This window comes from Paenibacillus foliorum, from assembly GCF_013141765.1.
GTDB lineage: Bacteria > Bacillota > Bacilli > Paenibacillales > NBRC-103111 > Paenibacillus_S > Paenibacillus_S foliorum.
Map to the genome: position 1 here is coordinate 1 of NZ_WHOD01000135.1, position 55,992 is coordinate 55,992.

50 protein-coding genes and 1 riboswitch are annotated in these 55,992 nt (G+C 45.3%); of the genes, 13 read left to right on the plus strand and 37 right to left on the minus strand.

Translation table 11 applies throughout. From position 1 onward, the window contains the following. Positions 1-111: 111 nt before the first annotated feature. The 3 genes from GC093_RS35160 to GC093_RS35170 all read right to left on the minus strand — a co-directional run bounded on the left by GC093_RS35160 (position 112) and on the right by GC093_RS35170 (position 2,736). Entirely contained in the window at positions 112-1,197 is a 1,086-nt protein-coding gene (locus tag GC093_RS35160) for a DUF3048 domain-containing protein (RefSeq protein ID WP_171656621.1), read from the minus strand. A 275-nt stretch (positions 1,198-1,472) separates the two neighbouring features. Further along, positions 1,473-1,694 (minus strand): DUF2905 domain-containing protein, encoded by a 222-nt coding sequence (locus GC093_RS35165; protein WP_171656622.1) that lies wholly within the window; start codon positions 1,692-1,694, stop codon positions 1,473-1,475. Positions 1,695-1,878: 184 nt separating this feature from the next. Continuing rightward, positions 1,879-2,736 (minus strand): sugar phosphate isomerase/epimerase family protein, encoded by an 858-nt coding sequence (locus GC093_RS35170; RefSeq protein WP_171656623.1) that lies wholly within the window; start codon positions 2,734-2,736, stop codon positions 1,879-1,881. A 171-nt stretch (positions 2,737-2,907) separates the two neighbouring features. Here GC093_RS35170 and GC093_RS35175 point away from each other — a divergent pair, with 171 nt between their 5' ends. Together GC093_RS35175 and GC093_RS35180 are read left to right on the plus strand one after the other, a co-directional pair. Continuing rightward, positions 2,908-3,678, plus strand: coding sequence for a DODA-type extradiol aromatic ring-opening family dioxygenase (locus GC093_RS35175; RefSeq protein WP_171656669.1), 771 nt, complete (start codon positions 2,908-2,910; stop codon positions 3,676-3,678). 41 nt (positions 3,679-3,719) lie between these two features. Further along, positions 3,720-4,955, plus strand: coding sequence for an MFS transporter (locus tag GC093_RS35180; RefSeq protein WP_246315844.1), 1,236 nt, complete (start codon positions 3,720-3,722; stop codon positions 4,953-4,955). Positions 4,956-4,982: 27 nt separating this feature from the next. Here the strand turns inward: GC093_RS35180 and GC093_RS36750 are convergent, their stop codons facing one another. From GC093_RS36750 to GC093_RS35215, 7 genes are all read right to left on the minus strand, one after another. Further along, positions 4,983-5,795, minus strand: a complete 813-nt coding sequence (locus GC093_RS36750; RefSeq protein WP_171656624.1) for an aminoglycoside adenylyltransferase domain-containing protein — start codon at positions 5,793-5,795, stop codon at positions 4,983-4,985. A gap of 227 nt (positions 5,796-6,022) precedes the next feature. Then, positions 6,023-6,343 (minus strand): thioredoxin, encoded by a 321-nt coding sequence (gene trxA, locus GC093_RS35190; RefSeq protein WP_171656625.1) that lies wholly within the window; start codon positions 6,341-6,343, stop codon positions 6,023-6,025. A gap of 102 nt (positions 6,344-6,445) precedes the next feature. After that, positions 6,446-6,841 (minus strand): hypothetical protein, encoded by a 396-nt coding sequence (locus tag GC093_RS35195; RefSeq protein WP_171656626.1) that lies wholly within the window; start codon positions 6,839-6,841, stop codon positions 6,446-6,448. A 245-nt stretch (positions 6,842-7,086) separates the two neighbouring features. Further along, positions 7,087-7,512 (minus strand): RrF2 family transcriptional regulator, encoded by a 426-nt coding sequence (locus GC093_RS35200; protein WP_171656627.1) that lies wholly within the window; start codon positions 7,510-7,512, stop codon positions 7,087-7,089. A 222-nt stretch (positions 7,513-7,734) separates the two neighbouring features. Continuing rightward, positions 7,735-8,685: a polyprenyl synthetase family protein gene (locus GC093_RS35205; RefSeq protein ID WP_216625016.1), complete on the minus strand. Its 951-nt coding sequence runs from the start codon at positions 8,683-8,685 to the stop codon at positions 7,735-7,737. Between the two features lie 19 nt (positions 8,686-8,704). Then, positions 8,705-9,337: a response regulator transcription factor gene (locus GC093_RS35210; RefSeq protein WP_171656629.1), complete on the minus strand. Its 633-nt coding sequence runs from the start codon at positions 9,335-9,337 to the stop codon at positions 8,705-8,707. Beyond that, on the minus strand, positions 9,334-11,622 hold the full coding sequence (locus tag GC093_RS35215) for a sensor histidine kinase (protein ID WP_171656630.1): 2,289 nt from the start codon (positions 11,620-11,622) through the stop codon (positions 9,334-9,336). The genes GC093_RS35210 and GC093_RS35215 overlap by 4 nt, the downstream gene beginning before the upstream one ends. Before the next feature lie 120 nt (positions 11,623-11,742). On the opposite strand from GC093_RS35215, the gene GC093_RS35220 reads away from it, so the two are divergent. Both GC093_RS35220 and GC093_RS37025 read left to right on the plus strand, forming a co-directional pair. Continuing rightward, positions 11,743-11,955, plus strand: a complete 213-nt coding sequence (locus GC093_RS35220) for a hypothetical protein (RefSeq protein WP_171656631.1) — start codon at positions 11,743-11,745, stop codon at positions 11,953-11,955. A 250-nt stretch (positions 11,956-12,205) separates the two neighbouring features. Next, a complete protein-coding gene (locus GC093_RS37025; protein WP_171656632.1) occupies positions 12,206-12,376 on the plus strand; it encodes a sporulation histidine kinase inhibitor Sda in 171 nt (56 codons plus the stop codon). 160 nt (positions 12,377-12,536) lie between these two features. On the opposite strand, the gene purD is transcribed toward GC093_RS37025, so the two are convergent. The 14 genes from purD to GC093_RS35295 all read right to left on the minus strand — a co-directional run bounded on the left by purD (position 12,537) and on the right by GC093_RS35295 (position 28,101). Continuing rightward, entirely contained in the window at positions 12,537-13,796 is a 1,260-nt protein-coding gene (purD, locus tag GC093_RS35230; protein ID WP_171656633.1) for a phosphoribosylamine--glycine ligase, read from the minus strand. 12 nt (positions 13,797-13,808) lie between these two features. After that, a complete protein-coding gene (locus GC093_RS35235) occupies positions 13,809-14,543 on the minus strand; it encodes an IMP cyclohydrolase (protein ID WP_171656634.1) in 735 nt (244 codons plus the stop codon). A gap of 99 nt (positions 14,544-14,642) precedes the next feature. Then, a complete protein-coding gene (locus GC093_RS35240) occupies positions 14,643-15,821 on the minus strand; it encodes a phosphoribosylaminoimidazolecarboxamide formyltransferase (RefSeq protein ID WP_171656635.1) in 1,179 nt (392 codons plus the stop codon). A 14-nt stretch (positions 15,822-15,835) separates the two neighbouring features. Further along, a complete protein-coding gene (gene purN / locus GC093_RS35245) occupies positions 15,836-16,489 on the minus strand; it encodes a phosphoribosylglycinamide formyltransferase (protein WP_171656636.1) in 654 nt (217 codons plus the stop codon). Further along, positions 16,486-17,526, minus strand: coding sequence for a phosphoribosylformylglycinamidine cyclo-ligase (purM, locus tag GC093_RS35250; protein ID WP_171656637.1), 1,041 nt, complete (start codon positions 17,524-17,526; stop codon positions 16,486-16,488). Before purM ends, purN begins: the two co-directional genes overlap by 4 nt. 576 nt (positions 17,527-18,102) lie before the next feature. Beyond that, entirely contained in the window at positions 18,103-19,587 is a 1,485-nt protein-coding gene (gene purF, locus GC093_RS35255; protein WP_171656638.1) for an amidophosphoribosyltransferase, read from the minus strand. Then, positions 19,572-21,815 carry a phosphoribosylformylglycinamidine synthase subunit PurL gene (purL, locus tag GC093_RS35260; RefSeq protein ID WP_171656639.1) on the minus strand — a complete coding sequence of 748 codons (2,244 nt, stop codon included), beginning with the start codon at positions 21,813-21,815 and terminating at the stop codon, positions 19,572-19,574. The genes purF and purL overlap by 16 nt, the downstream gene beginning before the upstream one ends. After that, complete coding sequence (purQ, locus tag GC093_RS35265) at positions 21,793-22,488, minus strand: phosphoribosylformylglycinamidine synthase subunit PurQ (protein ID WP_171656640.1); 696 nt, start codon at positions 22,486-22,488, stop codon at positions 21,793-21,795. Before purQ ends, purL begins: the two co-directional genes overlap by 23 nt. A 30-nt stretch (positions 22,489-22,518) precedes the next feature. After that, positions 22,519-22,761, minus strand: a complete 243-nt coding sequence (gene purS / locus GC093_RS35270) for a phosphoribosylformylglycinamidine synthase subunit PurS (RefSeq protein WP_171656641.1) — start codon at positions 22,759-22,761, stop codon at positions 22,519-22,521. Positions 22,762-22,891: 130 nt separating this feature from the next. Continuing rightward, the gene (locus GC093_RS35275; protein WP_171656642.1) at positions 22,892-23,776 is read right to left on the minus strand and encodes a phosphoribosylaminoimidazolesuccinocarboxamide synthase; all 885 of its coding nucleotides are present in this window, start codon (positions 23,774-23,776) and stop codon (positions 22,892-22,894) included. Positions 23,777-23,998: 222 nt separating this feature from the next. Further along, positions 23,999-25,294: an adenylosuccinate lyase gene (gene purB / locus GC093_RS35280; protein WP_171656643.1), complete on the minus strand. Its 1,296-nt coding sequence runs from the start codon at positions 25,292-25,294 to the stop codon at positions 23,999-24,001. Positions 25,295-25,319: 25 nt separating this feature from the next. Further along, positions 25,320-26,510 (minus strand): 5-(carboxyamino)imidazole ribonucleotide synthase, encoded by a 1,191-nt coding sequence (gene purK, locus GC093_RS35285; RefSeq protein WP_171656644.1) that lies wholly within the window; start codon positions 26,508-26,510, stop codon positions 25,320-25,322. Beyond that, entirely contained in the window at positions 26,507-26,992 is a 486-nt protein-coding gene (gene purE / locus GC093_RS35290) for a 5-(carboxyamino)imidazole ribonucleotide mutase (protein ID WP_171656645.1), read from the minus strand. Before purE ends, purK begins: the two co-directional genes overlap by 4 nt. A 197-nt stretch (positions 26,993-27,189) precedes the next feature. After that, positions 27,190-27,291, minus strand: a riboswitch (purine riboswitch). Between the two features lie 117 nt (positions 27,292-27,408). Then, positions 27,409-28,101, minus strand: a complete 693-nt coding sequence (locus GC093_RS35295; protein ID WP_171656646.1) for a DUF6483 family protein — start codon at positions 28,099-28,101, stop codon at positions 27,409-27,411. 304 nt (positions 28,102-28,405) lie between these two features. Here GC093_RS35295 and GC093_RS35300 point away from each other — a divergent pair, with 304 nt between their 5' ends. The 5 genes from GC093_RS35300 (at position 28,406) to GC093_RS35320 (ending at position 36,846) form a co-directional block, all read left to right on the plus strand. Then, positions 28,406-30,712: a glycoside hydrolase family 95 protein gene (locus GC093_RS35300; RefSeq protein WP_171656647.1), complete on the plus strand. Its 2,307-nt coding sequence runs from the start codon at positions 28,406-28,408 to the stop codon at positions 30,710-30,712. A gap of 121 nt (positions 30,713-30,833) precedes the next feature. Further along, entirely contained in the window at positions 30,834-33,146 is a 2,313-nt protein-coding gene (locus GC093_RS35305; protein ID WP_171656648.1) for a helix-turn-helix domain-containing protein, read from the plus strand. Positions 33,147-33,346: 200 nt separating this feature from the next. Next, the gene (locus GC093_RS35310) at positions 33,347-34,243 is read left to right on the plus strand and encodes an ABC transporter permease (RefSeq protein WP_246315846.1); all 897 of its coding nucleotides are present in this window, start codon (positions 33,347-33,349) and stop codon (positions 34,241-34,243) included. 12 nt (positions 34,244-34,255) lie between these two features. Further along, positions 34,256-35,134: a carbohydrate ABC transporter permease gene (locus tag GC093_RS35315; RefSeq protein WP_171656650.1), complete on the plus strand. Its 879-nt coding sequence runs from the start codon at positions 34,256-34,258 to the stop codon at positions 35,132-35,134. 56 nt (positions 35,135-35,190) lie between these two features. Further along, on the plus strand, positions 35,191-36,846 hold the full coding sequence (locus tag GC093_RS35320) for an extracellular solute-binding protein (protein WP_171656651.1): 1,656 nt from the start codon (positions 35,191-35,193) through the stop codon (positions 36,844-36,846). Between the two features lie 74 nt (positions 36,847-36,920). Here the strand turns inward: GC093_RS35320 and GC093_RS35325 are convergent, their stop codons facing one another. The 6 genes from GC093_RS35325 to GC093_RS35350 form a co-directional block, all read right to left on the minus strand. Then, on the minus strand, positions 36,921-37,754 hold the full coding sequence (locus GC093_RS35325) for an amidohydrolase family protein (RefSeq protein ID WP_171656652.1): 834 nt from the start codon (positions 37,752-37,754) through the stop codon (positions 36,921-36,923). A gap of 16 nt (positions 37,755-37,770) precedes the next feature. Then, positions 37,771-39,699, minus strand: a complete 1,929-nt coding sequence (locus GC093_RS35330; protein WP_171656653.1) for an ADP-ribosylglycohydrolase family protein — start codon at positions 39,697-39,699, stop codon at positions 37,771-37,773. A gap of 24 nt (positions 39,700-39,723) precedes the next feature. Beyond that, complete coding sequence (locus GC093_RS35335; RefSeq protein WP_171656654.1) at positions 39,724-40,512, minus strand: carbohydrate ABC transporter permease; 789 nt, start codon at positions 40,510-40,512, stop codon at positions 39,724-39,726. A gap of 95 nt (positions 40,513-40,607) precedes the next feature. Then, complete coding sequence (locus tag GC093_RS35340; RefSeq protein WP_171656655.1) at positions 40,608-41,477, minus strand: carbohydrate ABC transporter permease; 870 nt, start codon at positions 41,475-41,477, stop codon at positions 40,608-40,610. A gap of 79 nt (positions 41,478-41,556) precedes the next feature. Then, positions 41,557-42,897: an ABC transporter substrate-binding protein gene (locus GC093_RS35345; protein ID WP_171656656.1), complete on the minus strand. Its 1,341-nt coding sequence runs from the start codon at positions 42,895-42,897 to the stop codon at positions 41,557-41,559. Between the two features lie 58 nt (positions 42,898-42,955). Beyond that, on the minus strand, positions 42,956-44,824 hold the full coding sequence (locus GC093_RS35350) for an ADP-ribosylglycohydrolase family protein (RefSeq protein WP_171656657.1): 1,869 nt from the start codon (positions 44,822-44,824) through the stop codon (positions 42,956-42,958). Positions 44,825-45,022: 198 nt separating this feature from the next. Between GC093_RS35350 and GC093_RS35355 the strand changes: the two genes are divergently transcribed. Beyond that, positions 45,023-45,922 carry an AraC family transcriptional regulator gene (locus GC093_RS35355; protein WP_171656658.1) on the plus strand — a complete coding sequence of 300 codons (900 nt, stop codon included), beginning with the start codon at positions 45,023-45,025 and terminating at the stop codon, positions 45,920-45,922. Between the two features lie 125 nt (positions 45,923-46,047). Here the strand turns inward: GC093_RS35355 and GC093_RS35360 are convergent, their stop codons facing one another. After that, complete coding sequence (locus GC093_RS35360) at positions 46,048-46,203, minus strand: hypothetical protein (RefSeq protein WP_171656659.1); 156 nt, start codon at positions 46,201-46,203, stop codon at positions 46,048-46,050. A 507-nt stretch (positions 46,204-46,710) separates the two neighbouring features. Between GC093_RS35360 and GC093_RS35365 the strand changes: the two genes are divergently transcribed. The 3 genes from GC093_RS35365 to nagA are packed head-to-tail and all read left to right on the plus strand — an operon-like array spanning position 46,711 to position 49,525. Next, positions 46,711-47,553, plus strand: a complete 843-nt coding sequence (locus tag GC093_RS35365; RefSeq protein ID WP_171656660.1) for a MurR/RpiR family transcriptional regulator — start codon at positions 46,711-46,713, stop codon at positions 47,551-47,553. 53 nt (positions 47,554-47,606) lie between these two features. Beyond that, the gene (gene nagB, locus GC093_RS35370; RefSeq protein ID WP_171656661.1) at positions 47,607-48,335 is read left to right on the plus strand and encodes a glucosamine-6-phosphate deaminase; all 729 of its coding nucleotides are present in this window, start codon (positions 47,607-47,609) and stop codon (positions 48,333-48,335) included. Continuing rightward, a complete protein-coding gene (gene nagA / locus GC093_RS35375) occupies positions 48,332-49,525 on the plus strand; it encodes an N-acetylglucosamine-6-phosphate deacetylase (RefSeq protein ID WP_171656662.1) in 1,194 nt (397 codons plus the stop codon). Before nagB ends, nagA begins: the two co-directional genes overlap by 4 nt. A gap of 60 nt (positions 49,526-49,585) precedes the next feature. Here nagA and murQ read toward each other — a convergent pair whose 3' ends face one another. The 6 genes from murQ to GC093_RS35405 all read right to left on the minus strand — a co-directional run bounded on the left by murQ (position 49,586) and on the right by GC093_RS35405 (position 55,795). Continuing rightward, entirely contained in the window at positions 49,586-50,503 is a 918-nt protein-coding gene (murQ, locus tag GC093_RS35380) for an N-acetylmuramic acid 6-phosphate etherase (protein ID WP_171656663.1), read from the minus strand. Next, positions 50,500-51,642, minus strand: coding sequence for an N-acetylglucosamine kinase (locus tag GC093_RS35385; protein ID WP_171656664.1), 1,143 nt, complete (start codon positions 51,640-51,642; stop codon positions 50,500-50,502). The genes murQ and GC093_RS35385 overlap by 4 nt, the downstream gene beginning before the upstream one ends. Further along, positions 51,629-52,435, minus strand: coding sequence for a carbohydrate ABC transporter permease (locus GC093_RS35390; RefSeq protein ID WP_171656665.1), 807 nt, complete (start codon positions 52,433-52,435; stop codon positions 51,629-51,631). Before GC093_RS35390 ends, GC093_RS35385 begins: the two co-directional genes overlap by 14 nt. Before the next feature lie 35 nt (positions 52,436-52,470). Beyond that, positions 52,471-53,427, minus strand: coding sequence for a carbohydrate ABC transporter permease (locus GC093_RS35395; RefSeq protein ID WP_171656666.1), 957 nt, complete (start codon positions 53,425-53,427; stop codon positions 52,471-52,473). Positions 53,428-53,462: 35 nt separating this feature from the next. Then, complete coding sequence (locus GC093_RS35400) at positions 53,463-54,782, minus strand: ABC transporter substrate-binding protein (RefSeq protein WP_171656667.1); 1,320 nt, start codon at positions 54,780-54,782, stop codon at positions 53,463-53,465. 140 nt (positions 54,783-54,922) lie between these two features. Continuing rightward, a complete protein-coding gene (locus GC093_RS35405; protein ID WP_171656668.1) occupies positions 54,923-55,795 on the minus strand; it encodes a MurR/RpiR family transcriptional regulator in 873 nt (290 codons plus the stop codon). Positions 55,796-55,992: the final 197 nt, after the last annotated feature.

Below are 55,992 nucleotides of genomic sequence, written 5' to 3' on the forward strand. Positions count from 1 at the left end.
TTTTTATTTCCATATTTTCCTAACAACTCAACAGCTTTTCATCATTATTCCCATCCTGCTAATGAAACTAACCTCATGTCTGAATATTCAAAAACACCAGCATTTCATAGCTTACGGAGCTTCAGATTGAATCGTAAGATGCTCCTCCAAGGACGGCTTGTTGGGCACGATCAAATAATGGGTTTTACCTGGAAATAAACCTATCTCTTTCCCATCCCGATACAGATGGAATCGGTCAAACACATCGCTTTTTCTCCACTCGATCGGCTGGGCTATATTTCTTTGAAACAGGTACCCTCTGCCACTGCCAATCATCTTGATGTCCCTTCGCCCCTCATTATCTAAAATAACATGCTCTGCCGCTAGAACGACTACATTCGATGCCGCCAGCTGCTCATTATTGCTCAAATCCAAATGCGGGACATCATTAACAAACCGCTTATACAGCTTAAGTCCAGCATCATATGTATAAGATACAGCATAGCTTTTCAGCAAAAAGGTAATGCGCATACCAGAGGAGAGCTCTCCGAGCTTATCCGCATTCTCCGGTACATAGGCAGGTATCGCTTGAGTCGCCATATATTCGTTACGCAGACCCAGCTTCTCCGTTCCCATTCGTATTTTCACAAGTCCTGTATACAAATTATGTGGCGCCTTACGAAATGCTTCCCGCCAAAAGAATCTTCCTGCATTGGTGATCTCGTCAAGGTGATCGAGCTTCTGCTCTTCCAACTGCGTATAAGCATCAGGGCTACCGCCTGCATGAATGAGCACTGCATCGTATATTTTACCTAAATCTATAAAATAGGGCCTAATACTTCGCACGGGTCCAATTGTAAAATTTGCTTTAGCACTTTGATATAAGGCTGCTATCCTAGTGACTTCCCCTTCGGCCAAACTCTCATACAGCACATCGGCGTAGCTTAAGCCGGACTGGGGTCTTGCTGACGGATGATTGTTCACCATAACTAAAAGGGGGCGGCTATCATTCTTTTCCTCTGAAAGCAACCCTGTAAAAGGCTCCTTAAACATCGCCACCTGTTGTTTCACTTCCGTTGAAGCAGCGGACGAAGTTGATGTAGGAGCAATGGGTGTCATTGCTGGAGCAGACTTTTTCGTCCCAGGCTCCAAGCTGCAAGACGTGATCAGCAGTGTTACCATAAACGCGGCAATGAAACCGGTCATTCTTGTAACCATCAACATTCCTCCTTAAGAGTATCGCTTTTGTGAAACGTTATTCACAAGCATTTGCTGAGTTTTCGCAAGAAAGAAAATCTGCATTATAAACTTAATGTCGATTAGGGGAATTTTTTACATACAAGGAGTGTATGCACCCTGCTTTATATTATACTTGTCTGGCCCTGATTTACACCTAAGCCGACTTGCGCATATATGCGAAGGAAGTAGAATAGAAATGTATAGATAATAGGAGAATTATCAAGCGGGATAGGTAGATGAATGGATACATGAATTCATTTGGTGAACCAACGGACCAAATACATAATTAAGGATAGCACTACACTAATAACAATACAGGTCGCTATCGGGAAGTAAATTTTGAAGTTACCCTTCTCGACCGCAATGTCGCCCGGCAGCCGTCCCAAATTCAGAAACTTGCCTCCAACAATCCATAACACTCCTGCAATGATCATAACAATGCCACCGACGATTAATAGCTTAGCTACAGGATTCAATCGTGATCCCTCCCTTATATAGGTTGCCTGCTCCTATTATTATAGTCGAAAGAAACCCACTTGCAATAATACCTAAAGCACCAGACTCCTTAACGCTTGTATTCCTAATTACGACCAAAAAAACACCCGCTCCAGGTATGTTTCTTACCTGTTGAGCGGGTGTTCATTATTTTATATGAATAACTTAGATACTCGCCAAGAGAGCACGCGTTTCTTCGCCATACTTTTGAAGCAGTTCCTTTGAACCATAGAGGCCACTGAAATCCTCCACGCCTAGGTAACCATCGTAACCGACAGCCTTCAGGTCAGTTAACACTTGCTTCCAATTTACAACGCCCTGGAAGTTAGGTTCCCAATAAGAAGTCCAAGCTTGAGAGCCGTCTTCGCGGACGTCTGTTTTCTTCCAGCCTGTGTTTTTAATATGAACATGAGCCAAATATGGACCCAGTATTTCTAAGCCCATGCGGAAATTTTCATACCCTTCATGCACCATGTTGCCTGGATCGAACAATACGCCGATATGTTTGGGATCAAATTGACTGACAAGGCGGAACGCGCCCGAAACACTTGCAGTAATCGTGTTGTGATGAGTTTCAATTAAGCATTTCACGCCGTACTGCTTAGCTAGCGGCTCTACGCCCTTCAGGTACTCAAGCTCTAGTGCATACAGCTCATTGAAGTGCTGTGTGCCATTGTAAGCCGGTACTCCTACACGAATCGTCTCTGCACCCAGCTTTTGCGCTACTTGCAGCACACGTTCCGTGCTTTTCAAATCACCCGCTTGCAAATAAGGAGTAACACTTACTGTTTTCAACCCGTTATCTTGAGCTGCACGAGCAAATCGCTCCAGTTCAGCATCGGATGCGGCAGGATCAATCGAGCATAGATTTCTCCGCCAGTAGGAGGGCTTTTCCTCTAGAGCATCCTGTGGAATTTCTTTAAAACGCCATTCAATACCGTCAATACCCGCTTCTTTAGCTGCTACAGCAAGCTCTTCAGGTGTTAAATCCGGTGTAACTACAGTAAAAACAGATAATTTCATGAGAGTAACCTCCAGCTTGTATTGGACTATTGCCACTATTGAAATTATATCAGGCAATTAAAAATATATCTATGTTAACGTGAACAATAAAAATATTCTGAAAAATCAGATTGTATTGCGTATCTCTTTCTGCATATGATAACTTTATATCATCGAATTGGAGGTGCTGTTATGTTCCCATCCTTTTTCATGGCTCATGGCGCACCCACACTCGTACTGGAGCACCATCCGTACACGCAATTTCTGAGAATTCTCGGTGCCCAGATACCCAAGCCCGAAGGCATCGTCTTAGTAAGCGCCCATTGGGAGAGCCCTAGACAATTAATTTCAGGAGCTTCCCAGCTGGAGACCCTCCATGATTTCTTCGGCTTCCCGCAGGAGCTGTACGAGATAACCTATCCTGCTGTTGGTAACATTGTGCTCAGCCTGCAGATTCAAAAGCTCCTTGCTTCAGAAGGGATCACCTGCTCAATTGACGATTCCCGAGGGCTGGACCATGGCGCTTGGACACTCCTCTCTCTGCTGCTTCCGCAAGCCGATACGCCTGTAGTAACCCTTTCCTTAAATCCCCGTCTGGTACCCGAGGAGCAGTATAGAATCGGTAAAGCACTCATGCACCTGAGGCAGCAAGGAATCCTGATCATTGGCAGCGGCGGTACCGTACACAATCCAGGTTTATTAAGCTGGGATTCCAAAGACGCAGAGGATTGGGCCATAGAATTCGATCAATGGGTCGCGGAGCGAATTCATATTTGGGATTTAGAGGCTTTGTTCGACTATGAGCATCGTGCGCCTTTTGCTGCCAAGGCTGTGCCGACCAAAGAACACTTTGCTCCGCTGTTCATCAGCATGGGAGCTGCGGACCGCATGAGAAAAGCTACTCTCCTCCACCAACAATATCAGCTGGGCACATTAAGCTTGAGCTGCTGGATGTTCAGTTAAATTTAAAGCAATGGAACCAATTCATGAAATGAGGGACCGTTTTGTTCAACAAACTACAAGGAAACGCCAGAGGATGCATGCTGTACGAGCCTATGTTTCTATTGCCGTACAGCCTGTATTTGACCTATGCATCAGTCTATATGCTGGAGCTTGGCGTAAGTGAAACTCAGATCGGTTTACTTACATCCCTCGGGCTTATGCTTCAAATATTTACTTCCTTAATCAGCGGATATTTAACCGACCGGATGGGCCGCAAAAAAGCACTGATGGTTTTTGACTTTGTCAGCTGGAGTACTGCAACTCTCCTGTGGGCCTTTTCACAAAATATTTGGTTTTTTCTGGCCGCTGCGATCTTTAACAGCTTTCAAAAGGTTCCTAATACCGCTTGGTATTGTCTGCTTGTTGAGGATACGAAGCCAGATGAACGTCCGCATATTTTTAACGTCCTTCAATTGATCAATATTATATGTGGATTGTTTGCTCCTCTCGGCGGGCTGCTCGTTAGCCATTATGGTTTAGTTCCAGCAAATCGAATCATGTACTTGATTGCTTTTGTAAGTATGACCTTGATGTTTATTGGGCGTAATTATGCCACCCATGAGACGGAAATCGGGATTCGTAAAAGCAAGGAGCAAGGAGCCTTTCAGCCCCGCGTTATCGTTCGCGATTATTGGCAGGTAGTGAAAATGGTCTTTGCCAATACGCCGCTGCTGCTCATTTTCGGTATTTATATGCTGTATCAGTTTCAGCTTAATATGCGCAATACCTATCTCTCCATATACCTCGTGAAAGCGCTTAATTTTAGTGAGGCCTTTATAGCCTGGTTTCCTGCCGTCACTTCAGTATCCATGTTGGTATTAATACTGTACGTTGTACCACGGATCAAATTAGCTCATGTAAACCGGTTCATGGTAATCGGCTTCCTCTTATCGGCCGCAGCCATGCTGCTGCAGATTGTGGCACCTGTCGAGGGTACCTTTTGGATTGTAGGAAGCACCATACTGTTCGCTGTCGGCACTATTATTACATATCCTTATCTAGAAGCATCGGTTGCCAACGTCATACAGGATGAAGAACGTGCCAAAGTGTTTTCCATTCTATCCGTAATGATTCTAATATTCGTTTCCCCGTCCGGAATCATTGGAGGATGGTCCTACGCTATCAACCCGCGGCTGCCATTTGTCTTGATTGTTGTGTCTTTTGTGATAAGCGCGCTGCTGATGGTTTGGTTCACGAAAAAACAAGCTTCCGTGGACAGCCACTCAGCTGCTGTTTAAGATTGTTTGGTGAAATCTATGTATCCATTAATGGCTTACCTTTTCTAATTGATATTGCTCGTTGCACACATTCACTATGTATTTGATGAAGCTCTGTGTCCGTGCTGCCCGTTCATCAATGGATGGGAAGTGCCCGTTCTCCCTTTTTCCTTGGCGGATTCGCATAGCTTCGTATATAAGGGCATGCCATTCAGTAGGGAGCATCTGAACAAGATAATCGCCAGCCTGATCCTTAGTTATCACAGATTGATGTTCAAGTGTATACATGATCCTGCCTAAGGTCAATACCGTATCATCCACCCAATTATCCTGCAAAAACAGTTCATAATTATCCGCTTTTTCCGTCCAATACTTATGTAAATTATATTTCATCGCATTAAGCAAATCAGGCCAACTAACGTTAATCTCCAGTCCCCTAGCATTAGGTCCAAAAAGCGTAAGTCCATGATTCTTCAATATCCATAAGGCAGTACTGTCAATCTGTCCTTTCGTAAGTCCCATACACTTGCCGTAAAAATATTTGGGAAACCGCTCCCGCTCCAAATCTGCAGTCCTTCTCAAATGATCAAGTGTCGTATACTGACCCTCCATAACGCTGTAGTAATCATGTTTGTTCTTCAATTTTTCATGGATAAGATCTATTTGATTTATTTCCTCTGGTGTCAGGTTTCTGGATACGATCGTGATAAAGTCAATATCACTTCTTTCGGGAACAAAGCCATCCAGAACTATCGAGCCCTGAAGATAAATACCGTAAACAACTTCCGGCAGTTGTGAGATAAGCAGCTGCACATAGTCCTGTAACAGCGGGAGTATAACATGGGGAACACGTGGAATCACAAGGGTCACCGTTCCTTTTTCTTAGAATCACTACACAGAATCCAATTGTATCATATTCCCATCTTACCCAGCACACACTGCTATACCATCCTTTGAAGACGAGCGCATTTGTCAGTTTTGATGCAAAGCCATGTACCTCATTTATACTTACCTATCAACAAATAAAGGGCAGGAATTATCCCCCTTAAAGGAATGTTCCTGCCCTGTCCACTTTGTATCGATATCGCTTATGATAACTGCGGCTCTACCCAAGCCATCATATCCTGCAGCGGTTTAAAACCAACTGTTGTGGATACTTCCACACCGTTTTTGAACAACTTCAACGTAGGGATACTCATGACGCCGTATGCTCCTGGTGTTTCTGGGTTATCGTCTACATTCATTTTTGCAATCGTCAATCGGTCACCCAGCTGGCTGCTCATTTCCTCAAGAACAGGAGCGATCATTTTACAAGGACCACACCACGGAGCCCAGAAATCTACCAACACCAACCCATCCTGTGCAATCGTTTCTTTGAAATTATTATCCTCAACTTTTATTATTGCCATAACGCATCAACTCCTATTTCAAATTTATAGTACGGGTTCAAAGGTTAGCTGTTCAGCATACTTAGACCCATTCATTATTTATATGATTAACATGCAGCATCTTTAGTCAATTCTTACTCTGCCGGCCCAGCTTCCACTCCCATTGCCATAATGCTTACCTTTACCGGCAGAACGATGAGCTGTTTTCTCTTGAGCGATACGGAGAGCGGCCGCCAATTCGTTAAACCACGCTTGGTCACGTGTCATTAAAGCCAAATCCATCAAGCTTTGCAGATCATTCACCTCGTTTGGCACATAATCATCCAGCTTTTCTAGCTTCGATAAAGTAGCTTCCACCCATTCACCTACGGCCTCGTCATGATCGCTTTGGGTCACATACACCATCACTTTGCCATTTCCGGTGATCGCTTCCAGATACCCAATAAATTTTTCATCTAACAAAGAAGTGCCACTCACCCAATCGCCTACTTGAACCGTTTGTTGTTTTGCCCATGCCATACTTGCCACTCTCCCTTCCTAATTTCAAGCTAACTGATACTTTTTGAGTAACAGTTCAAATGCGATTGTCTCAACATTAAATCTAATCGCCAATGGATGACTTACTACAAATATTAACCTCAAAACTGAAACAAATCAAGTAACAGTTTGACCGAGGACAAGAAATAGTACTGTCCTTAAGCACTTACGAGTATGTCAAGCTGAGCGAAGCAGCTTTCGTCCACTCAACTACTAAGAAGCAAGAACTATTTAGCCGCTTTCTCCCGTACCTGCTTCAGCACATCTTGAATAGTGGAAGCATTAAAATAATCGATCAGATGCTTCTCAGCACCAGCAAATAATTGATCCATCACACTCGCCATGTTGCAAGCAACCATGCACTCTTGTTCCACATCTCCTGAGCACCAATTCGGTTTTACAGACCCCATGGAGGTCAGACGATAAATCTCCGCTAGCGTCACTTGATCCGGAGCGCAATTCAACAAAAATCCGCCGCCGGTTCCTTCCTTGGCCGCCACATAACCTTGCTTCCGCAGCAGCGCCATCACCTTACGTACTCTTGCTGGATGGGTACAAACATTGTGGGCAATCATATCGCTCGTTGCCATATGATCGGGTCTATAAGCAAGCAGGACCAAACTATGAACCGCTATGGTAAACTCGCTATTCATTGAATGCCCTCCCTACTCTATACCGTTTTTTGCAGCTAAGTTATACTGTTATTATATTTATTACAGTTGATAATGTCAAGCCTATTTATGATGGAAGAAACAGAGAGTATCCAGATGCAGCAAAGAACGAGCGAATTGACAGAAATTTATGATCTTTTAGAATTACTGTCAATCCCAATCCCTCACTTACTTCAATTGTTTCCCCTCTGTCATACCGTAATATTAGCTTAAGCTTTCTTCCTTAATCTCATAAGTTCCAAATGTTATTTCTTTAAATTCCTCTCTCCAAGGAGAACAAGAAGGCATCGAATTATACAGCTCCTCCGCCCTGTTGAAATATAACGACTGTACGATTTTACAGTATTCTATGCAGCCTGATTCCGATATATATTGAAGGCACGCCAGCTTATGCTTGAGAAATTGCTCAGCCGTTAGCTGCTCTTCATAGAATTGCTTCAATATCGGGAAATCCTCGTCGCCATGCAGCAGAAGGAATATTATAGGCAGTGTGCGTTTCTTTTGGATCAGATCATTTTTAAGATCAAATCTCATGACATCCTTCATATCATTCTCAATTTGAGCCATAATACCAATACAGTCAGCCAACTCATTCATCTGTTCGATCGTCTCTTGAGTGCAGTTCTCCACAAACACATACCCCATATAACAAGCAAGCTTAATCAATGAACCTGATTTTTCCCGAACCATAGCTAAACAATCGGCTTCAGTAGTAATACTGCTATTCAAATCCTTCTGCTGACCATTTATAGCTCCCGCCAGTATATGGCTTGCTCCCTCTACCAAGTTTGATGTCCCACTGTAGCTTTGCTGAAGCCTCCCCATCTCCCCCATAAATATCGTTTGAAATGCGAGCAGCGCGTTTAAAGTATAGGATGGAGGGCAGGTCATCCATGGTTTTGCAATATTATCCTGATCCTGCAAATCATCAGCAATATCCAAAGCTAGAACAATCAGCTCGCTCAGTGCTGCTACTTGCCCGATATGAGTGAATGTCCCCCCCAGCATTCTGTGACTATATTCCGTAATCCTCGACCAGATGCTGTCTTCTGAAGCCTTTTCTTGAATAAACTGTTTGATTAGAGTATTTAAATCATCGGAAACTATGTATTGATCGATGACCCTGTGCAATTCCTCTACCACATAACGATCCATACTATTCCCCCGCCCGCCACTAAGTGTAATATTTGCTCTGGACAAATTTCTCTATGGCTTGCGCCTTAGATTTGACATCCATTTTTTCATATATTTTTTTCAAATAATTATCAACAGAACGCTTACTTACATAAATCTCATTGGCAATTTGCTCATGTGTTGCGCCTCTTACAAGCAAGGACATAATTTGGACTTCGTCATTGCTCAACATAATCTCATGGGGGGAATCACTCCCTACCAGCCTCATATGACGGTAAACAGATATCGGTATTGCTGTGTACCCTTCTATAATACAATACACCATGTTTCGCACAACGTTTTCACTAGATTCCTTGGAAATAATTCCACTTACTCCTATCTCCAGAAAATGATTATACATATCCGCTACATCAATTCCTGTAAAAATAATAATATGAGTTTTCGGATACCGCTCCTTGATTTGTTTAGCAACTGCACTGCCAAATTGATCTGGAAGATGATAATCTAGAAAAACAATGTCAGGCTGATGCAGCTCCACAAACTCCAAACACAAATTTCCATTACCAGCATTACCTATGACCTCTATTCCTTCAATCTGCTCCAGAATGGCCATAGTTGCTTTAACCATGACAGGATGGTCATCTACAATTAGGGCTCTCAGAATATTCCTCATGCCGTCATTACCCTTCTTAGCGGTAATGTGATCCATACAGTTGTGCCAGACCCTCGATTTACAGATATTTCGAGATGTCCGTTCAAATGCAAGACGCGACTTTTCATTTGTTCCATTCCCATGCCTGATGCTCCTATATGCTTTTCCACTTCTGGTTTGGGTATAAAACCGATTCCGTCATCCTCATAGAGCAGCTGAAAGGAATCTGCCTCCTTTGTTATGAGAATACTAACTCTAGACGCTTCGGAATGCTTTTTCGCATTATTTATTAGCTCCTGTATAATGCGAAAAACATGACGCTTTGTTTCCATATCCCAAGACTCTATCATTTCAGCTCCTATAGCACTGAACTCAAGCTGAAACGGAAGTAGCGCGCCCTCTTGTTCAACGACCTTGGTCACGGTTTGAAGCAGTCCAATCTCATGAAGCAAATGGGGATTCAGCTCAAAGCAGCTCTGCCGTAAATTAGTATTAATAATCTCAACATAATCGATAATACCGCTCATTCTCTCCATCTCCTCTTCTTCAAATGGATGGCTGTTCATAATGGCCGTAAATCTTTTTTTCAGAAAAAATAAATCCTGCAATGTAGTGTCATGCAAATCTGTAGCAATACGTTTACGCTCAGATTCCTGCAGCTCGAACATTAATTTACGGAACCACATAAAATCCTGCGCGACCAGTTCATTCGGAATTTGTGAAGCCAAGTGCTGCAATCGCACATTCAGCTTCCCGATCAAATGCAAGTTCTCCAGACTGACCGCCAAATACGAAATAATCAAATTCAGCCATTGTGTCTCCTCTTGCCCTAGCAAAGTATTGGTTTTTTTCCTTGCAATGATCATATAGCTGGTGTATTCCTCATGACGATTGATCTTCATACACGAATAGGATGGGTGCCCCCATGCCCCTAATACTGCCATCCGTTCCACTTCATCAGCCTGAATATCTCCAGTAATAACCGTTTCCACACTGTCGTTGTACTTAAATACGATAGCCGCGCCAGACACCTCTAGGGTATTCACAATATCGACCAAAATAATATCCTTCAGCTCCCTGAAGCTGGAGATGGACCGAAGGTTAGTAGCTATGTTCCTCAAAGCATTCTGCAAATGATATTTACGGGGAAACATAATTTTTTGCAGCTTCGTGGTGAAGTATTCATACGAATAAAGCACAGATGAAATAATCACAACAGAGAAAATAAAGCTGATGAACAGGTCTTTGACCGAAGTAGTCCCCTGAAAAATGACCGTATTTAACGCCGAGATAGCTGCGCTAGGAACAATGGAAAGCAAGACGGTAAACACTATACGACGCAATACAATATCGATGTCGTACAATTGCTTGGATACGATGAGATAAGCGAATGATATCGGAAAAACCAATACCAACCATGAGGTATATAGGGAACTCACCCATTCATATCCGAGAAATAACTGTGGAATAAATGAGAGGCAAGCAAAAGGGAAAAACGATATGATTAAACTCCACCAGACTGTTTTTACAATAGCGGATAAAGCTGAGCCTTCATTCCTATATTTCAAATATACAAAAGTAAGAAATAAGAAATTAAACGAAAATACTATCAAGAACAATGCAATCACAACGTTTGTATTGAATTGATAGACATAATAAGCAAGGTCGGGAAAAAAGTAAGCTAATCTAGGCAATACTGTTATAAGAACGATACCATATACTAATTTCATGAATTTATCAGGTAAGTGTACGTTCCCTTTCTCTCTCAAAAAAACAACCAGAAAATGAAAAAACATAACAGGGAACAGTATCATAGACGTACTTATAAACATCTTTCCTAATGCATCTCCTCGAACGGAAGCGCCCAAGCTGGCAAAAATAAACCCTATATTCAAAAAAACAAGCGATAAGAATCGTCCCGATTTGGAATTTCGTACTTTCCAATAAACCATAGCCGCAAATAAAACACATAAAATTTCCCCTAAAAGAGGAAGAACTTGTGTGCTGGCAGAGGCTCTTGCATGTTCCGTAACCACTCTAAATTCCTCGCCATTCCGAGAAATTAAAACGCTGTCTGCTTGTTCGATAGCTCTCCACTTTTTAACGGTAGCATATTTACCCGTTTCTTCATCATTTACCTGTCTAACAATATCTCCAACTTGAAAGTTTAGGTTTAAGCTAGCGCTATCCGTATCAAGCTTTCTTATGACAAATTCGTTGTTTTCATTTAAGGTCAGAAGAATACCAATAAAAGGATATTGAAAAGTAATAAAAGCAAACCAACCATGAATGACAATTAGCAGCAATATAACAGATCGAATAAAAAATTTCTGTTTTATCGTAATTACCCCCTTGCTTTTTATATTTTTCTGATATAATAAAAAGTGTAATATATGTAAAAATATGTCGAGAGAGGGTTGGTAATCATGAATACTTTAACTTACTCACCAGGACTTACTACTACAGTTCGCTCACTAAAACAATTGGATTCACAACAAATTGCACAGCTTTTCAAGGATACTCGTTGGTTCGAGGCTTTCTCTTTATCCGCAGAAGAAGGAAAAGCTGTCATGATGCAATTGGCTAAAACATCCAGAGAATACATAAAAAAATCAACACCAACAGATTTGTGGGAATAGTCTTACTTCTTTATTTTACCAAATGAAAAAGAGATTGCATATCGGGACTTGTCCGAATGTGCAATCTCTTTTTCATTTTTGTCGAATAAAAGTAAATAAAGACGCAAATAAAATGTGCAAAAGTGCAAACATTTTGCACAGCATTGGAAGCATTTTTATTTTATGATATAAGTATATATTTGGTAATTGAGGAAAATTTCATAAATGACTTATAGGGTCATAAAAGACGAAGGGAGTAAGAACTAATAGAATGTATGACTCGCTTACAGATACAGATTTAGTTAACTCATATGTAAATGCTGTAGGAATGAAGCTTGACCAAGATTTTATTGACATGCTTTTCGCTGAACTGAAGCGGAGGAAGCTGCAAATCCAAGCGATGCAATCTTTCACTTCCAACGCCTCTGTTCATAAACCATAAATTCTACCAGCAGATTGAGTATAATCAACTGATTGCACAGACAAGAAATAATCATCTATATGTAGCCCCACATCCAAAAACCGTCCTTGACTCCATTGGAGCCCAGGACGGTTTTTAATATACATTATAGATCATTCCGGCTTCGAACCAGCCTAATTTATTATACCAATGCTTTTTTAGCTATATCTGAACGGTAATGCATACCATCGAAGCGGATGCAGTCCGCGGCCGTATATGCTTTCTCACGCGCTTCTGCGATATCTTTGCCGAGGGCGGTAACGCCAAGCACACGGCCTCCATTAGTTACGATCTGACCGTCCTTCAACGCAGTACCAGCGTGAAACACAAGTGCGTCCTTCACTTTATCCAAGCCTTCAATTGGAAGCCCCTTTGGATAAAACGCAGGATAACCCTCCGAAGCGAGAATTACGCACACCGCTGCCTCGTCACTCCATTGGATATCCATTTGCTCGAGGTGACCGTTCACCGCTGCCAAGAAAATATCAAGCAGATCCGTTTTCAACCGCGGCAGCACAACCTGAGTTTCCGGGTCGCCGAAGCGCGCGTTGAACTCGATGGTTTTGGGGCCTTGCGGCGTTATCATAAGTCCTGCAAACAGCACACCGCGGAACGAACGGCCTTCGCTAACCATCGCTGCAGCCGTCGGCTTAATAATAGTCTCAATCGCTTCATCGATGATAGATTGAGGAATATGCGGCAGTGGCGTATAAGTGCCCATACCGCCCGTGTTCGGGCCTTTATCGTCATCGAACACAGCCTTATGATCCTGTGCGGGCACCATAGGGCGCACCACATTGCCATCTACAAAGGACAGGATAGACATTTCCTGACCACTCAGAAACTCCTCGATCACAACCTGATCCCCGGAAGCTCCGAAAATTTTAGTAACCATGATATCATGAAGCGCCTTCTCAGCTTCTTCCATCGACTGTGCAACCACAACGCCTTTTCCTGCTGCCAAGCCATCTGCCTTGATAACAATCGGAATTTGCTGCTTGTGCAAGTAGCTCAACGCTTCATCGTAGTTTTCGAATGATTCGTAGGCTGCGGTTGGAATGTTGTACTTTTTAAACAGATCCTTGGAGAAGACTTTGCTTGCCTCAAGAATCGCCGCATTTTTCCGCGGACCAAACACAGGAATCTTCTTGGCCTCCAAGTGATCGACAATGCCTTCGGATAACGGATCATCCGGACCGATAACAACCAAATCAATGGAATGGTCCAAAGCGAATTGGCCGATCTCCTCAAACTGATTCACTTGTATAGGTACGCATTCCGCAACCTCAGCAATACCTCCGTTACCCGGCGCACAGTACAACTCTCGCACCTTGGGGCTTTTTTTCAAAGCCCAACAAATCGCATGCTCACGGCCACCGCCGCCAATGACTAAAACCCGCATTCCGCGCACCTCCTACTTGTTGATTACCCGCATTTCGGTCTGTCCATTGTCGATGTTAATCGTTTTAACCAACAAGGAAATTTTGTTTTCTTCGTTCAGTCTATCCCAGTAAGCACTTGCTGTTTGCTCTATATCGTTGTACACAGGTACGAGAACAGGCTCTCCATTGAAGGATGGCAGCGGATTGCCGTCTGCGGAATAAGTATGAATACAGTGACCAAAGCCAGCAATTCCCTGTTCGTAATGGAAAAATTGGCGAAGCGTCTGCTCCGGATTTCCCGCATTCGTTTTTAGGATCGACAGCTTGTATTGGCACTGCTTGTTATTCAAATCAACTAAACCTGAAATCCGCGGCGTATAGTTAGGTGCATCCGGCTCAAAAGTCCGTGTAGTCAATGCTTGCTCGAAGGTGCCGCCATTGTTCAATGTATCGTAAATGGTATCCGTTTGATCACCATTCGTTACAATGTGCGCGCCATCAGCATATTTGACAGGATAATAAATAATAAGAGAAGGATCTGTCAGCTTGGCCGGGTCTTTCGCTTCCGTACGGAGAAACCCATTGTCTTCTTGTACAAAAATCCGGTTGCGGCTGTTTTCGCTGCGTCCCATAATCCAATACACTTGAACCAGACGTTTGCCATCCGGAGTCAAACCTATAACAATACCGCGCCCTGGGTAAGGATTTTGTTTCAATCCGTCCAAATTTTGTTCTGCTGTGCTGCTCCATTGTACTGCTGCCGTCACGAGTAGTTCCTCCTTAGAGTTTCGCTTTAGCGAAACTTTCTTCGTAAGCTTGTGCTGAGTTTTGATTTAGTAAAAGCTTGCTTCGTAAAGCACTATTTTCTAATGATGGAACAGACGCACGCCTGAATAAGTCATGACCATATCATAATCATTAGCTGCTTGTACAACCTCTTCATCACGCATAGAGCTGCCCGCCTGAACAACGTATTTCACACCGCTGCGGCTAGCACGGTCGATGTTATCACGGAATGGAAGGAATGCATCCGATCCGTAGGTAACCCCCTGCAGCTTATTCAACCACTCACGCTTCTCCTCACGTGTCAAACGTGGCGGCACTTCCGAGAAGCAGCTCTCCCAGCTTGCATTCTCTACGGAAGTAACTTCATCCTCCAGCCAAAGATCGATCGCGTTGTTCTGCTCAGCACGGGATAAGCCCGGACGGAATGCCATCGAAAGTGCTTTTGGGTGCTGACGAAGGAACCAACGGTCCGTTTTATCACCCGCTAGACGAGTGCAATGAATTCTGGATTGTTGTCCAGCTCCAATACCGATGGTTTGACCATCAAGCGCATAGCAAATTGAATTGGACTGTGTATATTTCAAAGTGACCAGGCTTACAAGCATGTCTCTTTTGGCCGATTCCGGTAAATCTTTATTTTTTGTAACAATGTTAGTTAGTGCGGATTCATCAATCACTGCATTGTTGCGTTGCTGCTCCAAGGTCATGCCGAACAAATTACGTTTTTCAACAGGGTTCGCCACATATTCCGGATCTATTTGCAAAATTAAGTAACCGCCGTTTTTCTTTTCTTTCAAAATTTGCAAAGCTTCTTCCGTATAACCCGGAGCAACGACCAGATCAGACACTTCACGTTTTAGAAGTCTTGCAGTTGAGGCATCAACAATATCGCTAAGCGCAGCACAATCGCCGAATGATGACATCCGATCTGCTCCTCTAGCTCTAGCATAGGCTGTTGCAAGCGGTGACAGCTCTAAGCCTTCAACGAAGTAAGCTTTGGCCAATTCTGGGCTAAGCGGTGCATAGACAGCGGCTCCAGCCGGGCTAACATGCTTAAATGAAGCGGCTGCAGGAAGCCCTGTTGCCAGTCTTAGCTCTCTTGCAAGCTGGTAGCTGTTAAGAGCATCTAACAAATTAATAAAGCCAGGATCGCCATTTACTACGGTAAGAGGCAGCTTGCCGTTCTCACTGTAGATTTTTGCTTCCTTTTGGTGCGGATTCATGCCATAGCGCAAATGAAGCTCGTTCGAGTTACTCATTGGTTTATCCCTTCCTAACTGGTTATAGTGATATTCCCTTGCAATTGAACCTGTCCTCTAGCAATTCGCTCTATGACTTGAGGCAGCAGCACATGCTCTATCTCATGAATGCGTGCAGCCAAGCTTTCTTCCGTATCCTGAGGCGTAATTTCAACACTTCGTTGTGCGATAATAGGCCCTGTATCCATACCGCCATCTACGTAATGTACCGTAACTCCCGTCGTCTTAACACCATAATCCATAGCTTGTTTAATGGCGTCTAAGCCCGGAAAAGACGGCAGCAGCGATGGGTGAATATTGATCAGACGCCCATACAGCGGCTCGACCAGCACATTTGTAATAAGACGCATATAACCGGCCATCACTACCAAATCGATCTCAAGCGCCTGCAGCCGCTCTAATATTTCTTTCTCGTAAGCTTCGCGATCTGCATAGTCCTTCGGGCGAAACACAAACGCCGGCACCCCTAATTGCCTCGCTCGTTCCACCACTTGAGCCTTCGGTCTGTCACATACAAGAAGCTCGATGCGAACATCGAGCCTCGGTTGCATGGACGAGCTGGTGACGGAGTCACCTGCAAGCCTGCCTGCATTCACCGCATCCGCGATTGCCTGAAAATTCGAGCCGCTACCGGACGCGAAAACGGCGATGCGAAACGGTTTCGTCATACTACCGCTCCTTGAAACGTCACAATCCGCTCACCGGCTGTTACCCGACCCAGCGTGTATACTTTTTCTCCGTGCTGTTCGAAAATAGCTGAGGCTTCCGCTGCCTGCTGCTCAGATACAACGATAACCATACCGATACCCATGTTAAAGGTACGGAACATATCATTATTGCTGATGCCACCCTCTTGCTGCATCAACTGGAAGATAGGCAGAATCGGCCATGAGCCGTAGTCGATATCCACGTTGACATCATCGGGAAGCATGCGTGGGATATTCTCGATAAAACCGCCACCTGTAATGTGTGCAAGACCTTTGAGCTCTACCTTCTCCAAAGCTGCAAGAACGGACTTCACATAAATCTTAGTCGGCTCCAGAATCACATCACCCAGCTTAGCACCCAAAGCGTCTACGTGATCATGTAAGCTGTAGCCTTTTTCCTCAAGCAGCAGCCTGCGTACAAGCGAGAAGCCGTTACTGTGTACACCTGTGGAAGCAAGGCCGATAACTACATCGCCCGGACGAATGGTGGAACCATTGATGATTTTCTTCTTGTCCACTACGCCAACTGTGAAGCCTGCAATATCATACTCGCCTTCGGAATACATCCCTGGCATTTCTGCCGTTTCACCGCCGATTAGAGCACAGCCGGACTGCACGCAGCCATCGCTAATACCTTTGATGATCGATTCGATTTTCTCAGGAATAACTTTGTCGCAAGCCAAGTAGTCGAGGAAGAAAAGCGGCTCCGCACCTTGTACGATAATATCATTCACGCACATCGCCACAGCATCGATACCAATCGTATCGTGCTTATCCATGGCAAAAGCAATCTTCAGCTTCGTGCCTACGCCGTCTGTACCGGAAACTAGCACAGGCTCGTCGTATTTATCCTTATTCAAGCCGAAAAGCCCGCCGAATCCACCCAAATCCGTCATCACTTCGGGACGGAAGGTTGTTTTCACGTGCTTTTTCATTCGTTCTACGGCTTCGTTACCTGCCGCTATGTCAACTCCGGCCTTCTTATATGCATCCGACACTTGGATCATCTCCTTTTGGGTTGTTGTGCGATTTTACTGTTCGAATGAGGTGGCTCGAAACTAGAAACCCTAATACGTCGCCTTAGCCGACTCCGGTCTGTGTGCCGCCTACGGCCGCTGTTGAATGCGTGTTCCCTTGATTAGATTAGGACGCAGGAACACACATTCAAAGGCGGCTCGTAAACTCTCCGGCTGGCACACAGACCTCCGCCTCATAGGCGATCGTTTCCTCAGAGCCAGACCACAGATCGAAAGGCAAAACGCGCGCTACAACCGTGCGTTTTATAGGTTAGGGCGGGGTCGGGACGACCTCCCCCGCCATTTCTCTCTACTCCTCACAGACAGGAGTCTGTGAGAGATATGCTTGTGAATTTTGATTCATTGGAGGTGATGGAGGGAAAGAGAATGGCATGGAAAGTGTAACGTCCGCCTTTGAAATAAATCTGATACCTATAAATAGTAATAATGGCAGATTGTATTTCAACAGCGGTGGAATGCCATCTCTTTTCCGGAATCACAGACCGCATGAATCAAAATTCACTATGTTTGCCAACCGATCAGACTCCTGTCAACACCCTAGTCGCAGCCACAGCCGATCTCAGTTTCTTCAGTGATACGAGTCGGGTAGCTGTTGTCAAAACAGGCGGTACAGTGGCCGCGGTTCAGCTCCACATTCGGACGGCCGATGGAACCCAGCAGGCCATCCTTGCTCAAGAAATGCAGCGAATCGGCGTTGATCGCCTGGCGGATTTCTTCGATCGACTTCTGCGCGGCGATCAGCTCCTTGCGGTCCGGCGTATCGATGCCGTAATAGCAAGGATTCATGAACGGCGGCGAGCTGATACGCACGTGGACTTCTGTTGCTCCCGCTTCACGCAGCAGGTTTACGATGCGAAGAGAAGTCGTGCCGCGAACGATGGAGTCATCGATCATGACTACACGTTTGCCAGCTACGATGCTGCGCACCGCGCTCAGCTTCATCTTAACGCCCTGCTCACGCAGCTCCTGGCTCGGTTGGATAAACGTCCGGCCAGTGTAGCGGTTCTTGATCAGCCCCAACTCGTAAGGGATGCCCGTCTGCTCAGCATAGCCGATAGCCGCTGAAATACTGGAATCCGGCACGCCGGTTACGATATCAGCGTCAACGAACGCTTCAAGCGCCAGCTGACGCCCCATCCGCTTGCGAGCAGAGTGGATATTGATTGAATCTATATCGCTGTCTGGACGTGCAAAGTAAATGTACTCCATAGCGCAGATTGCGCGCTGCTTGATTGGTGAGAAGCGGTCCTCAACAAACCCGCTTTTCGTATCGATTACGAGCAGCTCACCCGGCTCTACATCACGATAGTAAGTTCCGCCTACCGCATCAAACGCACAGGTCTCGGAAGCAAATAAATACGCATTCCCCAACCGCCCCATTACAAAAGGACGCAAACCGTGAGGATCCCGAGCAGCAATCAACTTGTCCTTGGTTTGGAACAAGAAGGCGTAAGCCCCGTCTACCTTCAGCAGAGCTTCCTTGACTGCCATTACAATGTCATCGTGTTTCGAGCGAGCTATTAAGTGCGCTACTACTTCCGTATCGCTTGTCGTTTGGAAAATAGAGCCTTGGTTTTCGAGATCATGCTTAATCGCCGCCGCGTTAGTCAAGTTACCGTTAGTAGCAATCGCAAGATCACCGCCGCGGTATTTGAAAATAAGCGGCTGTGCGTTAGCCAGCTTGCTCTCTCCAGCTGTGGAATAACGAACATGAGCAATCGCTGAAGTACCGACTAATGTACTCAAGGTGTCATTAACGAATACTTCTTTGACCAAGCCCATGCCACGGTGATATTTAAATCCAGCACCATCAGCTACGCAGATACCCGCGCTCTCTTGGCCGCGATGCTGCAGAGCATGCAATCCGTAATAGGAGAGTGATGCTGCCTCGGAGTGACCGAACACTCCGAAAACACCACACTCCTCACGAAGCTTGTCAAACAGCCCATCATGACTGTTGATTCCATCATTATAGAAACGTCCTGTCCATAGCTCTTGCGATGTCTTTATTTCATCAGACATGGAATCGCATCCTTCCAAACCTTTTCTAATTGAGTAACCGCTGCTTGGATGACTGGTTTAGCGTTAACTTGGATTAGCAGTTCTTTGCCTTGGACTTGACCTAATTCCTGATAAGGCACCCCTTGCTGTTCGATCAACTGCTTCAATTCAGCAGCCTTTTCTGGAGATGCGCTTAACAATATACGAGACTGACTCTCACTGAATAATGCAATATCATTGCGAAGCTCTGTGTTGAAGTTGACTTCTGCACCAAGACGACCGCTCATGCAGCTCTCAGCCAACGCCACAGCCAAACCACCTTCAGACAAGTCATGCGCAGAAGCTACAAGACCTTTTTGAATAGCGCCTAGAACGGTATCCAGCAGTTTTTTCTCAACATCGAGATCAATTTGCGGAGGACGTCCTTCAGTAACGCCATGAATGACATATTGGAACTCGCTGCCGCCCAATTCTGCTTTCGTTTGGCCGAGCACGAGGATGATGTCGCCTTCTTTTTTGAAGCCTTGAGTTGTAATATGATCTGTATCGTGAACTAGTCCGACCATACCGATAACCGGTGTTGGGTAGATCGCGCCTTTTGAATTCTCGTTGTACAAGCTGACGTTACCTCCGATAACCGGAGAATTCAGCTTACGGCAAGCCTCGGATATACCATCGGCCGCTTTCTCAAGCTGCCAGAAAATTTCTGGTTTTTCCGGACTGCCGAAGTTAAGGTTATCCGTAATGGCCAGCGGTTCACCACCCGAGCACACGTTATTACGCGCAGCTTCAGCTACAGCGATCATACCGCCCACTTCAGGATCCAAGAATACGAAACGTCCGTTGCAATCCGTGGACATGGACAACGCTTTACGTGAGCCTTGAATCGTTACTACCGCTGCATCTGACCCCGGACGAACCGCTGTGCTGGTACGCACCATGTAGTCATATTGATTATATACCCATTCTTTGCTCGCTACCGTAGGTGAAGCCAATACTTTATTTAATGCACCATTCAAATCCGTTACTTCTGCATAGCGATTTGTATCTACGGATGCATTCTCCAAATAATAAGCAGGCACTTGGGAAGGCTTGTTGTACACTGGGCACTCATCAACTAACGCTGTTACCGGCATATCGGCAACCATTTCACCGCCATGGAACAGCTTCAAACGGCCGTCATTCGATACTTTACCAACCTTCGCGCAATGCAAGCCCCAGCGTTCAAAAATCGCTCTCGCCTGATCTTCATCCTTCGGCTCAACAACGAACAGCATCCGCTCTTGAGATTCCGACAGCATCATTTCATATGGCGTCATGCCAACTTCACGCTGCGGCACTTCATCCAGGTACAGCTCCATACCGTTCCCGGCTTTACTTGCCATCTCCGCACTCGAGCATGTAAGGCCCGCTGCGCCCATATCTTGAATACCAAGCACGATACCTGAATTGATCAAATCGAGACAAGCTTCCAACACCAGCTTCTCCATGAACGGATCGCCAACCTGCACCGCAGGACGCTTCGCTTCGGATTCGGCTGTCAGCTCTTCAGAAGCAAATGTAGCACCGTGGATGCCATCGCGGCCCGTTGCCGGTCCAACGTAGAACACTGGGTTGCCTACGCCTTTAGCGACACCCTTTTGAATCTTATCGTGATCGATTAGACCTACACACATTGCGTTAACAAGAGGATTACCTTCGTAGCTCTCGTCAAACATAATTTCGCCGCCAACCGTAGGAATCCCGATACAGTTACCGTAGCCTGCAATCCCTGAAACTACATGCTCGAACAAATATTTAACACGTTCATTCTCCAAACGACCGAAGCGCAAGCTGTTCAGCACGGCTATAGGACGCGCACCCATGGAGAAAATATCACGGATAATGCCACCGACACCTGTTGCCGCACCTTGGAAAGGCTCGATTGCCGAAGGGTGATTATGACTCTCTATTTTAAATACAACCGCTTGGTTATCACCAATATCGACGATCCCCGCGCCCTCACCGGGACCCATCAATACGCGAGGACCTGTGATTGGAAATTTACGAAGCACTGGCTTTGAATTTTTGTAAGAGCAATGCTCAGACCACATAACGCTGAACACGCCGATTTCCACATAGTTCGGTTGGCGACCTAGGAACCCACAGATTTTATCGAACTCTGCATCGGTTACACCCATTTGCTTATATATTTTCTGCTCCGCGATTTGTTCTGCGGTTGGCTCCTTAGCTGTTAACTGCTGCGCCATGTTTTTCCCTCCATGTGCTCAAAATCGAAGTAAACATCCGTTTGCCATCTGCTGAGCCTAACAGCTCATGAATCGCACGCTCCGGATGCGGCATCATGCCAAGCACGTTGCCTGCTTTGTTGCAAATTCCCGCTATATCATCAACGGATCCGTTCGGGTTGTTACCCGCTTCGTAACGGAACACGATTTGGTTATTGGCTTTAAGCTCTGCTAGAGTTGCATCGTCACAGTAGTAGTTGCCTTCACCGTGTGCGATTGGAATATTGATCAATTCGCCTTGCTTGTATTCCGCCGTGAACGGCGTATTCGTATTTTCTACCTGCAGCATAGCTGCATGACAACGGAATTTAAGGGATTCGTTACGCAGCATTGCCCCCGGCAGTAAGCCGGATTCAAGCAGAATTTGGAATCCATTACAGATGCCGATAATGTATTTGCCTTGTTCTGCCGCCTGAACGAGTGCAGTCATGACTGGAGCAAAACGCGCAATGGCGCCACAGCGCAAGTAGTCCCCATAAGAAAATCCTCCGGGAACGATAATGCCATCATATTTAGATAAATCCGTTTCGGTATGCCATACATATTCAACAGGTTGGCCGATCGTTTCTTCAACTGCTTTGTAGCAATCAATATCACAATTGGAGCCTGGAAATACCAGTACTGCGAAATTCATCACATGGTCCTCCTTCACTTTGGTTGCCTTCTATACCAATTCGTAGCGGTAATCTTCAATAACGGTATTAGCTAAAAGCTTCTCGCACATTGCTTTCACGCGTTGCTCCGCTTCAGCACGGTCGCTTGTCCCAAGCTCCAGCTCCAAGTATTTACCTACACGTACTTTGCCTACTTCATCAAAACCCATAGAGTGAAGCGCGCCTTGTACCGCAACCCCTTGCGGATCGAGTACGCTTTGTTTGATCGTTACATAAACGGTTGCTTTTAACATTGAGGTGAATCCTCCTAAAGTGGGATGGAGACGATTGAAAAGTGCATTTTTCGGAAACAGATGTACCTTTTACACTTTCAACCGTCTCAATTTTATATAAAAAACACAAATCAGTTCTCGTAAGCTTTTTCTACTTCACCAATCGATCCAAAATGTTTCTATAACGGCGGGAGGTTTCCTCCACCACATCAAGCGGCAAAGGATCCGGCTCGCTATTCTTATCCCAGTCGGTACTGGACAAGTAGGTACGCACAGGCTCTTTATCCATGCCGTCAATCTCGATATCGTAAGCGTAGTTTTCTTTGGCCCAGAAGCGAGAAGAATCCGGGGTGAAAATTTCATCGATCAAAATGATTTCCCCGTCAATCAGGCCAAATTCGAATTTCGTATCTGCCAGAATGATGCCGCGTTCCTCACAGAATTGACGAGCGAACTCATACAGCATGATACTCTTCGCTTCTAGCTGATCCGTCAACTCAGCGCCAACCAGCTCTTTCATCCGCTCGATCGAGATATCCTCATCGTGGCCGACGTCGTTTTTCGCTGCAGGCGTGAAGATCGGCTTGGCGAAGCGTTCGTTTTTGCGAAGGCCTTCCGGCAGCTTGTGGCCGTTGACTTCGCCGGTTTTTTCGTACTGGCGCCAGCCGCCGCCTGTAATGTAGCCGCGCACTACGCATTCGATGTCGATGCGCTCAGCCTTTTTCGTAACCATGAAGCGATCCTTCATAATCTCGCGGTCTGTTACGATGTCACCCAGTTGGTCGACATCGGTGTGTACCACATGGTTCGGCATCAGATGAGCCGTTTGCTTGAACCAGAACGCGCTCAAGCTGTTGAGCACGTTGCCTTTATCCGGCACGGCTGGAGACAGCACCCAGTCAAAAGCCGAGATGCGATCCGTTACCGCGATTAAGTAATGCTCGCCCAAATCATACAGCTCACGTACCTTGCCTTTGTAGAGTAAAGGCGCTGTTACATAGGATTCGGCACTCGATATTGCTTTTGTTGAGACCATGGTTCGTGGTCCTCCCCTGAATGGTGTTTAAAGCCTGATGCCTAGCGAGCAGTAAAGTACCTCCAGACTCTATTGAAGCTGTGTTACTTTGATTAGATTAAGTCGTGGTAACACAGCTTCAAAAAGAGTCCCGTAAACTTTCCGGTATCTTTACTTGCCCGCCCTAATCAGGCTCTAAACACCGAAATTTTATATAAATAGAAAGAATTAATATAGAAAGAATTAATTCAGACCCAAACGTGTGAAGATAGTATCCACATGCTTCAAGTGCCAGCTAGGGTTGAAGCAATCTTCAATTTCTTCAAGGCTTAACTGCTCGCGGATGACTGATGCGTTCTCCACGATATCGCGGAACGAACGCTGCTCTTCCCAAGCTTGCATCGCGCGCGGCTGAACGGTGTCATACGCTTGTTCACGGCTGAAGCCTTTATCGATCAGCTTCGTCATAACGCGGCCTGAGAAAGGCACGCCATAAGTGCTTTGCATGTTGCGCTTCATGTTTTCCGGGAACACTGTCAAGTTCTTCACAATGTTACCGAAACGGTTCAGCATGTAGTTAAGCAGGATGGTAGCATCCGGCAAGATGATCCGCTCAACAGAGGAGTGCGAAATATCGCGCTCATGCCACAGCGTAACATTCTCATATGCCGAGATCATATGACCGCGGATTACACGGGACAAACCGGAAATACTCTCGCAGCCGATCGGATTACGTTTATGAGGCATCGCTGACGAACCTTTTTGACCCTTAGCAAAAGCTTCTTCCACCTCGCGGAATTCGCTTTTTTGCAGAGCGCGAATTTCCGTTGCGAACTTGTCCATCGATGTTGCTATCAAAGCCAATGTGGCCATATATTCAGCATGGCGATCACGCTGCAAGGTTTGAGTAGAGATTGGTGCTGCTTTTGTTCCCAATTTCTCGCAAACATAGGTTTCAACAAACGGATCAATATTCGCGTAAGTACCAACAGCGCCAGAAATTTTTCCGTATTGCACGCCATCAGCGGCGAAACGGAAACGCTCCAGGTTACGTTTCATTTCTTCCCACCACAATGCCATTTTCAGACCAAATGTAGTTGGCTCTGCATGAACGCCATGTGTACGTCCCATCATCGGAGTATCTTTATACTGAACGGCCTTGTCCTTCAAAATCTCGATGAAGTTCAATAAGTCTTTTTCCAAAATTTCATTAGCCTGACGCAGCAAATACCCAAGTGCCGTGTCCACAACGTCAGTGGATGTCAATCCGTAATGTACCCATTTGCGCTCCGGACCTACTTTTTCAGAAACTGCGCGAGTAAAAGCAATAACATCATGACGAGTTTCCTGCTCGATTTCATAAATACGGTCGATATCAAAAGCCGCATTCTTACGCAGCTCCACTACATCTTCCTTAGGGATAACGCCTAGCTCGGCCCATGCCTCACAAGAGAGAAGCTCGACCTCCAGCCATGCATTAAATTTATTTTCTTCAGTCCAAATGCGCGCCATTTCTGGCCTGCTGTAACGATCAATCATTGATAAAATCCTCCGCTTCTATACACTATTCGTTAGTTTTCCATATGTTTGAAGCCTCTATCCATTGCAATGCCTCATCAACTGAACCAGCTAGTACGTTCACATGCCCCATCTTGCGGTTATGCTTGGCTTCATGCTTGCCGTACAGATGAACTTTAGCCGTTACTCCATCAGCTTGCTGCTCCGATTCAGGCTGTACAATCCAATCAAGCAGAGGCTCGACGTGCTGTCCGAGCACATTGCCCATCACAACCGGCGTCAGGAGCTCTGTTGAACCCAAAGGCAGATTGCATATGGCTCGTACATGCTGCTCGAACTGCGAGGTTTTGCACGCCTCCATCGTATAGTGACCGGAGTTATGCGGCCGTGGCGCCAGCTCGTTGACGAATAATTCACCTTCCTCGGTCAAAAACAGCTCAACAGCAATCAGCCCAATCACGCCCATAGATTCAGCGATTTGCATTGCCAGACGCTCTGCTTCCTGCTGAATGTGCTCCGATGTCCGGGCAGGAACTATAGATAGATGCAAAATATTATTGACATGTATATTTTCCGCTGCCGGGAAAGTCTTCACTTCCCCTCGCGGACTTCTAGCCGCAATGACAGAGAGCTCTTTCTCAAAGTGGATAAACTGTTCCAAAACAAGCTCCGTCTTAGCCCGGCTCAACGTTTCGTAAGCTTCCTCCACCTCATCAAGCGAGCGGATAACCCACTGCCCTTTGCCATCATAGCCGCCCGTTGCAGTCTTAAGCACACAAGGTGTGCCAAAACGTGTCACGGCTTCGTGCAGTTCAGCCGCACTGTTGATTTCCGCATACGGTGCAACCTTCACGCCCGCAGCTTCAATCGCACGCTTCTCACGCAGACGATGCTGTGTTGTGTACAGCAGCTTGCTGCCCTGCGGCACGTAGGACTCCGCCATCAATAGCTCTGTAACATCGGCATCGACGTTTTCGAACTCATACGTGATAACGTCCGACTCCTCTGCGAGCGCTCGGGCAGCCTCCACATCGTGGTAATCCGCCGTAATTTGCCGATCGGCCACCTGACCGCAAGGCGAGTCCGGCGTTGGGTCCAGCGTGACGAAGCGATAGCCCATCGCGCGACCCGATAATGCAAGCATTCGACCTAGCTGTCCACCGCCCAGAACACCGATGGTGCCTCCTGGACGAATCACCTTTGTCGCATCCATAACGCCGTTCCCCTTGTCACTCATTCCAGCACGCTGCTTTCGATTACCGCTTGGCGGGTGCGCTCGCGGCGATCACGTACCTTTTGCTGCAGCTCAGGGTCGAAAGCCCCGATGATTTGTGCTGCTAATAAACCTGCATTTGTTGCACCAGCGTGGCCTATCGCTACAGTAGCTACCGGAATGCCTCCCGGCATCTGTACAATGGACAGCAGCGAGTCTAACCCGTTAAGCGTGGACGTTTTGACAGGAACGCCAATAACCGGCAGCTCCGTTTTCGCGGCAACCATACCGGGTAGATGAGCGGCTCCACCCGCTCCTGCAATAATGACCTTTAATCCTCGTTCAGCCGCCGATGCCGCATAATCAAACATCAGGTCTGGCGTACGGTGGGCTGATACAACCTTTTTCTCATAAGGAACCCCAAGCTCTTCCAACATGTCGCAAGCGTGCTTCATGGTTTCCCAATCCGACTTGCTTCCCATAATGACTCCTACAAGAACAGACATTTCGAACCTCCATGGTTTTCACTATATAAAAAACAAAAACGCCCGGCAAATAGAACGCCTAACACAAGAAGTCGATTGTAAGGTATTCCGTAAGTACTTCCCCTTCAACTAAATCGACAATCCCCATAAGCAGCCTATCAACAGGACGACAAGAATAAACCCAAGCGCAAGCTAAGGCCTAGCACCATTGTGCTGACCTTTCTGTTCACGCTACTCGTAGTCCAAAAATTAAAGGTTTCTGGGTAGATACTTACGGGCCATATCCCCGACATTATACGAGACGCATCGACATTTTTAGCTAATAATAGCAGGTAACTTTTACGTTTTTAGTTTACCAGTGATCAAAGGTTCATGTCAACCTAAAAAGACGAACGATATGTGAAATTCAACCTTAAAAAGTTCGCATTTCATCTGAATCATTGGTCATATTCATTCCACTTGCTTCCATTTTGTTTCAATTTGATAAGTATCTCATAGATTCCGTGAATTTCTTCGGCGGTCAAATCCCCTGCTGACAGCTCATCTACAGTAGGTTCCAGCCACTTTTCAACCATTTGCAGCCCTTGTTCAAGCAGAACCTCATTATCAGGATCATCCTCAAGCAGAAAAAACAGCATATCCTCAGCTTTCGCCAATTGTCCATTCTCCGAATAATAATTCATCAATAATTCCGTTATCCGTGGTGGCATCCGATAATGCTGCATTTTAGGCAATAACTCAAAAATTCTTTCCTTTATATCCACCTTATACTCATCCGCCTCAGCAAGACGGTTTATTTCAAGCAGCAGCTCTATAGACTTCAACCGACATCCCCATCCGTCCGCTTCCTGTCCGTTTTCAAGCAGCACCTCGCTTTCTGCCTTCAGCATGTCGCTAAGAAGCAATCCCTTCCCCGCATCAAAATGTCCTTGTGTGGACAACAAAGAGATTAAGTCTTTTGCTGATAAAGCGCGTACGAGCTTCGAATTCAGCCCCAGCAGCTGTTTCATCGATTGTGCCAGCAGCTCCAATGCCTCGGTAAACCGTTGATTTCGCCGCTGAAAAATAACTTTGCCCAGCACCACGCTGAATTGTTCGATCATTCGCAGCAGATAGTCTCTTTGGTACATCCCGATTCCTCCGTTCTAAAACAGCTGTCTTCCTATTTCTATTGTAGCGTAAATAAAACTTTATGGAAAAGTTTGCAGCATGTTTGGCCTAATCATTGCTCGTTCTTACAGCCCCCGGGAAACTCCACTCACCTCAGAAGTATCACTAAAAATATTAGTTTTGTATAAATGTAGACGTATATCGTTTATTGTTCTAAGGTGAAAAACTCTTTACACTAATAGGTATTGCATTTAAATAGGAATGAATGACTGGCGTAAACGTTTATTTTTGACTACTATTATACATAATTGAGGGGGATTCACTATGAATTCAAGTCAACACAATCAGGAGACCAAGCTGTTCTACCGTAACCCGGCAAAACGCTGGCTCCAAGCTCTCCCGCTTGGGAACGGCCGGATCGGCGCAATGGTCCATGGTGAAATCAACCGTGAGGTTATCCAACTTAATGAGGATACAGTTTGGGCGCGTGGTCCGAAAAATCGTAACAATCCGGATTCTCAGCACACTGCCGAAGAAATCCGCCGACTTCTTAAAGAAGGACAAGTAGAGGAAGCTCATGATATAGCCGATATGGGAATGATGGGAGTTTCACGAAGACAGCCGCCTTATCAAACCTTGGGCGAGCTCAACTTATTTCTCCCTGGACAAATGGAGAGTGAAGTCTCCAATTATTATCGCGAGCTGGATTTAGAAACCGGCATTGTCAAAATAAGCTACCGTATTGGTAATACCGTGTACACAAGAGAGGTGTTTTCCAGCGCTGTCGATCAAGCACTGATCGTGAGGCTAACAGCCGATCAACCCAATCAAATCCGTGTTGGCGCGAATTTATTCCGTAAATTTGACGCTCTTACGGAAATTGAAGGTCCGGATTCTGTCTGCATGGACGGGCAATGCGGGGTATGGGGAACGCGGTTTCATGTTAAATTGAAAGTTATTCATGAGGGAGGAAGCAGCAGAACTCTTGGAGACCATATCTTCGTAGAGGCTGCTAATTCCGTCACTTTGATTTTGACGGTCGCTACCGACTACAGACATAAGGAGTATCGGGATCACTGCTTGAAGGAGCTGCAGAATGCCGCAAGCCATTCCTATGACCGTTTGCGTGAACGACATATTGCGGAGCATCGGCAATGGTTTGATCGAATGGATCTGTCGATTTCCGGAAAAAATACTAGTGATTTGCATAACCTTCCGACAGATGAGCGTCTCGCCCTTGTCAGAAACGGCGGAGAGGATCTTGGGCTGGTGACACTGTTCTTCCATTATGGACGTTATCTGTTGATCGCAAGCAGCCGTCCGGGTACAATCCCCGCCAACCTGCAAGGAATCTGGAATGACAGCTACGTCCCTTCATGGGATTCGAAATATACCATTAATATTAATATCCAGATGAATTACTGGCCTGCGGAAGTATGCAACCTGTCAGAGCTGCACTTCCCTTTATTTGATCATTTGGATATCATGCTGCCTAATGGCCGTGAAACAGCGCGAGTACAGTACAATTCCCGCGGCTTCATGTGTCATCACAATACCGACCTATGGGGAGATACGGCTCCGACCGACTTTGCACGGGCTGGATTATGGCAGATGGGTGCGGCCTGGTTATGTTATCATCTATGGGAGCATTATACGTATAGCCTGGACAAGGAGTTTCTGGCAACCCGTGCTTATCCTTTAATGAAGGAAGCCGCTCTATTTATTTTGGATTTCATGGTTAAGGATGAGCAAGGGAATCCACATATCGGCCCCACTGTTTCTCCCGAAAACATATTCCGGCTTCCTAATGGGCAAACCGGACGAATTTGTATGGATCCAGCGATGGATGTACAGATTGCCAAAGGACTTTTTGAACGGTGCATAGAAGCTGCCGACATATTGCAAGTGGATGAGCAGCTGCGAAACGAATGGAAAGAGGCCGGCAGCAGATTGCCTGAGCCTAAGATCGGGAAATATGGACAGCTTCAAGAATGGGACGAGGACAATGAAGAGTTCGATCCCGGGCATCGCCACCTATCCCATCTATTCGGGATTTACCCGGATCACCAGCTGCTGCGCGAGGAGAAATGGTCCGATGCGGCAAGAGTTGCCTTAGAACGTCGGTTGGAGTACGGCGGCGGCGGAACGGGCTGGAGTCTGGCCTGGATTATCAGCTTGTGGGCACGATTTGGAGAAGGTGACCGATCCAATGAAATGATCACCAAGCTGCTGCGTGTCAGCACAGCAGACAACATGCTCGATCTTCATCCGCCGCTTATTTTCCAAATAGACGGCAACTTAGGCGCAACCGCAGGTATCGCGGAGATGCTGCTCCAATCGCATGAAGGAGCCCTCCAGCTGCTTCCGGCGCTGCCAACCTCCTGGACTAACGGATATGTCAGAGGCTTGCGGGCACGTGGCGGTTATGAGGTTTCGCTTCGTTGGCAGGATAACCAGCTAGAGCTTGCGGAACTCCGATCTATGGCAGGAGGACTCTGCGTGATTCAGGCGCCATTCGATATTCATGTTTCATATGAAGGACAGCCGGTTGCCCTCAAGAAATTGTCATCCGGAGAGACCGAATTTATGACCGAATCAGGCGCAATATATGAAATTAGAGTTGTTGCTTAAATTGTATGAATAGGCGTCTCGTAAAGCTTTGAGCCAAAGGTAAGACCAACTCCTGAACCATATACAGGGGTTGGTCTTTAAGATTTTAATTAAGTAAAACAGCACAGCGAGGAAGTTGAATATGAACATATTAAAAAAATGGTTTAATCGCCGTACGATGTATTCAAGTATTTTATTCTCCTATTTGCTCATGCTTATTATCCCCCTGTTAATTGAAACCTTCAGTTATTTTCAATATTCTAACTTGATCAATAAGGAAACCGAAGCGTATAACTTGTCTTTACTAAAACAATCTCAACGGGTGTTAGACGACCGTTTGCAAAGTATTGAAGAAATGACGATAAATCTTTCGCTGGACACTCAAGTACAGCGTTTTATTAATGTATCCGAAAATATGGATGCCGTAGATAAATACAATATGAGCAAGTTGATTGAAACCTTATCCAACTATAAGAAAACGAATAGCTTCATTTATGGCATTTATATATATTTTCCGAATTCGAATTCTGTAATAACGGAAACCGCTAAATCTACGGCCTCTGATTTTCATAAATATGTATATCGATATGCAGACTGGGGGTTCGATGACTGGAAATATTCAATCAATCAAAACCACAATCTGGAGTATAGAACATCTCAAATTACGCAAAGCGAAGCATCTGATCCAAACCATGTCATTAGTCTGCTGCAATCCGTATATCAAGGCTCTCTCAAACAACCAGTGGCCACTATCGTGATTACCATTGATGAAAAGAAAGTAGAGAAGCTTCTTTCCAACGGACCCTCGGCGTTAGGTAATCTGTATGTTCTGGATCGTTCCGGCCACACCATATTTGGAATTGGGGATCCATCCCTATTATCCATACCTAAAGAAGAGCTGCTCAATCATCAAAGCTCTCGTATCCACGTGGACAACCAGCAGTATCTTGTTTCGAGTATTCATTCAACCTACCGTGAAAGGCAATACGTGTCGATTACATCCGTTGAATTCATAAAGAATGATTTAAAAAGAATTACCGATTTAGTCATCTTAGTAACGATTGGTTTGATTACCGCTGGCATCGCCCTAGCCTTTATCCTGGCTAAAGGAAAGTACAGGCCGATAAAAAAATTAGCTGATGCTTTTTCAGCAAAAATGAGGGCTGTTCCAACTGATGCAGCTAACGAGCTCAAACAAATTGAATGGATTGCTGACAACGCTTTTAAGGAAAATGAGAATTTCTTGCATGCTATGCAAAGGCAGATGCCTGTAATGCGTTCCAACATGCTTTTAACCTTAATGAAGGGTAGCATCACTGACGAGGAAAACTCCTTCGAAGACATCGGTATACAATTTAATGCCCCTTATTTCAGTGTAATTATAGTTCATGTGGATCAATATCACGAAAGCAAGCTTAAGGAACTCAATTTGTCTAAATTTGTAATCAGTAATGTGCTGGAGCACCTGGGCAGGGAATTGGGCCCCTCGTATGCCGTAGATTTGGATGTTGACCGCGTAGCTCTGTTAATCAACTTGAGTGATGAGAGCGATGCCGTTCGACAAAGTTTACATGAGGTCGCTATAAAAGCTTTGGAGTTTATTGGAGCTAAGTTTAATAATACGATCACGGTTAGTATCGGGGATATTCATGATAAGCTGGAGGGCATTTATCACTCCTATCTAGAGGCTTCCCGAGCGATGGAATATCAAATCATACGGGGATACAGCAGCATTATAAGCTTTGATGAAATTAAAGCGATGCATAAACCGCAAACTTATGTATATCCGATACAAACGGAGGAGCTGCTCATTAGCAGCATCAAACACGGCGACATCAAAAAAGTTCGCGAAATAATGAATGATGTTTACGAAATGAATTTTGTATCCGGTCAATTGCCTTTGGAAATGGCGCGCTGCTTGTTTTTTGACATGATGGGTACATCTATTAAGGTGTTGAATTCTTCCGTTATGGATTTCGAAAAGATTTTTGCCGATGGTCCGCAGCCTTATGAACGGCTTATTTCCAGTCGCACCATACAAGAAATGCAGGCAACACTTTTGTGGATTTACGAGCAAATTTGTCAGCATATCCATGAGGATAAGAAAAAGAACAGCAACCATTTGGAGGATCGCATCACGGCTTATTTACAAGAAAATTATGCAGACCCCAATCTCAGCTTGACGAAAGTAGCCGATGTTTTCAACCTGAGCTCGACCTATTTATCCGGATTATTCAAAGAACAAAGTGGGGAAAACTTCCTGAATTATGTAAACAAGCTAAGAGTTGAAGCCGCCAAAACGATTCTAGTGGAGCAGTCCGTATCACTCCAGGAAATCGCAACCAAAGTAGGCTATTCCAACAACGTCGTTTTGATTCGAAATTTTAAAAAATACGTTGGAATGACGCCTGGTGAATACAGGGATAAAAGCACTTTAACCGATCGTAAGAATTGATAATGAAGATAATATAATGTTTACCACAAATATAATCAACGCCTAGAAGTATTGATTCTTTACCGATTTCTGCGACTTCTTTATGATAAACCTCATGCAGCGATAGATAAGGAATGGAGGTAAAGGTTATGGAGGTAACCCGCAAGGAAGCAACCACGGAAGTATTCAATCAGCGACGTGCAGAGCCTACAAAGCTTCAAATGCTCAGCAAGGATCTTCTGAGGAATAAGTACATTTATCTAATGATGCTTCCAGGGATTTTGTATTATATCGTATTTCACTATATTCCCATGTACGGAGCTACGATAGCCTTTAAACATTTCACACCTGTGGCCGGTATATGGGGCAGCGAGTGGATAGGGTTCAAGCATTTTCAAGACTTCTTCAATAGTTATTATTTTTTGCGAATCATTAAAAACACCCTATTAATTAATTTCTATTCCTTATTATTTGGTTTCCCCGCACCGATCATTTTGGCTTTGTTGTTGAATGAGGTGCGAAAGCTATGGTTTAAAAGAACGGTTCAAACGTTAACTTATTTACCTCACTTTGTATCTGTAATGGTTATATCCGGTTTGATTGTTGATTTCACTTCCAAAAACGGATTGATCAACGATATCATCGAATGGTTTGGGGGGACCCGAGCAAACTTGCTGATGAATGAGGATCTATTTCGGACGATTTTTGTCAGCTCCGGCATATGGCAGGAGATCGGATGGGGCTCGATTATTTATTTGGCCGCGTTATCAGGAATCGATCAAGAGCAGTACGATGCAGCAAATATAGACGGTGCCGGCCGCTTTAGACAGATGCTGAGTGTCACACTGCCGGGTATTATGCCGACCATTATCATTTTGCTCATACTGAGAATTGGCCATATGATGGACGTGGGATTCGAGAAGGTCATCCTGCTGTATAACCCTTCCACTTACGCAACAGCTGATGTCATATCTTCCTTTGTTTTTCGAAAAGGTATAGTTGATGCCAATTATAGCTACAGCGCAGCTATCGGGTTATTCAATTCCCTCATTAATTTTGTCCTGCTGATTGGGGCCAATAAATTAAGCCGAAAATATTCGGACTCGAGCTTATGGTAGGGAGTGGAACATGTGAAACGAAATATTGGCGAGACTCTTTTTGACACAACGAATGTCATCATCCTTGGTTTACTGACAATTGCGACGTTATATCCATTTTTGCACGTAGCTTTCGCTTCCATCAGCAGCCCTTCGGAGCTTGCAGGCCACAGTGGTTTACTGTTATTTCCGCGTGGCATCCAATGGGAAGCTTACAAGCTTGTGCTCAGTAATAATTTGATTATAACCGGCTACAAGAACACTCTAATCTACGTAGTTGTAGGCACTACCTTGAATATCATTGTGACTTCATTAATGGCATATGCGCTTTCACGCAGAGGAGTTATGCTACGAAACCATGTCATGATGTTCATCGTGTTTACGATGTTCTTTAGCGGAGGCTTGATTCCAACCTATCTTATGATAAAAGGCTTGGGACTATTAAATACAATGGGTGCCATTGTTTTACCGGGCTTGATCAGTACGATGAATCTGATTATTATGAGAACTTATTTTCAATCGATCCCGGAGAGCTTGGAGGAATCAGCGAAGCTTGATGGTGCAGGTGATTGGGTTATTTTACTCAAAATTATTATCCCATTATCCATGCCGGTGATTTCAGTAATGATTTTGTATTACGGCGTTGGTCACTGGAATGCGTGGTTTAATGCTTCTATTTACTTGAACAAGCCGGAGCTATTTCCTTTGCAGCTTGTTCTCCGAAATATATTGATTGGCAACAGCACCGATGACATGATGGTATCCCTTGGAGTTGACCAAAAAGGTCAGGACATGAGCGAAGTCATCAAATATACGACCATTATGGTTGCAACTATTCCCGTGCTGCTTGTGTATCCTTTTCTGCAAAAGTACTTTGCCAAGGGCGTTATGATCGGCGCCATCAAAGGCTAAGCCATAGTGACATCCTTTCAGGTATATAAACTAAAAAGTGTAGGGGGAAATTTCTCATGATAGTAAGAAAAACAGTAAGCTCATTATTGGCTTGTGTTCTGTTAGGCGGTGCACTCGCTGGCTGCTCCAGCGGCGGCAAAGAAGCAGTCAACACACCCGCAACATCGGATAAGGGTGCTCCAGAAACATTAACGATGCCAATCACGCAAAAACCGATCACTATCAAATGGTATCAACGAAATTACGTAGAAACTGAATTGAAAAGCATGGGAGAAATGGAAGCGTTTAAAGAGCTGGAAAAAAGGACGGGAATTCATATTGAATTCGTACACCCTCCCAATACACCCGATGCGTTGAATGTTATGCTGGCTTCAGGCGATTATCCGGATGTTGTATTCTGGGACTGGGGAACGGTTCCTAGAGGCTTAACAGGACTGATTAATGATGGTATCGCGATCAAGCTGAACGATTATATGGACAAGTATGCCGTTAACTACAAAAAAACGATCGATAAAAACCCGGATTTAAAAAAAATCGTAACCCTGGATGACGGGACTTACCCAGCGTTTTTCCAATTGGATCCCGATCCTATGAGAACAAGCTACAACGGTTTGATTACCCGTAAAGATTGGTTGGATAAGCTTGGTTTGAAGCCGCCGACAACAATTGACGAATGGCATACTGTATTGAAGGCTTTTAAAGAAAAGGATCCTAATGGCAACGGCAAGGCCGATGAGATTCCTTACAGCATTGCTAAAAGTCCGAGTGGAACAGCGCTTGGAGGGGTCGGAAGCGGAATGTCCGAATTCACCGCTGCTTGGGGAATACTGGATGGATTTTATAAGGACCCTGCCAGTGGCAAGCTGCTTTACGGGCCTATGCAGCCCCAATACAAGGATTACCTGACAACAATGGCTTCCTGGTACAAAGAAGGACTGATCGATTCCGAATTTGCTTCCACAGATGCTAAAGGTTTAACAACAAAGCTGCAAAATGAATTGGTTGGAACTACTTATGGTTCGCTTGGATCTATCATCGGTAACACGACAACAGCGGCCAGAACCAAAAACCCAAGTTTTTCATTAGTCGGGGTTAAGCCTCCGATCGGCCCAGGTGGAAAAGCTTATAACTATTCAGCTTCCACTATTCAAAAGGTCGGCCTTTCAGCTATCGTAACTAAGAGCTCCAAGTACCCTAAAGAAATCGTTAGGCTCATTGACTACATGTACTCAGAAGAAGGTCAGGCGCTTCTAAACTGGGGTATCGAAGGCAAAAGCTATGTAGTTAAAGATGGCAAGAAATCCTATTCAGAAGATATTATGAAAAGCAAAGATGGCAAATCACCTCAACAAGCCATTTATCGCTACGCGACACCTGTCTTTGGTCATACAAAAGTAATGGAATACGACGCTTGGAGCGCAATTTCCTTGCCGTTCCCAGAACAACAGGAATCTATCAAAACTTTTGCGAGCGCAGATACTTCTTTGAATACTACAACATCGCTTAGCTTAACAACGGATGAAAGCTCCAAGCTGGGCTCGATTATGAGCGATATCAATACGTATAAACAAGAAACGGTTCTTAGAATTATTATGGGTGCCGATCCGGTAAGTAAAATTGATGAATTCCAAAAAAGGCTGAAAAGCATGGGTATTGATGAAGCCAACAAGATTTATCAAACTGCTTTCGATCGTTTCAATGCAAGGAAGTAAAATTATGAGCTAGACCTGTAGTAAAAATACCGCCACGCCTCTGATCTGAGGTTTGGCGGTATTTTTACTAGTTACTAGATATCAAGCTTGTAAAAGCGACTCGCGTTACCACCAAAAATTGCTTCATAATCATCCGGGGACAAGCCTTCCGGCAGAGCCCCTTGCAATGCGTCGTATACTTCGCCATAGCTGCAGGTCGTTAAGCACACTGGCCAGTCGCTTCCATACATGATTCGCTCTTTACCGAATATCTGTACAATATGATGTACATACGGTACTAAATTCTCGGTCTTCCACGATAATTGATCTGCTTCGGTAACCAGACCCGAAAGCTTGCACATAACATTGGGATACGCAGCTAACATCGTCATATGTGATTTCCAAGGCTCCAAAATTCCCTCTTCTATAAACGGTTTGGCCGCATGATCCACAACCGCTGTCAAATTAGGGTAGGCTTGAAGAGCTTCCAGCATGTAAGGAAGATGACGCGGTCTAAGTTGTAAGTCTATGGGAAACTGATCGTTAGCAATCAGTTCCAGATTATTCATAACCGTCTTTCTTAAAATCCATGGATCAGGCAGATCCTGAATCATCGGCCGAAAGCCGACAAAGCCTTTGTGCCTGCGAAGTCTTGTATAATGGCTCGCAAAATCCGGCGAATCCAGATCAAGCCATCCGACAACTCCAGCAATGCTGTCATACTTCTCATATAAGGAAAGCATGAATTCCGTCTCTTCCATCGTTGGCGCCGCCTGTACAACAATCGTACGCTCAAATCCATAACGCTGCAGCTGTTCATCCAATTGCTCAGGCAAATAATCAGCGAACAATATGCCTTTATCCGGCGTTAACCATCCGTAGTCTCCGCGCTCCGTGATCCAATAGTGCTGATGAGCATCAATACGCACTAGTTATTCCACCTCCTTAAGGGGTAATCACGACACTGCTCAAACCATTAACCCAGCTAAAATGTCTTGGGCTGTGCGGCACCGATTCTGCTATGCCGAAGCTGTAATCCAGCTTCTCCCCTACTCGGACCAGCTTCGCGACAATCCGGTTTCTTCCTTTGCGCAAATGAACCGGAATATCATGATTATACGGCATCCAGAAGCAAGCTTCACTGCTTTGTTCGACAAGCTTATTATTGACCCACAATTTAAAGCCATTATTATTCCCTACCATGATTCGTACATCCCGTTCTTCCGGTGAATCAATATCCTGAATCAGATAAAAGCAAGCCGGGCCCGCCATACCGAACCAATCTTCAACGTTGATTTTGTGCTCTGGAGCATTAAAGTGCTTTCCTCCGGTTGGCAGTTGTTCAAAAGAGGCTTCATCCATATAAGCCTTCTCCATGTTTACATAATTATTAAAGCTGGCTGGCCCTCTCGGACGCGACTTTCTGTTGTGAACAGGATCGTAGAACGGGCAGCTATCATGCACTTTCGTATCATACAAATCCCAGAAAGGCCCGATTACATAATAGGGCTGCGAACCGGCGAGACCAAATTCGACTCTCCCTGCTGCCGTTCCACCTACTTCGTAAACAACGCTCACAGGAATTCCCGATGGAATAATCGTTGTCTTTTCCGGAATACAAATGGTTACCCGCTGAGCAAAGCTTTCTCCTGCGCCGAGAGTGAGATGAACCTCTTGAGGGCTAATTTCAAACCCATCTGGAACAGATAGAAGTATTCTTCCTTGTTTAGGTACAGCTGTGTTATTAGTAAGGTTGAGCGAAGCTTGCTTAATCTCACCGTAACCTACAGCTGGAACTCCTAAATAATCAATGTCTATTGTGATTTCTTCCGGTTCTCTTGCAATGGGTATCTGTTCAACCCCAAGGTCGGCAGGTACATCCTGTATGGACACAACGGCATTTAAAGACCGCGATAAAGCAACGCCAACCCTACACGTATCAGTCGCCAAATCAGAAATCAGCGCTGAAGGTCGTACGACATCAATGCCTACGGTAAATGTATCCTTCGCTTGGCCTTTCCACAGCTCAGGAAGCTGCGAAGCTCCATGCATAATACCGAAGATCGCGCCTGCCGTTGCGCAGGTACAATCCGTATCATAGCCGCAGTTGAGACTGATCATCTGCGTTTGGGCAAAATCACCTTCGCCGAACAGCAGGGCAAGCATGGTAATGCCTATATTTTGCACGGCTTTGGAAGCATCAGGATGTCCGAATTGCTCCAGCAGCCGCTGCCTCGCTATTGTCCATTCCACTTTCTCATTGTGCAGCCGTTGAATGTACCTGATGCATTGATAGAGCCTGCTGTCAGCGGGAATATGCCCGAGACCGATTTCGATGAGTCGGTCAATATCATCCTCGAAGAAAGCCTCCGCTTCCATAACCGCCAGCATTTGCTCGCCCCAAACCGACTCCGTCTCATGATCCAGCGTCGCATCCTCGTAAGCATAAGCTTTAGCCAGCTCAGCATTGCCTACCGAGATCATCCCCCATATTTCCGAGCGTATAGGAGACCCCATGGACTCTGCAAAATAATGGTTGTTAAAGGCGCCAGAAATCGGAGGATGAATTTGTCTTTGATAATTATGCAAAAAGTAACCGTATTCATTAAAAGGATACCAGCAGTGCTTGAGCCATGCCTCCGCCAAATCCTTGCCGGTAAGATGTACGCCTTTATTCTCCAATACTTGCAGCCACAGCAGTTGAAGGTCCAAATCGTCGTTAGGCGGTATTTCCTCCGGGAACACCTCGTGTTCCTGCAAATCCATCAAATATTTATTGTTCTCCACGCAAGCCCCGATATTTCCGCCAATGCATTTACCAATCCAACCACCGTATACTTTATCATAATAAAGATTATAGCTAATCGTCCTCATTTAATGTTATCCCCGCTTCCAGATTTATTTTATGGAACCTGTAGTCATCCCGTCTTCGAAGTATTTCTGTAAGCTCAAATAAAGGACAACTACCGGAATGCTGATCAATACTAGCGCCGCAAAAATTTTACCGGTATCCGACGAATAAGCATCCGTGAAAAATTGCGGTGCCTGTGTTATCGTCTGCATCGATTCTTTTCTCATAAAAACAAGCGCCAAAAAGTATTCATTCCACGAATTCAGGAATCCCCAAATGATGACCACTACGGACATTGGTTTGCATAACGGGGCAATGATAAACAACAGAGCTTTAAACGATCCGCAACCATCGATCCGTGCGGCATCCAGCAGCTGGTTCGGTAAATCATCCATAAAATTTTTGGAGAGAAGCAGTGTAAACGGCAGCGTAAAGGCGCAAATCGGACCGATTAATGAGAAATAATTATTAAACAGACCTAAATTTTTTACAATGAGAAACAACGGCACTATTAGGGCAACTGAAGGAATCATCAAACCCATCAGAATGAGATTGAATAATGCCCCTTTTGCCGGGATCTCCAGCTTGGAGAAAGCATAAGCAGCAAGCAAGGTGATGCAAAATACAAGCACAATGGTGCATACGGAAACAATCAAACTGTTCAGGAAAAACCGTGGTATCGCAGGATGTGTCAATACAGCGATATAATTGCCGAGCCCCTCACCTTGAAATGAAACCATGAGCATGATGACCAACGGGGTAGCGAACACAGCAGCCAGGACAGTCAGGATCAATTGTGCAATAATCGTTGTTTTTTTACTGGAATCTGTTAACATGTGATCCTCCTAAAGGTTTCGCTTTGGTGAAACCTGCATCGTAAGCCTAGTCTGAGTTTTGCGCTTTAAAGTAACCAGCATCGCAAGCAACAGCACTATGGATTGCGGTAAGCGCGTAGTTGAATGACGGTTATCAGCAAAGCAAGCACTAACAGAATGACAGCCATTGTTGACGAATAGCCCGCATTATATTCCAATATCGCCTTTTTATAGATGTACGTGGACAGCAATTCCGTTGACCTGCCAGGACCGCCGCCGGTTGTCAGAAATACATAATCAAACTGCTTTAACGAGCCAATAACGCCAAGAATAATCAATGAAAAATGGGTAGACCTCAGCAAGGGAAACGTAATGCTGGCTACGGTGCGGAACGGGCTTGCACCATCGATTTTGGCGGCTTCATACAGCTCTTTGTCGATTAAAGTTAATGCCGCGTAATACATGATGAAGCTAAATCCAGTCCAAGCCCAAATATTAATGACAATGATCGAATAAAGCGCGATATCAGGGTCAGCCAGCCAAGACAACGCCAAAGCGTCAAAGCCTATCGCCTCAAGAGCACGGTTAAGACTCCCGTCATTCGCATCGTATATATGTCTGAACACATAGGATACGACCGAATGGGATAAAACAACGGGCAGGAAAAAAATAATTTTATATAAAGTTTTCAGCTTTACATTCGTTTTCAAGAGCAGCGCGATAAAAAGTCCAAGAAGCATTTGTACAACTATGGTTATAACCATATATACAAACGTATTGCGGATAGCCTGATAAAAAATTGGATCTGTGAATAGTTGTATGTAATTGTTAAATCCGATAAACGTCTTGTCTTTACTGATTCCGTTCCATTTGTATAAGCTTGTGAGAAAGGTATCGAATAAAGAATAGTAAATAAACACCCCAAGAAACAAAAAAATCGGCAGTGTATACAAAATATTCATCCATCGGTGCAGCTTTAGATTCATCTGATTGGATCCCCCTACGACATACTGGTTCCCACCGAAATCCGCCCTACAGCGGATTTCGGTGAGAGGTAAACACCGGTTAACGGCTTGTTTTCTCCGAGGCTGCCTGTACGTACTTCATTCCTTCCTCAGGCGAGGTTTTGCCGGTAGCAATCATTTGCAGAGCGTCTCCAAGCGCCGACTTCACTTCCGGATAAATCAGCTCTCTTCTGCCCAAGCTGTTTTCCAAATCTTTCATTTGCTGCTTCAGGTTATCCTTCTGCTTCTGTGTAAGGACATCGCTGTCATCAACGTCTACTCCTTTAATAGCCGGCATCATCAAATATTTAGCATTAATCTTCTGTCCATCCTCTGACTCCAGCCATTTCATAAACTTCCATGCAGCATCCTTGTTCTTGCTGTTTTTATTAATAGCCAGAGCAACGTCAGGGCCGCCGAACAGCTTGCCCGTTTTCCCGTCTCCGTTCATATCAGGAAAAGGCGCAGGTATAAATTCATAATCAACCGTTACACCGTATTTCTGGCGATGCGTCTGCAGAATGGTTTTGGTCATCCGATTGTCATTCCAAGTTCCGAGCAACGTCATAGCTGCCTCACCCTTGTTGAATTTATCATACGAATCCGGATAGAAGCCGCTGCCTAGAGCCCCCTTCTGCATAATGCCGTTCTCGAACATTTCCTTCCACACCGTTGCCGCTTTGACAAGACCGGCTTCCGTCCATTTCGCTTTTCCCTCTTCAGCTTCATAAATTTTACCGGGATCGAATTCGTTCGCCAAAGCAATGAACATATCGAGGTTTTGCCAAGCATCCTTGCCACCCTGTATATAAGGCGTAATTCCTTTTGCCTGTAGCTTTTTGCTTACTTCAATCCATTCTGCATAGGTTTTAGGAGGCTGAAGCCCTTCCTTTTCCATAATGGTGTTGTTATAAAACAGATAGCCTGCGGCAGAAACAAACCAAGGAAGAGCAGGAGTTTTTTCCCCTGACATCAATTGCTTTAGGCCCAAATCATAGAACCTTTTTTGCCAATCATTACCCCACTCTTTCTTGGCATAAGGCGTAAGATCTTCTGTAAATTCACTATATTCCTTGACCATCGCCCCTGCCTGCAAGCCGAAGATATCTACTTCATCTACAGAAATCATGGCCAGCTTCAGCGTTTTTACGTAGTCTGTAAATTCATAGCGCTTGAAATTCACCTTAATATCAGTTTGAGAGGCATTAAATGCTTCCACGTAGGATTTCGCTTTGTTTTCATCCGGATTCCAGGACCACCAGTTCAATGTAACTGGACCTGCCGTTTTGGCAGGCGGATTACCGGTCGCGCCAGGTGATGTCGAACCTCCCCCACACGCTGAAAGCAATGCAGAAGTGATTAAAGTTAATGAAGTGATAATACCGATCGATCTTTTCTTCAAAATTATCGCGCTCCTTTTCTTTGCCTAACCAATAGCCAGCCTTGCTATCCGCGAAGCTTTAAGTAAACAAAACATCCGTATAATAATAATAAGGTCCCGGTGTTTTCGTATTTTTGACAGCAACGGGCAGTACATACAGCTCCAGAGGTTCTTCCCCCTTCATCACTTCGATCTCAAGCAGATGCTCCCCGGCAGGCAATTTGATCTCCACCAGCTTCGAGGGTATTGCGCGGTGAAAGGCAGGCATGCAGTCCGTTTCATTGTCGTCATTGATAATCAATTTTCCGTTTAAATAGGCTTTTACCGGGCTAGCTGTTGCCGTGATTAATCGAATTTGCTTAGCTTCGGGATTGTACAGCGTAGTCGACGCCCGATACAAGCCCGCATCGGATGTCTGTAACACATCGGCAAAGTCGATTCGATTTCCAGGTATGATTGCCTCTTGCCATCCGTTGTTCTCAGGACCGTTTAATTTCCAATGCGATGCGCTGACCAAATAGAATGGTACGGTTTCTGAATTCCAGAAATGATTATCATGATTGCGTACAACCTCAAGTTGCAGCGGGTAATAAGCTTTCATTTCCCCATTCGCCGTTACTTGCAGGGTCCATGATATTTCTTGATTCGGCTTAAGGTCAAGCTTTTCTTCCGTAAGCCCACTCCAACCTTCAGGCACAGTAAGCCTCAGCAGTCCCTCCCATGCTTCCGTCGAGCGGTTGATTAAGGTTACTGCGATATCCTTGCTCTGTCCCTTCCCTATAGAAGGACCTTGATTCCCGTAATCTATGATCAGTTCAAGCCCAATGTTGTTTTTCGTGCCCTTCGGCAATAAATACCGATTCGATTGAAAGCTGTATGTCCAAAGCCAACGCGGGTCATAAAATTCAAGCAGCTCAGGCTGTAGCTCTGTTGTCGATTTCTCTTGCCCGAATTCTATAGGAATATTCCATACCGCAGCTACTTCCTTACCTATTGTAAGAGTTCGTGTAGTTAGCTCATCGAGCGTTTGCGGAATCGGGAATCCTTTGATCGGTGCGTTGACAGCGATTCGGTCGCCCACCGGCTTTAACCACCGCTCAGGCAGATTCTCAGGTCCAAGAATAATACCAAGAATAGCTCCAAGTGTCGCTGCTGTACAATCAGTGTCATATCCACAATTAACCGCTTTCAGTATAGCATCACCGAAATCTTCCCCATACAGCCAGCCTAACAAGGTGAAAGCGATATTCTGGGGCGCATCTGTAAAATTGGGGTGTCCATGATGCTCTAAGATGAGCTCCCTAGCCTCTGTCCAAGTTCTCCCTTCCTTATGCCACTCCAGCAAAGCGTTCACCGCTTTCGCAGTGCGACTCTCATCTGGGATGTAGGTTAAACCGATTTGAATGAGCTGGTCACGGTCTGACTCAAAAAAGGCTGCGCTCTCAATGGCCGCAAAAAACATTTCTCCGTATACACCTTCGCCCCCGGCATGATCGACAATAGCATCCTGATACGCATAATAAGCGGCTACACCCGGACAGCCTGGAGCAATCATCGCCCATATCTCCGAGCGGATAGGCGAACCCATGCAATCTGCAAAAGGATTGTTAAACCAACCCGCTACAGGAGGGATGAGTCCTCTGCGTAAATTGGCCAGCCCATAACCGTATTCATCAAACGGGAAAAATACATGCTCCATCCATTCTTGACCCAGTTCTGTAGCAGTCAGGCGGGCACCGTATTGTTCCAGTGCATGCAGCCAAACGATTTGCAGATCCAAATCATCATTTGGCAGCGGCCCTTCAGACAATTGAGGATAATAAGTCAAATCGAGCAGTTCCATCCTTCCCTCAACAGGGTAGCCCAATGTACCGCCTATATTTTTCCCTAACCACCCACCGTAAATCTTTCGGTAATATTCTTTCTCGTTTAGCTTGCTGATTCCCATCCTTCATCCTCCATAGCATCTGATTTGTTTACCCAACACCAATTTACCAATTTGGATAAAGAAAGAACATTGACGATCTTAAGATTATAAATTCTTTTATCCTTGACTTGTTAAGGTGTTAACATAGCCTCATGACAAAAGGAATTCATCTATGCTACTATGAAGTCACTTTTCGACAGGGGAGATCAGGGTGATACAATGAAATATTACGCAGCCTCACGCTTGTCCGTATTCGATGTCAAATGGACCAAGCAATATTATGTGAACGAATCATTTTATACCTATCACTACAATCCCTATTATCAATTGATCATGGTTTCGGAAGGACCTGTCTATTTACAGGTGGAGAACGAGAAATTCATTCTCGAAGCTGGAGAAACCTTCTTGTTGAATCCATGGGAACGCCATTTGGGATGGAGAAAACCCGAAGGGGCCTCCGCTTTTTTCTGGGTTCAATTTTCTTCCGATCCGCCGTTTAAGGAATTAGATACCTCGACAAAACCGATAAGCGAGTACGAAATTTTACATGCCGAAAAAAACGAATTGAGAACAACAACAACAAGCGATGCGGATCAACTGCTGATTCCACGACGCTTTAAGCCCAGTCAACGATTCAAAATCCTCAATCTCTACGAAGATCTGGATAAAGAAATGAAGCACCCGGTAGGCTACTTCCGTTTCCGGCTAACCCAGCATCTCTGCAAAATACTCGAAATCATTTCAACAGACCTGCTCGAACAAAATTTCCAGACGATAACTCTACCGGGTTCCTACAATATATATCGGCAGCTGTTAAGCTTTTTCCATGACTTCTACCAGACCGACCTGACCAAGGAAGTCATTGAAAAGAAAATGAATCGAAGCTACGAGCATATAAGCCAAGTTTTTAAAAAGCACTCTGGGATGAACATCGTCCATTACATTCATCAACTGCGCATCCAGAGAGCCAAGCATTTGCTGGTCGAGAGCAGTCTCTCTATAAAAGAAATTGCACGTGAAATCGGGATTGAGGATGCCTTTTACTTCAGTAAAATATTTAAACAGCTCGAGAATATCCCGCCCTCCAAGTACAGGGAAAATAATTTAAGGCAGCGGTAAAAAAAAACACGCAACCTGAACGGTCCGTGAGTTTAATCCTCTTTATATTGGCTGCTAATACATAAATTTTAAGGCTCTCTAATTTATTCCTAGGGAGCCTTTGTTGTTATATATTTTTGATTCCTTTACAAATCATCTGAGTTGGTATCCTGCAATTTATAAGCAGGAAAAGATCGATAACCAAATTCCAATATGTCTTGGCACATATCACAAATGTCACCTTCCCATGCCGGTTCCTTAGCTTCCTGGCAACACAAACCACATACTTGTGTATTGTTCATTGATGTCTCCTCCCTGCACAAGTTGTATTTGCTTGCAGGCCAACCGTGCTCATAATTTCCAATCAAGGTATATCTCGCCCCTCTACAGCCATTACTAGTTTTTACGTTTATTGTCGTACTATTAACTATGATTATGTCATTCTAATAATGCGTTTTTACGTAATTTATAATACAATATTTTTAATTGGTATATAATACTTAACTGAATATTGTCTATATTATTCATTTTGTTCATGCTTTTCAATTACTGGACCAACTGAATCAGTGCCTGGCTGCTGCTGGGTGGCTAATGTATCTGACCATGTTTTTCTTGCTCTTATACATCCGTTCCGGCCTGCCAACAATTGAATTCGACTTCTCCAAAAAAGATAAGACCCTACTTTTTGCGGCTAAGTAAAATGGTTATTGATATCTTCGGATAAATTTTGTATAGTTGAAGTGTAATGCAAATGTTTTTCGTATATTTTAATTTAAAAAGAAAATAATTTTCATTTTAAGAGGAGTTATATGTCGGGAATACTAACAGCTATCCGGGAACAGCTCGAAACCATGAATCGCAAGGAAAAAGAAATTGCTGCTTATATTCTTGAACAATCGCAGCATGTCACGCAAATGGGCATTACCGAATTGGCGCAGCAATCAGGCAGCAGTACGGCGACGATATCGCGATTCTGCAAGCAATTTCACTTTTCCGGATATACGGAGTTTAAGGTAAAGCTGGCCGCAGAGCTCGCGCAGCAGCCTATGGAGCAATCGTATCAGGATATTGTCGCAGGCAACTCGCTCTCCAAGATTGTGGAAGCTATGGAAGCCAATCATGTGCGGTCCATTACGGATACAACCCGCCTTCTCGATATGAAGCAGCTTGAAAAGGCTGTAGATGTGCTAAAGCATGCTCGGCAAATTGATATCTATGGTGTAGCAACTTCCGGGCTTGTGGCTCAGGATTTTTATCAAAAGCTCATTCGAATCGGTAAACGTGCCGTTACTTTTTCCGACCCGCATATGGCCGTTACTTCTGCATCCAATTTAACTTCCGATGATGTTGCAATCGGTATTTCTTATTCCGGTGAAACCTCCGAAACCATCGCAGCACTGAAATGTGCAGCCGAGAATGGAGCAGCTACGATATCGCTTACTAAATTCGGCAGCAACAAGCTGGCTTCACTTGCCGATATTGCCTTATTCACCTCCACATTGGAGGAAGGAATGCGCCGCGGAGATATGGCTTCACGAATCGCTCAGCTGCATGTCATTGATATTTTATTCGTCGGTTTAATTAGCGACCAATTTCATGACTTAGTTCCGCGGCTGGAAAATTCATTCCAGATGGTCAAAAAATACCGATAAGCCTACACTTTCGATGCCAGTTTTTCTGGCGAAAAAAAGGAGCACAACCAACTATGAATCTTTTAACCTTTGACACCCATACTAAACTTCATGAATCAGGAGCAGGCATCATCACAGGTCTGGTCCAAACAAACCCTCGAGCAGTACTTGGTCTCGCTACAGGCGGTACACCCGTCGGCATCTACGAAGAAATTGTCAAAAGCTACCAGCGTGGAGTCGTGCATTTTCGGGATACAACCACCTTCAATTTGGACGAATATGTCGGATTGCCTGAAGACCACGCAGAAAGCTATCGCAACTATATGAATACGCATTTGTTCAATCATATTGATCTCCCCCGGGCTCAAGCACATATACCGGATGGAAATGCAGTGGATGCCCAAGCCGAATGCGCTCACTACAATATGCTGTTGGAGCAAGCCGGCCAAATCGATCTGCAGCTGCTCGGTCTTGGTCATAATGGGCATATCGGCTTCAACGAACCTGATCATGCGTTAATTAGCGGTACACATGTTGTTGAGCTTCGCGAAGAAACACGTAAGGCGAATGCACGCTTTTTTGATTCAATGGAACAGGTGCCAAGCCATGCTTTGACGATGGGTGTGGGTACCATTTTGAAGGCCAAAATGATCTTGCTTGTTGTTAAAGGAGCAGACAAGGCGGAGATCGTTCACCGCGCGCTGACAGGACCGATTACGACTGACTGCCCTGCCTCTCTGCTGCAAACCCATCCGCATCTGGTCGTACTTATGGATTCCGAAGCTGGGAGGTTATTTCAATGAGCGGGATAAGGGCGGTGTATCTCTATAATGTGAATGTGGTTACGCCTGATGGTGTGATTGAAAACGGATGGATCCACTTTGCTGAAGGTCTTATTGAGGAAATTGGAAGCGGCAGCAGTTTCGATGATAGTAAACACAGAACGGGAACGACTGATGAACAAGCTGAAGTAATTGATGGACGTAAGGGTTGGGTATTACCCGGATTTATTGATGTCCATGTGCATGGCGGTTACGGATATGATTTCATGGATGCCGACAGCGCAGGCCTTGATGCTATTACTCGGTTTCATGCTCAGCATGGAACAGCTACTATGCTGGCGACAACGGTTACGGCATCGAAGTCCGATATCGATCAGGTATTGGATCGAGTCAGTCAGTACAGAGAAACGGACATGCCCTATGCCCAACTGAATGGCGTTCACCTCGAAGGCCCCTTTATAAGCGCCAAGTGGCCTGGGGCACAAAATCCACAGCATATTACAGAACCTCAGCTAGCTTGGCTGGAGGATTGGACACAGCGCTTTCCGGAACTAGTACGTATGCAGACACTAGCCCCTGAAACCGAAGGTGCACTTCCCTATATCGAAGCGCTGACAAGTAAAGGCATAGTCGCCGCGCTTGGTCATACAGATGCTACATACGAGCAGGTCCAGCTCGCTGTGCAGCATGGACTGAGCCACGCCGTGCACTCCTTCAACGCGATGCGCGGGCTACACCATCGTGAGCCTGGCACTGTCGGCGCAGTGATGAGCAATCCCGCCATCATGGCGGAGATCATCGCCGATGGCCATCATGTGCATCCCGTCTGTATAAGCCTGCTCGCCAAGGTTAAAGGACCGGATAACCTCGTGCTCATCACCGACGCTATGTCAGCGGCTGGCCTTGGCAACGGTGACTATCAGCTCGGCGACCTCGATGTTGTCGTCCAAGACGGTGTTGCCCGACTCAAAGAAGGCGACAGTCTGGCAGGCAGCACCCTGACCATGATCGAAGCGTTCCGCTATGCCGTACAGAAGGCTGGCCTCAGTGTGGAGCATGCTAGCCGCATGGCTAGCGGCAACCCAGCACGCCGACTTGGCATCGATCAGATCACTGGAGCTTTGCATCCAGGCAAGCAAGCCGATATCTTGCTGCTGAATGAGCAGTTGGAACTGGAACGCGTCTGGATCCAAGGACGAGTTATTCTTTAAGCCAGAATCCTGCCAGACAGTTTGTCAGTCCATAACTTTCAACATAAAAAAGCTTGGCCATTAGGCCAAGCTTTCTTTCTCTAACCACTCCACAGCATCGCCAAAATGATCATGGCTCTGCTGTAAAGCTTCCAACGCTTTCGCTTTTCCGATGCCGAATCGAATCATCAGAATCGCCAATCGCGCATCGCCATCAGCCTGCTCAACATGAGCCGCGGCCGTTACCTGATCGGCTCCGGTAGCGTCCTGCACGATGCGCACGACACGGTCGCGCAGCTTCAAGTTCGTCGCCTGCACGTTCACCATCAGGTTCCCGTACACTTTACCGAGCTTGATCATCGCCGTTGTCGTGATCATGTTCAACACCATCTTCGTTGCCGTACCGGCCTTTAACCGGGTCGACCCGGTTACGACTTCCGGCCCTACCGGCACCTCAATCGCATACTGCGCCGCCTCGCTCAATCTCGCGCCTTGATTGCAAGACACGCCCGCTGTCAGCGCGCCTATCTCCCGTGCCCGGCGAATCGCGCCGATCACGTACGGCGTGTTGCCGCTGGCGGCTATGCCAACTACCGCATCGGCGGCTGTAATGATCGCCTCGATGTCTCTTGCTCCCGCGTCTGCATCATCCTCGGCGTTTTCAATCGCCGTCATAATCGCCGCTTCGCCGCCTGCAATGATACCGGTCACCAGCTCCCGGTTCACCCCAAAGGTCGGGGGGCACTCCGATGCATCCAGTATCCCTAATCTGCCGCTTGTACCCGCCCCTATATAAAAGAGCCTCCCGCCGCGTTTCATCCTCTCAACGATTCCGCCCACAGCCGCGCCAATATCCGGCAGCGCTTGCTGTACCGAAATCGCAACCGATTGATCTTCCGCATTCATAATTCGAATGATTTCCGGGACGCTAAGCTTATCCAAATTTGCCGTTTGCTCATTACTTTGCTCTGTAATGGGTTGACTTGTGTTGTGTTTCACTTAGTTTCCCTCCTTGTCTCCCATGCCACAATCCTCTGTTTTACCGTATCCGTAATCTCTATATCCGCCTGCTTAAGCGCAAGCACGTAACACCCTGCTACCGGTGGTATGTTCAATCGACTTACTACTAACTCGCTTTTTTGAATATACTCATGCTGTTGAATCAACGACATAAACCAATCGTCCGAAAACAATCCGCCACTCAAAACAAGTGAAAGTCCTGCTAGTGCTGCTTGAGGCTGCAGCTCAGACAATCGTGATTTTGCAGTAACAGCTAATTCCACTAATTGCTCTACCGCTTCAACGATAATGCCGACTGCTACCTCATCACCCGCCTTTGCCGCTCTAACAGCTAGCTTCGAAATATCGGCGACACCGGTGCGCACATTCGACTGACTGTACACATGTGTAACAATCCGGTTTGGATCTGATAAAGACCACTCATCTAAGACAAGCTCCGTTAAAGCTGTCCATTTGCCGCGCCCATCATGCTGCTTCATAACAGCTATCAATGCTTTTTGTCCGATAGCAAAGCCGCTGCCTTCATCACCTAGTAAATAACCCCAACCCCCTACCCGTACATAAGTATCCGTTTCAGGTAAATAGCCATATCCGATAGAGCCCGTACCAGAAATCAACACAATTCCTGCCTCACCCCATGCCCCCGCAGCTAAAGCTGTAATCGCATCATTTTGAATAGTTACAGGAACTTTCGTTTTGAACTTATCTTCGAAAAAGTCAACAAACTGCTGCTTATCCTCGGGCCGATCTGCCCCTGCTAAACCAAGGAACACACCAACCAGTTGAGATTCATTACTATTGGACAATTCAAGAGCTCGCTCTATGAGCGTCCACAGCGTGTTCTTCACTTCATCCCAAGGTCGTGACTTGATATTGCTCGATTCCCCATGGCACATCGCCAAAACATTCCCGCAGCCATCACCGATGATGCAAGTCGTCTTCGTACCGCCACCATCAACACCTATAAACCTTTGCTGGCTTAGCGCCTCCTGCTCTTGCTCCTGCTCTTGCTGTTGCTGTTGCCCCTGCTTATGCACTTGCTCCAGTTCCCGCTCTTGCTCTAACCCCGGCCCAACACCGCTTCCTTCTACTTTATGTTCACTCCTACTTAACGGCACCGGCGGTCATCCCTTCCATAAATTGTCTGGACGCCACTGCGAACAAAATAATCATGGGAAGCGAGGACAGCGTCAAGCCTGCGAACAGCACGCTCCAATCCGTCGAATACTCACTGAACAAAGTAAGCATCCCGACTGGAATAGTCTTCCTCGCCTCATCCTGAATAAAAATCAAAGGAAAGAAAAAGTCATTCCACACCGTTATAAAATTCATAATCATTACCGTTCCAAGCGCCGGACGCATCAAAGGAGTAATAATACTAAGCAGTACCCTCAGATCCGAGCAGCCATCGATTTTGGCGGCCTCTTCTAATTCTTTAGGCAGCGTACGGAAAAATCCAGTCAAAATCAACACGGACATCGGAATCCCGATCGCCACATACACCAGAATCAAGGACAGGCTTGAATTCAATACACCAAAGCTTTTCATCAGCATAAACAACGGCACAATCCCCAGCTTGATAGGAATCATCATCCCCAGCAGAAAGAAAAAGAACAATGCGGAATTCCATTTAAAGTTATACCTTGCGATATAAAACGATGCCAATGCGCCAAAAACAAGAATAAGTGCCACCGAAATTACGCTAACCAGTACACTGTTACCAAAATAATCGAAATACGGCAGTTGATCCAAGAGCTTACGGTACGCGGCCAAACTCCATATTTTCGGAAAGGACATCGGATTTTTAAAAATCTCAATATTCGTTTTCAGTGATGACAGCAGCATTAGAAAAATCGGGTAGAGGCTGACCACCGCGAACAAATATGCGATAACATATTGTCCTATGCGCATTCCCTTATGTTCTCTCACAAGCAATCCTCTCCCTTCTAATACTCCATATCCCGTTTTTTCACAAACGTCATAAACATCGCGGATAATGCCGCAATAATGAAGAACAACGTAACCGCCAACGCCGAGCCTAATCCGATCTGCACACCATCACCGCTGGATCCTCCGAATGCAGTCCGGTAGAAAAATACGGCCAACGTGTCTGTAGCATGATACGGCTCCCCTTGCGAACCCTGCATAGCATAAATCAATTCAAAAGCCTCAAAAGCATGAACAAACGTAAACACTGTAATGATAATTATTGACTGCACCATCATTGGCATAATAATCGAGCGGATCATACGAAAGCCCCTTACACCATCCATCCGTGCCGCTTCAATCACTTCCTGGGAAATCGATTGCAAGCCTGCAAGAAGGATCAATACCGAGAATCCGATCCCAAACCAGCAGTTCGCCAAAATAATCGCCGTCAACGCCGTAGCCGGTTCACCCAGCCATGGACGCGCCCATTCTTCGAGCCCTACTTGTTTCAGTATCACATTTACCGCACCGAAGTTCGGATTAAGCATCAACTTCCATAAAAAGCCTACAACAATAACGGACAACAGCCTCGGTAAAAAATAAGCCATTTTAAACAATTCCGCACCCTTCACCTTTGAAAAAATAACATATGCCAAGATAAAGGCAATGCCATTTTGTACAATCATTTCCAGTATGAAGTAGTACCAATTATGCCAGAATGCATTCCAAAACAGCTCATTGAACGGCTCCGTCGTGAACAGCTTTACGAAGTTGCCTATGCCGATAAAAGCGCCCTTCTGCAATCCCTTCCAATCAAACAAGCTGTAACTGAATGCCGCAAGTATAGGATATACGATAAATAACGTATAAACGGCGAGGGCAGGAAACGGAAACAGATGAATGAACCCTTTTCTCCAATTGAACTTTTTCTGCTTGTTGTTGGATGCATGGATCTGCACATTAATCTCATTCATTACGCCTCGCCGCCTTTTTCTAAGCTAATTCCGCTTTATTTTGCTGCTGCCGGTTTAAACCAGGTGTCAGCGCTCTTTTGAACTTCATCTGCTACCTGCTCTGGTGTCTGTTTACCTAAATACATGCCTTGCATGGATGTTTCCAAAGTGACTTTTGTAGTCGGGTTGCCTGCACTAAAATGAACTACAAACATGTATGGAGTAGAAATGCTATTAGCAAATTTTGCAATTTTCGTTACCATCGGATCATTAGACTCAATACCAGGAATTGTACTAGGCTTTTTCAGTTCATTTGCAACCAGTGTTCCGAACTCTTTAGTCGTCATGAACTCGACAAATTTCAATGCTTCCTTCTTATTAGCTGATTTGGAATTGACCGAGAAAGAACCATCGACCCATGTCGTTACAGAGGCTTTGTCTGCCGCAGCCGTAGGAATCGGGAACAGATCCATATCCAGATCCGGGTTCATCTTTTTCATTACAGCTATTTCCCAATCCCCCATCACCATCATACCCGCCTGCTCAGTTACGAACAGATTACGCATGTCATCCATAGAAAGACCTACATAGTTATCTGGAAAATATTTCGTCAACCCCTGCATCATTTTTAGAGAATCTATGAATTCTTTGCTTTTAAAATTGGTTTGACCTGTGGTCACCTTTTTCACGAAGTCGTTGCCCCCGTAACTCGCAGGTCCAAGCGCGCCGTGAGTCATAGAAATAATCCAGCCCTCCTTGGAACCAAAAGCAAACGGAGCAATTTTATTTTGCTTCAATGTATCTGCCGCTTTTATTAGCTCATCCCATGTTTTGGGCTCTTGAATGTTGAATTTTTTGAACAGCTTCTTGTTATAAAAGATTTGCGTGGAGCTGAACACCGTCGGCACACCGTAGACCTTACCGTCTTTACCTGTAGCCGCAGACAATGTTTCCTTGGATAAAACGTCCATGCCTTTTATTGAATCTAAAGGCTCAAGATAGCCTGCATCCGCCAAAGCAATACCAGCCGCATAAGGACGAAGATGAATAATATCGGGACCGCCACCAGTTTGAAGAGCCGTGTTTAACACTGTATTGTACTCGGTGTTTTTAGTCGGTTTGAAGTCGATTTCGACGTTTGGATTTTTCTTTTGGTATTCCTTAATGATTTTCTCGTAAGCTTCCTTGTCCTCGGTTCTCCAGCTGCCCATTGTCAGCTTCACCTTTTGCTGCGGCTGCTCTGCTACTTTGGTGTCCTTAGGCGCCGGTGCTGGTGCTGTCCCTTGTGGGCTCGGTTGCTCAGTCTTACTACAGCCTGCTATTACCATACTCATTGCTACTGCCGATACCAGAGAAAGTTGAACCATACGTTTCATACTCGTTGACCCTCCTTAGAGTTTTGTCAGCCTAAACTGACCTTGTAAGCGCTTGCTATTTAGCTATTATATTTAACCTCATAATTGAGGAATAAATAGCGGTTCAGGAGGCAAGTGATCATGCCTTGCATCCCGATCAATTAAACAACCTTATCACCATTTCGTTTGGAGCCCTTAACTGCATTGCGGGTTCTATCCAAAGCCATAATGCTTTCATCATAAGTTCGGCTGGCAATTCCCACATACAAAATATCAATAACATTCAGCTGGGCTATCCGCGAGGCCATCGCTCCACTTCTTATACTTTGCTCCAATGAGCTTGTAAACAGCCTAATGTCAGCAGCTTCCTCAACCGGATTGCTTCCAAATTTCGTTAGCGATATGACAGTTGCTCCACTTTCTTTGGCAATTTTGAGCGTTTGAATGATATTTTCCGTTTGTCCTGAATAAGAGATACCAAATGCTACATCCTCATCTGTCATGTTCGCTGCAAGAGTCGCTTGGGAGTCAAAGTCAGGCGCCGCTTCGCACCATCTGTTGATGCGGGACAGCTTTTGCTTGAAATCCTGTGCAATAACCGAGGAAGCGCCGACTCCGAATACGTACACTCTTCTAGCCTTGCTTAGGCAATCGATAGCTTTTTCAACATCTTGTTCCGACAGCACCGACATAGTATCTTGAATCGATAAAATATTGTTATGTGAAACCGATTGAATTAAAGCAGGTATCGAACCATCAATTTGAATTTCTTGATATGATTTCGTTATGTTGTGAGAGGATTTAGCCAGATCGCCTGCGATTCGCAGCTTAAGCTCTTGAAATCCCTTCAGATGAAGCGATCTCGCTAACCGAACAATTGTCGCTTCACTAACTCCAGCTAGCTCTGACAGCTTCTGCACCGATGCATTCATCACCATTTCCGGATGCTCCAGTATATACTGTGCTACCTTGCGTTCTGTCGGCTTTAAGCTTTGGAGCGACTCCTTGATGCTGACGAGTCCACCATTAATCATACAAAACCCACTTTCTCTCTCTTATAGCTGATTTACTTTATCTTCATAATCTCATTATAAAATAATATTTCATTTTGTAAATACATTTATGAAATTTTATTTCTAGATGACTTGTCCTAATTATGCTGTTGGATAAATTAATTAATTTCCATGCACGCAAAAAAGCAGCCGATCTAAATAGATCGGCTGCTTTTTTG

Excerpts from the sequence above, each read along its gene's own strand:
- GC093_RS35310 (WP_246315846.1), top strand. The coding sequence starts at position 33,347 with ATGCTCAGCAAGGATCTTCTGAGGAATAAGTACATTTATCTAATGATG.
- GC093_RS35300 (WP_171656647.1), top strand. The coding sequence starts at position 28,406 with ATGAATTCAAGTCAACACAATCAGGAGACCAAGCTGTTCTACCGTAAC.
- GC093_RS35335 (WP_171656654.1), bottom strand. The coding sequence starts at position 40,512 with ATGTTAACAGATTCCAGTAAAAAAACAACGATTATTGCACAATTGATC.
- purB (WP_171656643.1), bottom strand. The coding sequence starts at position 25,294 with ATGATTGATCGTTACAGCAGGCCAGAAATGGCGCGCATTTGGACTGAA.
- trxA (WP_171656625.1), bottom strand. The coding sequence starts at position 6,343 with ATGGCAATAATAAAAGTTGAGGATAATAATTTCAAAGAAACGATTGCA.
- purL (WP_171656639.1), bottom strand. The coding sequence starts at position 21,815 with ATGGCGCAGCAGTTAACAGCTAAGGAGCCAACCGCAGAACAAATCGCG.
- GC093_RS35295 (WP_171656646.1), bottom strand. The coding sequence starts at position 28,101 with ATGTACCAAAGAGACTATCTGCTGCGAATGATCGAACAATTCAGCGTG.
- GC093_RS35305 (WP_171656648.1), top strand. The coding sequence starts at position 30,834 with ATGAACATATTAAAAAAATGGTTTAATCGCCGTACGATGTATTCAAGT.
- purF (WP_171656638.1), bottom strand. The coding sequence starts at position 19,587 with ATGTCTGATGAAATAAAGACATCGCAAGAGCTATGGACAGGACGTTTC.
- GC093_RS35400 (WP_171656667.1), bottom strand. The coding sequence starts at position 54,782 with ATGAAACGTATGGTTCAACTTTCTCTGGTATCGGCAGTAGCAATGAGT.
- purS (WP_171656641.1), bottom strand. The coding sequence starts at position 22,761 with ATGTTAAAAGCAACCGTTTATGTAACGATCAAACAAAGCGTACTCGAT.
- GC093_RS35355 (WP_171656658.1), top strand. The coding sequence starts at position 45,023 with ATGAAATATTACGCAGCCTCACGCTTGTCCGTATTCGATGTCAAATGG.
- GC093_RS35395 (WP_171656666.1), bottom strand. The coding sequence starts at position 53,427 with ATGAATGAGATTAATGTGCAGATCCATGCATCCAACAACAAGCAGAAA.
- GC093_RS35365 (WP_171656660.1), top strand. The coding sequence starts at position 46,711 with ATGTCGGGAATACTAACAGCTATCCGGGAACAGCTCGAAACCATGAAT.
- purK (WP_171656644.1), bottom strand. The coding sequence starts at position 26,510 with ATGAGTGACAAGGGGAACGGCGTTATGGATGCGACAAAGGTGATTCGT.
- GC093_RS35390 (WP_171656665.1), bottom strand. The coding sequence starts at position 52,435 with ATGCGCATAGGACAATATGTTATCGCATATTTGTTCGCGGTGGTCAGC.
- purQ (WP_171656640.1), bottom strand. The coding sequence starts at position 22,488 with ATGAATTTCGCAGTACTGGTATTTCCAGGCTCCAATTGTGATATTGAT.
- purD (WP_171656633.1), bottom strand. The coding sequence starts at position 13,796 with ATGCGGGTTTTAGTCATTGGCGGCGGTGGCCGTGAGCATGCGATTTGT.
- nagB (WP_171656661.1), top strand. The coding sequence starts at position 47,607 with ATGAATCTTTTAACCTTTGACACCCATACTAAACTTCATGAATCAGGA.
- GC093_RS35275 (WP_171656642.1), bottom strand. The coding sequence starts at position 23,776 with ATGGTCTCAACAAAAGCAATATCGAGTGCCGAATCCTATGTAACAGCG.
- GC093_RS35210 (WP_171656629.1), bottom strand. The coding sequence starts at position 9,337 with ATGAGGAATATTCTGAGAGCCCTAATTGTAGATGACCATCCTGTCATG.
- GC093_RS35320 (WP_171656651.1), top strand. The coding sequence starts at position 35,191 with ATGATAGTAAGAAAAACAGTAAGCTCATTATTGGCTTGTGTTCTGTTA.
- GC093_RS35220 (WP_171656631.1), top strand. The coding sequence starts at position 11,743 with ATGAATACTTTAACTTACTCACCAGGACTTACTACTACAGTTCGCTCA.
- GC093_RS35340 (WP_171656655.1), bottom strand. The coding sequence starts at position 41,477 with ATGAATCTAAAGCTGCACCGATGGATGAATATTTTGTATACACTGCCG.
- GC093_RS35160 (WP_171656621.1), bottom strand. The coding sequence starts at position 1,197 with ATGGTTACAAGAATGACCGGTTTCATTGCCGCGTTTATGGTAACACTG.
- nagA (WP_171656662.1), top strand. The coding sequence starts at position 48,332 with ATGAGCGGGATAAGGGCGGTGTATCTCTATAATGTGAATGTGGTTACG.
- GC093_RS35240 (WP_171656635.1), bottom strand. The coding sequence starts at position 15,821 with ATGAGTAACTCGAACGAGCTTCATTTGCGCTATGGCATGAATCCGCAC.
- GC093_RS35175 (WP_171656669.1), top strand. The coding sequence starts at position 2,908 with ATGTTCCCATCCTTTTTCATGGCTCATGGCGCACCCACACTCGTACTG.
- purE (WP_171656645.1), bottom strand. The coding sequence starts at position 26,992 with ATGTCTGTTCTTGTAGGAGTCATTATGGGAAGCAAGTCGGATTGGGAA.
- GC093_RS35170 (WP_171656623.1), bottom strand. The coding sequence starts at position 2,736 with ATGAAATTATCTGTTTTTACTGTAGTTACACCGGATTTAACACCTGAA.
- GC093_RS35360 (WP_171656659.1), bottom strand. The coding sequence starts at position 46,203 with ATGAACAATACACAAGTATGTGGTTTGTGTTGCCAGGAAGCTAAGGAA.
- GC093_RS35405 (WP_171656668.1), bottom strand. The coding sequence starts at position 55,795 with ATGATTAATGGTGGACTCGTCAGCATCAAGGAGTCGCTCCAAAGCTTA.
- GC093_RS35200 (WP_171656627.1), bottom strand. The coding sequence starts at position 7,512 with ATGAATAGCGAGTTTACCATAGCGGTTCATAGTTTGGTCCTGCTTGCT.
- GC093_RS35350 (WP_171656657.1), bottom strand. The coding sequence starts at position 44,824 with ATGGGAATCAGCAAGCTAAACGAGAAAGAATATTACCGAAAGATTTAC.
- GC093_RS37025 (WP_171656632.1), top strand. The coding sequence starts at position 12,206 with ATGTATGACTCGCTTACAGATACAGATTTAGTTAACTCATATGTAAAT.
- GC093_RS35195 (WP_171656626.1), bottom strand. The coding sequence starts at position 6,841 with ATGGCATGGGCAAAACAACAAACGGTTCAAGTAGGCGATTGGGTGAGT.
- GC093_RS35330 (WP_171656653.1), bottom strand. The coding sequence starts at position 39,699 with ATGAGGACGATTAGCTATAATCTTTATTATGATAAAGTATACGGTGGT.
- purN (WP_171656636.1), bottom strand. The coding sequence starts at position 16,489 with ATGACGAAACCGTTTCGCATCGCCGTTTTCGCGTCCGGTAGCGGCTCG.
- GC093_RS35205 (WP_216625016.1), bottom strand. The coding sequence starts at position 8,685 with ATGGATCGTTATGTGGTAGAGGAATTGCACAGGGTCATCGATCAATAC.